A 57671-nucleotide genomic window follows, 5' to 3' on the forward strand; every position below is an offset into this window, starting at 1 on the left:
TTCACCATCTGGCGCAACGACACCCCAGTGCGCTACGTCCACGGCCTGGTCAGCCTGTTCCAACAGGGCGACACCGGCTTTCGCCGCACCCGCTACACCGCCGTGATCGAGCCAACCCTGAAGCGTTTCGACCTGCGCTCCAACTGGCGCATCTTCCAGGCCCTAACCGTGCCCGACATCATCACCAGCATGCTGGCCGAACAAAAACTGACCGACATCCGCAGCGAAATCTGCTTTGAGCACCAACCCCGCGAATACTGCGTACAAGCCGGCGAAACCGACCTCGATTTCATCGCCCGCCTCGCTGCCGAAGAAGGCCTGCTCTACGCCTTCGAACACCGCGCCGACGGCCACACCCTCGTCCTTACCGACCGCGTCGGCGGCCTGGGTACCATCGGCACACACACCGATTGCCCGGTGATCTACCAGCCCATGTCCGGTGGCGACTCCCTGAAACCGGCGTTGAACCGCTTCCACTACACCGAGCAAGTGCGCACCGCCGTGCAGGTACAGCGCGACTACACCTTCACCCACCCGCGCTACAACCAGCAGCACACCGCCACTGGCGATCAGGACCTGAACAACCAGCACAAGGACTACGAACGCTACGACTACCCCGGCCGCTACAAACGCGACATCGCCGGCAAGCCCTTTACCAAAACGCGCCTGGCGGCGCTGCGCAACGACGCCAAGTTGGCACACTTGGAAGGCGACGATGAACGCCTCCAACCGGGGTTGGCGTTCGACCTCAACGATCATCCGCGTGAGGACTTCAATGACCGTTGGCGCACCATTGCCATCAAGCACGAGGGCAAGCAGCACACCAGCTTGCAGGAAGAATCGTTTGGCAGCGGCCTCGGCACCTCTTACACGTTAAAGGCCAGCGCCATCCGCTGGACCTCGGACTGGAAAGCCCCGCTGCGCAACAAACCCTGCATCGACGGCCCGCAGATCGCCACCGTGGTCGGCCCACCGGGCGAGGAGATTTATTGCGATGAATGGGGCCGGGTCAAAGTGCAGTTCCCGTGGGACCGCTCGGATAAAAACAACGATCACAGCTCGTGCTGGATTCGCGTGACTCAAGGCTGGGCTGGGGCAACCTGGGGCTCCATGGCCATTCCGCGTGTGGGCCAGGAATTAGTGATCAGCTATCTGGACGGTGATCCAGACCAGCCAATTGCCATTGGACGAGCGTACCGGCAGACCAACTTGCCGCCCTACGAGCTGCCTAAACACAAGACGCGGATGACCATCAAGAGCCGCACCCATAAGGGCGAAGGTTTCAATGAACTGCGTTTTGAAGATGAGCTGGGCCAGGAAGAGGTGTTTATCCATGCCCAGAAAGATCAGAACACCGTCGTCAAGAACAACCAGACCCAATCGATTGGCGCGGACCGAAGCAGCCAGGTCGGCCAGGACGAAACCATCACCGTCGGCCGTACCCGCATGCGGGTGGTTAAGGCCAATGACACCTTGAAGGTGGGCGGCAACAAGAACGACACGGTAGCCGGCGAATACGAGATCGAAGTAGGCGGCACGTTGCGTTTGAAGTGTGGCAAGACGCTCATTGAGCTGCATGCAAACGGCAAGCTGAACATCACCTGCGAGGACTTCAACATCACTGGTACGCAAACCGGCCAGATCAACACCCTAGGCGCGAAGCTCGACCTTAACCCGGATGGTGGGTCGGCCGGTGCTACTGCAAATGGGCAAGACGGTGGCGCACTGAAGGCCAGTGTCGATGGGCATTTCGAATAGCCCCACTTTTCCCATCACCCAACTATCAAAGAAAAGGACGCGCCTGCAATGACTGATTATCTGACCCACGATGTAATCCTTAGTTTTGCCGATGAAACGCCCGAGGACTCGACGCTGAACGTTCTGCGTTTTAGCAAACGAAATACCACGCTGGTGATTGCCCGCAGCCCTGTTGATAACCGGCAGTCCTTGGACGAGGCACTGACTGCCCAGCTGGATCAGCTGCGCAACAAGACCCAAGCATTGAGCATCACACCGGCACAAATCACTCACCTGGGGAACCAGCAGCAAGTGGAGGGCCGAGAAATGGCCGTCCAGTTCATGACGGGGGGCAAACCAAACTTTCAGTTGCAAGTCGCCTGCCTGATTCCCGGGCAACAACGCCTGCTGGTCCTCAACTACAGCAAACAAGGCCCATTAAGCGACGGCGACATCACCCACTGGCGCGCCATCAAGCAAACGCTGCGCTTTTCCTGAACTTTCCGCCCCTAAGAAATCCGTTCTCGATCAGCAAGGAGCTTGTTGCCAATGGCACAAATTGTCCACGCCGCCCGGCAGGGTGACGCTATTCTTCACCCATCACTCATCGCTGAGTTGATCAGCGCAGCAGTGGAAACAGTCATCTATGCAGCGGCTGCGCTGGCGGTGGGGGCCGTTATTTGCCTTGCAATAGTGGGCACCGCCTTCACGGGCGGCGCGCTCGGCGTCGTTATCGGCATAGCGGCAGGCGTTGCGGTAGGCGTCATGAGTTCGATGCCCATAGGAGAGGATCGAAGTATCGGTGACGCCATTTCTGACTTTAGCGACTCCGTTGGCAACGCAATGTCGTCACCGACGGTCTTAGGCGAAATCAAAAGCGGCTCCCAAAATACCTTTATCAATGGCAAACCCGCTGCTCGTGCGGCAGGCACCAGCTCCCCCGCTGGCGAATCCGATGGACCAGAAGAGAAGGAAGAAGAACCGTCAGTTCTGGAGAACGTAAGCGCGATAGCGCAAACGGCTCTGGGATTTGCATTTCCTCCCCTCAAGTTGGTCAAAGACCTCTTTGACACGGTTCATCAAATTTTCAACCCTCCAGTAACAACCCCCGCAGCGCCGGGGTTCACCCCCAAGGAAGAAGACAAGATCACCTGCTCCCGTCATCCACCCATGCCTGAGACCTACATAGCACAAGGCTCAGACAAGGTGCTGATCAATGGCCGGCCAGCGGCACGCTCGGGAGATAAGGCCACCTGCGATGCCACCATCGATGTGAACGCCAACGTCTCTCCCAATGTGCGTATTGGCGGCGGAACGGTGACCGTTCGGAATATTCACAGTGGCAAAAGCAAGACTGCGCAGATCGCGGGGATTGTAGCGGCACTACTTATATCCAGACGAATGGGAGTTCGCTCTCGCCGTTCTTCAAAAGCGAAAAATAACAGATCCACAATCTGTGATCGCGTAGGCGAACCTGTGCATATTTCCACCGGTGGCAAAGTCCTCGACGGTGCAGAAGACGTTGACTTCAGCCTCCCTGGGTTGCTGGGTATCGAGTGGGCCCGAAGCTACGACAGCAACGACTCCCGAACCAACGGTATTTTCGGTCGGGGCTGGAGCGTTCCCTATGAGGTGGAAATCGTCCGTGTCCCGCATCCCCACGGCAGCGAGCTATGGATCTATGTCGACGAGACAGGCAACCGCCTGGAACTGGGCCAACTCATAGCCGGCAACGCGTTCGTCAGTGCCATCGATGGCTTGGCCTTCTTCCAGTTGGAGGATGGTCAGACCGTTGTCGAGGACATCCACGCAGGGCGCTATCAGGTTTTCCAGTCTGATCCGCATAACCCGCAACGCTCGCGACTGATCCGCTTGGGCGATCGCAACCTTAACGTCCTCGACATGCTGTACGACGAACAGGGCCGCCTGCACTTCCTCGTCGACAAGTACAGCCAAACCGTCGTACAGCTTCACTATGATCAACAACATCCAAACCGTGTCGGCAAGGTGTCTCGCGTATTCCTGAAGGCAGGCGACAGCCTCAGTATCGAACACAACAAGATCCTGGCCAGCTATCGCTATACACGCAGTGGCCAGTTGCATGAAGTGTTGGACGCGACGGACCACGTGGTGCGCCGTTTCACCTACACCGCCGAGGGCTACCTCAACAGCCACCAGATCGCCAGTGGCGCTATCCGCGAGTACGAATGGGCACGCTTTGCCATCCCCGAGAATCGCCCCACACCCAAGCGCGCAGACGGCACCGCATACCAACTTCCGCCACTATTGGAGCCACAACCCGACCACGAATGGCGCGTCATTCGCCACTGGGGTAGCGACGGCGAAGCGTATCGATTCGAATACGACCTGGAACGTGGCGAAACCCACGTCACCGATAGCCTTGGCCGTCAGGACCATTACTATTGGGGCCCGTTCTACGAGATCTACAAACACATCGACCCCCTCGGCAATTGCTGGCAAGAGGAAATCATCGCCGGTCAATTGATGAAGAGCGTCGATCCACAGGGCGGCGAATGGCGCTACAGCTACGATGATATTGGCCGCCTGATCGAGACGCGCGATCCATTGGGGCGTAGCGAGCACATCCGCTACCTGCGGCACTGGGCCTTGCCTGTCGAAGTCACCGATGGTGCGGGGCGCACGTACCGCTCCGGCTACGATGCCCAGGGCAACCTGCTCTGGGAAGCGGATCCGCTGGGCCGCAAGACCCACTACCAATACGACCCCGAAGGTCGGGTGGTACGTGTCACCGATGCGCTGGACAAGACCAAGTACCTGAGCTGGAACATGCACGGCCAGTTGCTCAGTTACCGCGATTGTTCCAATGCGCAAACGCTGTACCACTACGACACCGACGGGCGCCTCAGCGAAGCCATCAATGCCCGTGGCGAGCACACCCACTATCGGTATGACGCACGTGGCTACCTGATCGAAAGCGAGCGCCCGGATGGCCGCATCGACCGCTACGACATCGATGGTGCCGGTCAACTGATCGCCTATACCGACCCGGCCCAGCGCATCACCCACCTGCGTTATGACCGCAGTGGCCGGCTGATTCAGCGTGTCGATGCCCTCGGCCACACTGTCGAGTTTGACTACGACGCCTATGGCCGCCTGCTGCACCTGAGCAATGAAAACCACGAACGCTACTGCTTCGAGTGGGATGCGCTGGACCGCCTGCTGGCCCAGCAGGACCTGGATCGCAGCGGGCGCATCTACCAGTACAACCCGTTGGACGATGTCACCGGCATCCACCATATCCCCGCGCCGAATGCCGAACCTGATCTGGATGGCAAGGTCAGCGCCGAACCGCACACGCCACTGGTACATCATTTCGAGCGTGACGCCCTCGGCCGCCTGATCCGCAAACGCACCGACGATGGCGTCACCGAGTATTCCTACGACAATGCCGACAACCTGCTGACGATCAGTTTTACCGATAACCAAGGTGACCAGCAGCGGCTCGACTACACCTACGATGCCCTCGGTCAGCTGCTCAGCGAGACCAACAGCGCCGGTCTGCTGCAGTACAACTACGACGAGCTGGGCAACCTGGAAACCCTGACCCTGCCTGATCAACGTCAGCTCAACCACCTCTACTACGGCAGCGGCCATCTACATCAAATTAACCTGGGCGGCCGGGTGATCAGCGATTTCGAGCGCGATTCACTGCACGAGGAAGTGCTGCGCACCCAGGGCGCCCTGCACACCCGCACCCGTTACGACCGCAATGGCCGCCTCAGCCAAAAGGCCCTGCACTACCAGCAGGTCGCTCGCGAAGTGCTGCCGCTGTTGCAGAAGGACTACCAGTACGACGCCAGCGACAACCTGGTGGCCGAGATACTCACCCAGACCCAGCGACCTGGCGGCAACCGCCCGACCGCAGCGGCCAATGATGACAGCCTGATCGGGCGTTTTCACAATCAGGCATCTACCGGCAAGTCCTATCAAGGCAGTGCCGCGTACGGCTACAACCCGGTCGAAGAGATCCAGAGTGTGCACCGAGGACAGTCTATCGAGAGCCTTAACTACGACGCGGCCGGCAACCTGTTCGATGGCTATCGGGTCAACGGCCTGATCAAGCACAACCGCGTGCATGTGTATCAGGACAAACGTTATCGCTATGACCGCTTTGGGCGGCTGAGCGAAAAACGCATTGGCAGCAGCCGAATCCAGCACTTCGAATACGATGCGGAACACCGGCTGATCTGTATCCGTCAGCAACAGGGATCAATGACCCAGCGCATCGTTTTCAACTACGACCCGCTGGGTCGGCGTATCAGCAAGCAGGTGTATAACGACGATACCAGCGAGCCGAGCCACCGCACGCTGTTCCATTGGCAAGGCTTGCGCCTGCTCGAAGAGATGCAGGACGGCCGACCCAGCCTGTACGTGTACGCCGATCCGGGCAGTTATGAACCCTTGGCCCGTATCGATGGCAAGCCGGGTAGTGAGGAAATCTTCTACTTCCATACCAATCTGGCGGGGCTGCCGGAACAGCTGACCGATACTGACGGCAACACGGTGTGGAACAGCGAGTACCAGGCCTGGGGCAGGACGCGGGACGAGTGGCATGCTCAGCAGCCGGGGCGTGAGCAGAACCTGCGTTTTCAGGGCCAGTACCTTGACCGCGAAACCGGGCTGCACTACAACACCTTCAGGTACTATGATCCGGATGTGGGGCGCTTTACTCAGACGGATCCGATTGGGTTGGCGGGCGGGCTGAACCTTTATCAATATGCTCCGAATTCGACAGGTTGGATTGATCCATTAGGGCTAAGGAGATGCCCTAAACTATGGGATGTGGACTCCCACCAAAATAATAAGAACGCCGTTAGGGGCCGAAACCTTAAATTGGATTCACACCATGTCGGACAAAAAAACATCATGCAAAATTTGGTGAAGAATTATGATCCCAAGACAGCTCCGACCATCCTAGTACCTCGGACTGGCCATACAACAAGAAATGGAGAAATCGGCATTGTATCCAGAAGCAAGATAAACCCAAAAACAGGACAACCATTTACAAATGCCAGATCTCTTGTCGCTAGAGACATTAAAGAGCTAAGGAGAGTTTACCCAGACGTTCCGAATAGCAAGCTCCAGAAACTCATTAGACTTAACAAAGAAATGTACCCAGAACTCAGGTAAGGGCAGGCATATGAACCTTGACGAGCAAGTGATAAGCTCCATATTTGAAGAGCTACTCGAAGACAACTCATCTAACTACAAGAAAGAACTGAGCAAACCCGCCGACTCAAAGCTAGACTTATACGCTAGAGTACGGTGTGCGCTAGCCAAACTCAGCACCAGCGAAAGAGACGATATTTTTAGAGTTTTCGACATAATTATTGCCGATAGCGCATCTGTAATATTTGGCACACTGGATGGAACTCATTTCCCAAACAACATTAATGAAGATTTTATCCTTCAATACAACAACAAAGAAATCCAAGGCAATTTACAGGATATTTTCATAGAAAAAGCCGAAGAAAAGGGTATCTACAAATAGAAATAACAAGAGTGATAGAGGTGTGCTCTGACTACAGCCCGACGGCGCCCGGCAACATGCATGAGTGCAGGCGCCGCCCCCAAACAACGCCTATACCCCTTCCACGCGGACGGAATCACTTACACACTTCCGCCGCTGCTGGAGTCGCAACTCGATCACGAGTGGCGCGTTACCCGCCACTGGAGCATCACCGATACTCTGGACAAGACCAAGTACCTGAGCTGGAACCTGCACGGCCAGCTACTCAGTAGCCGCGATTATCCCAATGCGCAAACGCTTTACTACTACGATGCCGACGGGCACCTCAGTGAAAGCATCAATGCGCATGGCGAGCACACTCATTACCGCTACGACGCCCGCGGCTACCTGATCGTAAGTGAACGCCCCAAGGTGCGCATCGACCGCTACGACCGCAGTGGAAGACTGATACAGCGTGTCGATGCCATGGGCGATACCGTCGACTTCGGCTACAACTCCTATGTTTGCCTGCTGCACCTGAGCAATGAAAACCACGAACGCTACTGCTTCGAGTGGGACGCGCTGGACCGCCTGCTGGCCCAGCAAGATCTGGATGCCAGTGGGCGTATCTACCAGTACAACCCGTTGGGTAATGTCACCGGTATCCACCATGTCTCCGCGCCGCTGGCCGAGCCCGACCTGGATGGAAAGGACAGTGCCGAACCACGCGCGCCACTGGCGCACCATTTTGAACGCGACGCCCTCGACCGCTTGATCCGCAAGCGTACCGACGACGGCGTTACCGAGTATGCCTACGGCAATGCCGACAACCTGCTGGCGATCATCCTCACCAACACCCGGTGACCAGCAGCGGCTGGACTAAACCTACGACGCCGTAGGTCAACTGCTCAGCGAGGCCAACAGTGCCTACGCCCTAGACACACAAGCTGCAAACAGGGAAGCCGGGCTAAATCAGAAATCCGCACCGAAGGGCTACGTTTGGCACCATGTGAATGATTACGATCCAAAGTCAAACACCGGAATAATGCAACTTGTAAAACAAAAAGCACACTTGGGAATAAAACATGCCGGAGGCGTTAGCCGGTACTCAGTAGCAACCGGAAAAAAATATACTCATCCTGCGAGACCAGCCAAGCCTAAAGGACCTACCAGATGCCCATAACCCTACAGAATTGCGAAGCCCCAATTAGTACTCTTGAACTCGATGAATTCACTAAAACTATTGGCAGCACGCCATCAGAATATTTTAGAAATTTCTACCTAACAAATAATGGCGGAACCTTTGATGACTCAATCACAGAAAGCAATGCCTTTTTACTAAACAGCTTTCTCTCCATAAAAAATGCTGAGGTAACAATTGAAGATACATACAAGCAACTAATCAAAGGAGAGCCCGAATTAAAAAACCTAGTCCCATTCGCCTATGACGATTGCGGTAACATTTTCGTTTTATCCGCCAGAAATAAAGATTTCGGGCTTGTCTATCTATGGCTGAGCGATGAAAGAGATCTAGTTTTTTTATCTAGCTCTTTCGAAGAATTTCTCGCACAGCTTGAGCAATGATTAGAACCACACCACCTATAACCAGGGCAACATTATCCGGAAGGGAGATCGACTAAACCTTCGAATACGACCTGGGACGTGCACCCTCCCCACTGGGTCGTGAGGATCATCGCTACAGGGGGCCGCTGTATGAGATCTATAAACACATCGCCCCCTCGATGTGCGGAGAAATTTACGGCCTCTCCGCAGCCGCCAGCCACTCACTGACGCCGGAAACCCCGCGAGACAATAATTCGTCTTGCACCGAAACGACTCGTCGCAACATCACTCCTCCATCGGCCTCCTCCCACTCTTCTGCTTCCGCAAATAGACGCGTAAGTAGCTGAGTAAACTTGCCATCATGGTCATATATGTGCCCGCCCTTTTCACGCACAAAGCCTAGGTACAGTTCGAAGATCGTGAGCGCCTCAGCGGGATCTCTCTGCGCAGTGGAGTTTAGCCATTCACCTAAACCATAGATGTGCGCATTCGCTTTAGCACTTGCCTCACGAGTACCGAAGTGGTGGCGCACGAGATCAGAGGGCACGCTCGCAGCATCACCATGAAACAGTGGCTCATTCGTTGCGCCACAGCGTTTCCATGTGGACCAGAAGACAGGCCATACTCAAGGCCTGCGATGCATTGGCTGCGATGCCTACTGAAATTACTGGCATTCGACCATACGATCGAAGCTCCATGCCACGCTGCTTCTTCATCTATAGCGGAGAGATCTCTCAGAAGCTCAGAAGTACGGCCATGGTCTGGCAAAGCGGCCAGAGCGGATATTCTCCCCCAGGTCTCGAAATCCTTTCCGACACCTTCTTGGCGAATGCGCTTCAGCCACTTCGATACACGCGCAAAATCATTGTAGTAGGCATAGTAGAGGCACGGCTCAGCGACGCCCCATAAACCGGACGATCCGCCTTCCATGCAACGATCAAACAAATCCCAGCCCAAGCCAGGCTCCAGACTCTGCAGATACGGTAGGCGGCGAATAATGACAGCAGCTATTGCTGGACTTTTCTCATCAGCAAAACTACGCAGAAGCCCCAACAACTCGCCAGGTATCAGAGTGCCGCTCTCTGAACTGCTCGGGCTTAGCGGCACGCAGCTCGCCCGTTCGCACACCGGTCAGCAACAGCAGACGAATACCTCGCACGGTATTGGGTGACCGCCGTAGCTGCCCAACTTGCGCAGTAGCTCCGGGAGTTCGTCCATCTGCAGGTAAGGATTGTGACGGACCTTGGGCTTGGGCAGCGCCACGATATCGAGGTCGGCAGACGGGTTTGTCGCGAGCCCCTTTTCGACCATCGCATAACGGAACAACTGGTTGAGCCAGGTGCGACATTTCTGCGCCGTGGTCATGGCCTTGCGCCGCTCGATCCGGCGCAGCACTTCCAGCACATGCTGACGCGAAATCTCAGCGATCGGCAAATCACCCAATCAGGGCAAGATATCTTTGGCGAAGTGGCGGTCAATCTGCTCCAAAGTCCCCTGGCGTCCAGCCTTCACGCTCAAGGCTTTAAACGCACGCCAGTCGGCGAAAACACTTCGAAAAGAACCGTCTGTAGAGGCGCTGGCGGCCAGTCGTGCTTCGCGACGGTGAGTGCGTGGATCAACGCCCTGGGCAATCAAGGCCCTGGCCTCGTCCCGCCCCCGGCGCGCATCTTTAAGGCTGACTGCTGGGTAAACACCCAAGGAAATACGTGCTTGTCTGCCCAGCCAATAAAAGCGGAAATGCCATTGCTTGGCACCCTTGGGGCCCACGAACAGCGCAAGCCCATCCGTGTCTTTGATGGTGTAATTTATACCGGAAGGTTTCGCCTGGCGAACGGCGGTATCGGTCAAGGCCATGAGTACATCTCCCGTCTCGTAGGATCGAGGAGATGTATATCGATGCCGGACCGGGGCGTTCTGCCCAAAATCCGCTGTGCCCGCTACCCGAATTCGATGTACTTAATTATGTACTTAAAATGCGTGCCGGGGGGTGGATTTTGACAGATTGCACTGGAACGAAAAAAGACGCCGAAGCGTCTATTTTCAATGACTTACAGACTTCCATGGAACTCTGTAGATCGATATTTGGAGCGGGAAACGAGACTCGAACTCGCGACCCCGACCTTGGCAAGGTCGTGCTCTACCAACTGAGCTATTCCCGCGTCTTGGTGATGCGCATTCTATAGAATTATCAGAACCGGTCAACCCTTTGATTCAAAAAAGTTTTATTTCTTTTCAACCGTGGTGCGCAGATGCGGCCAGGCAGCGCGCAAATACTGGAGCATGGACCACAAGGTCAGGCCAGCGGCGATCAGCAGCAAGGCGTAGCCAGTCAGGACCCAGAAGGAGAAGTCCGACGGGTTGGCCAGCAGGATGACCAGCGCAAGCATTTGCGCGGCGGTTTTCCACTTGCCCATGTTGGACACGGCCACATGAGCGCGGGCGCCGATTTCGGCCATCCATTCACGCAGAGCCGAGACAACGATCTCGCGGCCGATGATCACGGCGGCCGGCAGGGTCAGCCACAGGTTGCCGTGTTCTTGCACCAGCAGGACCAACGCGACAGCCACCATGAGCTTGTCGGCCACCGGGTCGAGGAACGCGCCGAACGGCGTGCTCTGTTCCAGGCGGCGGGCCAGGTAGCCGTCGAGCCAGTCGGTGGCAGCCGCGAAGGCGAACACCGAGCTGGAGGCCGCATAGCTCCATTCGTACGGCAAATAGAACAACAGAATGAAAATCGGAATAAGCAGGACGCGTAGAACGGTGATCAGATTAGGGATATTCATCGGCACAACTGGCTACGAGGTGGAAAGGCATTCTACTCGCTATGAAGGCACAAGAGGCGTGGCGCAGCCATGATACGAGCATATTTGAACGAATGTCTAACGCTGTTCTAACCCAAGTCTAACACTCGGGAATCAGCGAGGCAGGCCGTAACGATACCAGAAAGGAACGACCTACAGAGGCGCCCATGCGCGCGATAAGGACCCAGGCGAGGCCCCACGGGGGGGAACTGCGGGCTGGCCCTATTGAGGTGGTCATTCAGATTTTTCTGTCAGATTCTCAAAGGGCCAATCGCTGTCGTTTAGCCTCAAGGCCAGCGAGCATCAATATCGCGGCGGCCGTCAAATGCAGGCCATAGGCTACAACCTCAGGCTCCACGGTCCTGATAGCTTCCCCTTGGCCATGGCCACCGTTCTGGTTCCTTAAAGTTGGAATACCACTACTGAGGACGTTGCTCAATGAGGTGAGGTGAGACTCGTTATAGGCAGGTACGAGTCCAGCCTTTGTGCAGGCCAGCACCAATTTAGAAGCCGTATCGCGTGGAGAGTAGCTCTCTCCATTAGCACTCAAAATGACTTTCATTGTGCTCTCAAATGCCTTCAAAGCATCTACAAGCGCCTCTTCATGATTGCCATGGCGATAATGCTCGTATGCGCCGAGGAACTCATCTTGTGCCCCTTCGAATCCGTTTGTGTTCAGGAAACCAATGGCAGGTTTTACAATCTCTGAATGAAGCAGCCGGGAGTCAATGCGGATAATCTGGCCACCAATCAACTCATAACCCAAACCTGCCTCACGAAATCTTGCATTAAGCTCTTCTATACAATCATCCACAAATTGTTCCGGACTATGGCGCGAGCTGACATAGAACATTGACCGGGCCGCATCCCCACCTACTCCGTAACACAATTCAATCGCGTCAAGACACAGCTCAACGTCCTCTTCGTTGAGTATGAAGTCAGTTAAGTCTTGCCATGCATTGCCTGGTCCAAACCCTCTAATCTCTTCACATAAATAGGCGCGCCCATACTCTCGCCTTAAAGCACCCACTATCCCGTTATAAGTCTCGTTCGGTTTGGATGTGTTCGCATAAACGTAAGAATCGCCCATCAGCTCGTGGATCATGTAGCAAAGCTGCACCCTGAACTTATCCGAAAAATGGTCATACGTGTAGACGTCGGATACTTCACCACGGAGGCGTTTCCGACGCTTAGAATACAAATCAATTACCGGCATATCCTTTCACCTAAGCGAGGCCAAAGTGACATCATAGCTCTTGTGGACGCATCTTTACGAACCCTAAGAGAGTCCCGCTAAGGTCACCCGTCACAGCCACTAAATAGCACACAGACGACATCCCCAAAGGTTTCGATAAGTGGACCACCTTGAACAACTCCGAGAGAAACAAGGAGTAAAGCAAGAAATCGGTAGGTGACACGGTGCGTCAGCAGGATTCGAAGGGACGGCCATACGGCCCTCATTGCTTCCTTCATTCCTGTTTGCTCCTTTAGATCTGCCCTTTGGAGGTGATGCTTATCAGCATAATCACCAAACCTCTGAGGGTCTTTGAGACGGTCTTTAAGAGGTATCTTTAGGCCCCCTATCCTAATAGTGAGGGGTTTTGGAGGCTTTGATAAGCGGGGCTTCCAGCTATGGTGTCCCAAGGCCATACTCATGTGCTACTCAAAGGAGAATGAGCGTGACTGAAGTATTTGAGCTGTTAGGGGCTGCACTTCTATCGATTGCAGGCAGTGGCGTAATCATCATGGCTTTCTCATCATGGCTGGGAAAAGTCTGGGCAAGCCGGATTTTGATGACGGAAACCCACAAGCTGAATAAGGAACTTGAGGAGACCAAACGTAGCCTTGACCTTATAAAGGAAAATACTCTTCGCTTTCAAAACGACAAGATACTGACCTACAAAGCTGTAGCTGAAATAGTCGCAAGGCTTCTGGCCTCCCTCGACACTCATGAAGACGGTAGGTTGGTCGGTGAGGCCGCCCAGGCTCGATTCGATGAATTCAACGAGCAGCGATTAAGGGCTTACGGATATCTCGCAATGCTCGCGCCCCAAGCCGTAATGGACGCCTACGATGGCCTTATGGACCTACTACTACAAATAAGCAACGGTAATGCCGACTATGAATGGGCCGAGGTCCGCGCGAAGTCCCTTGCGATGATCAATACCGTCCGTGCAGACATTGGAATAGACAAGGATCCGATCGCATACAACGGCAAGCATTGACCGGCTCTATATCCGAATTCTGAAATAAAGGGGCCCATTAAGGACCCCTCGTGTTTGTTGCTATTAAATGTATCTGTTAGCGAATCTCGACGCCTTGAGACTCCATCATCATGAGCAACAACTTCTGAGTTACTGGATCGTTGGGCACGAGACCGCGTAGGCCATTGAAAACGCCTGTCATGTATTCCTGATCAGCTCTACGCGAGTCAGAACCCAGAGCGCCGAAGGCGTTGTAGCCAGTCTGATAACCGTTCGCCAAGACGCCCATGGCAGGAACCTGTTCAGAGACACGCCCGAGGAACCCGGTGTATCGCTTGTCCTGGGTCGGGCTGTACTTCATTGCACCTTGTTCTGGTTTCTCCTTAGCCCCTCGCGGGAGGATCGAAGAGCGCACGGCGGCGCCTTGGTCGAATCCGAAAGGAGCCGCAACGATGTTCAGCAGACCGAGCGGCGCCCCGATGTGAGAGCTACGGGACAGGCCCGCATAGGCCAACATCTTGGGATCAAGCGAACTCTTCAAGAACCCTTCGCGCTGGTCCTTAGGCATGCCCGCCGCTTGGCTGTACTTCATCGCAACGTAGGTAGACACAGCGAGACCCGCAGAGAGAACCGCTTGCATCGTCTGATCAATCGCTCGACCGTTCTTCGTAGCATCGTGATAGCCCCGCACCAACCGAGAGTTGACGGAGCGCATCGTGAAGTTCTTGAACTGCATCGCCATCTTGACCCCTGCCCCATAGGCCACCGTATCGGCAGACGAAAGAGCGTGAGGCCTCAGGATGGTCTCGTGTGCGATCTTGTCGCCCATCCGCCACATGTCCATTGTCCGTGGATCGCGTTGAAGGGCTGCACGGTCCTTGATGGTGTATTTACCGTTCTTGCCCATAACCATGTGCTCACGGATAGAAGCCTTGATCCCCTCGAGTTGTTCGGGAGTGATAGACATCGAGTGGAGTCTTTGCGGCTCGAATAGGCCCGACTTCCGGCCAGCCAATACGTGGTCCACGAGGTCCGAAAGAACGCCCGACCGGCCAGCATCTGCGATGTAGTTTGAAGACTCCGTGAGGAACTTCGTGAACGGCGACCATGCTGACGTTTCTTGAGTTGCGAACTTTATTGACCCCAATACATTAGCCAGCAAGGGGTTTACATCCGCTTGATTACGAAGGCGCTCAATGATGTCCATCCGAGATGGTCGAATGTGGTTATCCAGCTCACGCCCGAAAACCAATGAATGCATGTCTCTAAGGTCGTTGGCGCTGATCTTCGAGCCCCACCGGGTCATATCGCGAAGCAAGGGAACACCTTTCAGAAGCATGCGTGTATGCCCCTTGGTGACCATACCCGCGACTTCCGCGATTGACTGCACGCCCATATAGGCATTTTTCGAAACAAACGAAAGATCCGAGAGAATCCGTGCAGTAGTCGCTAAGGCTCCCTCAGGCTCCCGACGTGCCCGACCTGTGAGGATCTTTACGGACTCTTCGAGGGCTGCTTTCTCGGCCTTGCTGGATGCTTTCACCTTGGAGATGTCGTGTAGCAACTCCCCAGTGGTTCGCCCGGTTGCCCCCATGATCCCAATGTCACCGTTAACGCGACGGTCATAGCTCGGAGTAATCCGGCCCAGGTCGAATTCACGAAGGTCGTTTACTGCAAACTGAGTCCCGTCAGAGAGCGGCACCGCCATATCAGAATCAAAGAGGTGACGCCCTTCGAGGAAGTTGTTTGAGGCTAATCCCATGCTACCGGGGACGCTTCCTTGGTCACCCACTGCCAGCAAGTTAGATCCGTCGAAGTCGTCAGACTTGGCGATACCGAATGCCTTACGTGTGGCGTAGTCATCGACAGCGGCTTGCAGGTCAGCGGGATCCAGTACGCGGCCCTCTCGGGTTGCCTGATCCGTCAGAAACTTATCTACACGAGCCTTTACATGTGGCCTCGCTGCATAGCTGGCGAGCCAGGATTCAGAGATTGCATGCTGAAGGCCTTCCTGATCACCGAAGCGTCGAAGATGTAGCGCCTTGGCCGCTGTCGAGTAGACGTTGGGAATGTATGAGCCAGCGTGTCGAGTCTCTGGGAGGATCGCTCGGGCATGCCGGTTACCAAACTGGGCAGGCGCTGCAAGGTAATCGGCTTTACGGTCGTAGTGAGCCCTTACGGTTTCCATCATCTTGCGTTCACCTGGGGTCAACTGTGCTGCCTTGGTGCCCGTGGAGTCCTCAATAGCTTCAGCAACACGACGGTTAACCATGTCCATGTGAGCCTGTCGGCCCCCTGCCTGCGTTGCAAACTGAGGGTCCTTAATGGCTTCCAAGAGCTGTTCCGACATCTTGTTGTAAGTGACATGATCCTGAGATGCGGTGCGCTCAATGATGTCCGAAGCGGTTGCCCCGAACTTACCGTTAGATCCGCTTACGGTGCCTGTCGGTGACCGGAAAAGCTGACCACCGATGTTCCTCACAGCTTCATTTTCAGAACGTAATAGCGTGTAGCCAATCTCTGTAAAGCCGCCCATAGAGGCCCCTTTGGCTGCTTGCTCGGTTGGCATGAATTGCTCAGCGTCCCGAAGGGTCATAGGGTTCAGGGGGTTTGAAGCAGACAGGATGGAACCGTCTTGAAGGCGAACGGCTCCCGGCTCGCTTGGGTGCGGTACTACATCAATCCCACCGATGTTCTCAGGGGCTTCACCGGCCAACCAAGGGAATCGGGAAGGGTCATCCATGCCAGTCTGTCGGGCTGTCTCACGAGCTTCCAGGCGAATCGCAGGACCCGCAAAAGGATTGTTATCGAAGCTCTCCATTTCAGGGTGCAAGTCGAACCGCTCGTTAGGTAGAGCCGACTCACCGTGCATAGCCAAGGTTTTCTCCAAGAGGTCGTCAGGGACTTCCTCACGGGTTGGCTGTACGGCTCGTTGTGCCGCCCGGTCAAACAGAGCTGTAGCACCAGCGCCGAAGAGAGCGCCACCGACCAAAGCGGTCCCGTAGTGCCCCTCGATACCTGTAGCCGCCTCACGTAGTCCTTCGGACGCAACAGCGCCTGCACTGCCATACACAGCGCCTTGGGCCATACGAGAAACCAAGCGGGATCCTGTAGCACCTGGGATCGGCGCATATGTCAGCGGGTCAACACCAGCGGAGATAAACCCACCGACAATCTGTGCCCCCGTCCCTGCCCCGTTGATTCGAGCCTCATAACCAGCGTTCTCCTTTGCCATCGCAATAGCCTGAGGGAGATTCGCTCGCTTGCCCTTCGAGTAATCCATGATGAAACCGAAGTACTGAGGGTCTACGCCCTCCTTGCGGATCATGTCGAAGTCATCGCGAGTCCACGAAGAGGTGTCTGTAGGATTCACCCAGTCCAAAGGGTCCACGTTTTCCTGAGTGGCGTAGCGCAGAATCGAGGGAATTGGGGAAGTCATAACAGAGGCTTTCGTAGCGTCACCTGTCCCCTCGAAGAATGTCTTTTCAGGCTTCGCCATCGACAGGTAATCGGGCTGGGTCACTGGGGCTTCACCGCCCTTCAGTCCCATAGCGCCCAGACCTGGGAGGCCCTGGCCTACGTGAATCGGGTTGTTGGCTGTAAGTCCCTGAGTGACGTCCTCAAAACTCACAGCCTTAGCCTTTGGGTGAATGCCTGGATCGGTCACCCCCATAGAATCAAAGTACTTCCGAGACGGACTATCGCCCGACACGTCCAGCAGGTTGCGCATGTAGGTCTGACCCTCAGAGCTGATCTTGGAGAAGTCGCCTTGATCGAATGCGGCCAACTGTGGCGCGCCGAGACGGCCTTGGCCCTGGTTGAATGCGAGGGCAGCTTTCAGCAAGTCACCGCCATAGGCCCCCTTGAGGTCTTTAAGGTGGCGCATGACAGCCGGGATAGCCTTCTGGGGGTCCATTCGATCCTCAGGGGACATCAGGCCGTATGCCTTGCCGGTCAACTCTGTGAACTGCCCAAGTCCAAGCGGGCCTGTTGGGCTCTTTGCCTCGGTCTTAAAACGGGACTCGTTGAAGATCAGCTTATGGGCGAAGTCGTAAGGTATGCCTTCACGGTCAGCCTCTTGGCGAATCATGGAGTCGTAAGGGGTCCCGTTAGCCAGGACCTGCGCGTATTCGTCTTTACTGTTCAATGTGTTCTCCTTTGTGATTACTGTTTGCGTCGGCCATTGAGCAGACACACGAAAGCCTCCCGGCGTTTTTGGGGCTTGCCTGATTAGGTATGGGGGACTTGGAAAAGATAAAAACCGTTGCGGCTTACCTCAGAGTGTTATGACGGCTTGGGCCCTCCTTGTGGTGTGCCTGCGCCTTTGGGAGCGGCCTTCGAGAAACCGCCACCGGCTGCGTACCCTCCCAGGCCCGCCCCTACGATGTTCAAGGCGTTCGCGATGTTATTGACCTTCGCACCCCGACCACCGCCACCACGAACAGCCGACCGTGCGTTCTCAACAGCCCCGACACGGTTCTGAAAGATTGCTGCGTAGTCGCGATTGTAGTTTTCGGTAATGTTCATCTTCTCGGCGGATGCATCGCTGTCAGCAGAGCGGCGAATTCGGTCAATGGAGTTACCAGACATACCGGACTCACCTACCGCTGCGTTGATGGTCCCTCGGTTGCGAAGGGCTTGAAGATTGACCTCAGTGAGTTGACGTTGGGCCTCTTCACGCTTGTCCACCATCGTTAAGGCCGTGTCCGCGTCCTGCATGTTTGCTTGCTTGATAATTTCCTGTTGGTTCTTGCGCTGGCCGTCAATCATGGCCCCTTTTGATTTAGCTGCATCAGAAGCGCCAGAAGCAGCCATCGCCGCAGATACTGCCATCATTGATATCGCGATAGATGTTGGTTCACACATTTACTACCTCCTATAACCAGAATTGGCAGAATTCGAATCCAGCAGGACTCAAAAGACGCTGCGTGTTGAACGTCGCTCCAAGAGACTCCAAGAGACGGAGATGGGCGTGATTATTGATCGATACGACGTTGGTCAAGACGACGCCTACTTCTTCCTCCTTGATACACACCAAGTGTTTCTTAAGAATCCGGTAAAAACAAATACGATCAGCCTTTGAGATGTTGTCGATCACGTTCGTTGTGACAAACCATATAGCCCCCTTAGCATGACCACCGACAGCCAACACAACCTCATTCAGTTTAATAGAGTAAGTAGTCTCATCAAGATACTTAGGGAAGACCGCAAGAGGGTCACGTCCCGACTGAAGCAAATCAAACTCCCTGAGATCGCCAGACGACAGGTTTTTAGCGGCAAACATTAGGTCTTCGGCAGTTGCTTTTAATCTTTGCATCTTATAGTTCTCCATGACGGTTAGTAATAGTGAGTTCTTTTGGGGCTTTTCCGGCCAATTGACACTTAAGGGCCTTGCAAATCCTCTATAAAAGTGCGACCCAACGTTAACAACAGGACCTACTTTGCCGTTGCGGCGCCTGAATGCTTTAACTCGGGAAACCTGAGTGACTCGATGGGTCAATTGCACAGATCACATAGAGATCGGTAGTAACAGGCATTGCCGTAGTCCTGCTTCTTATGCGGGTGGCATATGTGTACTTAAGAGGCAGTAAATGTGCAGTTTCTAATAGTGAGGGTAACTGGGCAGCGCGCGCGACGACGTGGCTCGCATTAGGGAGCTTTAAGCCATAGAGACAGGCCCTTCAAGCCATCGCCCTGCCCACCTGCGTCACCAAAAATAACAGGTCGTGATCAGGATGCCCGGTCAGTACGTCCAGTTCGACTCCTATGAAATATGTTTACCAAACCTGCTAAACGGTGTTAGAAACTGGATACTCTGTTCGCAGCCTTGGATTTAACATGAGTCACGGACCTACACACATTCCTTCCAGAGATGTATGCATTTACTGTAGATGCACAGGAGTACGATTAACGGATGAGCACATCATGCCCTACTTCATTGGAGGGGCCCACGTACTTAAAGGCGCAAGCTGTGATAACTGCGCCAAGATAACTTCAAGATTCGAAAGAGATGTGTCAAGAGACCTATGGGGAGATGCAAGAATAGCTTACGACGCACCCTCACGCCGAAAAAAGAATCGACCCAAAATAATGCTTATGCGCGACCCATATAATCAAGACCGAAAGCTTAGAGTCCTACCAGAGGACTATCCTGCCGTCATGATCTTCTACAGAATGCGCAAAGCCGGAATATTACAAGGGCTTCCTGAGACAGTAGACCTATCAAGCACATGGGAACTTGTAACACCTACTGACACTGATAAGATTGAGCGATTTACCGCGAAATATGGGCAGCGGCCAATAATGAGCTTCAAGAATGTACCGGACAGTTTTGCACGCCTCCTGGCAAAAGTAGCTTATGGTCAAGTTCTATGCTCCCTTGATCCAGATGATTTCCGTCCAATTTGCGTCCCCTATATCCTTGGCCAAAAGAAAAACATTTCTTATGTAGTAGGTGGTCGTTGGAGCTACTCCGAGATGAAGCCTGGAATAGGTTATGAGATGAGAACTAATTGCATAAAATTTCCTGGGCGATTGTTGATCATAGTAGAGATCCAAATAATCCCCAACAACGTGACCCCGACCTATCATGTTTTGGTCGGCGACGTACAGGGAGACGAAGAGGCGGATAGAGTTTATAAGAAAATAGAGGCTACCTACTCATTTGATGTAACCAACACAAGTACTTACAAGCCAGTTGACGATGATGTATTTCACTGGATGCCTTCTAATTGGCCCTTACCTGCTTGGACATGCTGATTTCCTCAATAACCACGAACGTAATTAAAGTCATGCCGAGATTTGTTCCGCGTTCCTTTGTTTATCCCAATGTCGAATGGCTTCGGCAATCGCTGCTCTATCGCCTGGATGCCTGGCGCGCAACAAGATACCCAATGCGGCATCACGGGCCAATTGAGTAAATACGAATCGTCTTTTGAATGTGTCCTCATAAAAGGCCTCTTGAGCAACCACAGGTCCGCCCACCAGGCTCCAAACGGCCAGACCTTCAGAACCCAAAAAATGCTCAAACAAGCCCAATTCGACAAATTCGTTAAGGGCTGCCGTCAGGCTTACCCTCAAATCAACATGGCGCCTCTTAGGTGTTGCTTGGGCTATAGAAAGGCTATCTGTTACAAATACTTGGACCGTCATATCGTTGCTCCCGGGTAGCGTTAAGCCACTCAAGATATACGAATACCACTCACGAACGTTATGAATTTCTGCTCATACGTTCTTTCGAGCCGCTCTATCCACCTGAATTACTCAACACGTACCGCTATGTAGCTTGCTGTATCTCCCGCGCAGGAAACAGCGTACTTAGCGTTACTTCCTGCGGCAGCCCCCGTGAGACCTTGAATCATGCGACCCACATCCTCACGCTCCGCTCCCTCTGCGTGTTGAGGGACCTCAAATATTTCCGTTCGAGTCGCGCCTCCGCAGGTCCATGAGCGCTTAGCGACCCATTTCCAAGAACCTTTACCTTCGTAAGCGTCGTAGTCTTCACTGAACTCCACTGATACGTAGATTGCTGGCTCGACGGTGCTAATGGTGGTTAGGGTATTCATTACAGACGCCTCAAGGTTACTCATGAGACATTAATATACGAACATTGCTCACACACGTCAACGACTTCTACTCACATACGTACTTGAATTCAGGAGCTAACAGTTACCGAAAAATCACCTGTCACAACCGTCAGGGAATAAATCTATGCAAAGTTTTCACCATGGCCGCTCTCTTGATTGCGCATGTCTCGTACCCTTGATCAACGGCTTCATCGAGCCACACCCCATCTACATCTTCGGCCCCCACTTCTACCAGCCCTATCAACATTACGGAGTCCAACTGAAGCTTGACGGACGCACCGGCCACAGCCGAGAAACCGTAGGCAAGCATAGAGAAACGGGCTTTCAACTCGGAACCACCAGAGATGGCAGGAACGTTTTCAATACGCTTGCCTTTCGAGTCAACGACTTTCAAGACCAGCGGTTTCAGCTCTTCAGTTTCTTTGACCACGTAGGAGGCGTAAGAGCTGAACTTGAAGGTCACTGTACCGTCGTCGTTGATGAAGTACGGCATATTGCCCTCGTAGGGTTCTTGCAGCTTTTTACCTGGGCCAAGCCGCTTGATCGCCACTACACGGTTCTTTTTGAACTCAGCAAGCTGCGCCCTGTAATTAGTTTCGTGAAGTTTCTTGATCTTGTTGATCAGAGGCTGCGCTTTTTCACCGGGCACAGTGAGGTCTACCTTGTAGACGCCTCGTGGATTACCGAAGCCCTTCTGTGGGTCGCCATAGTCTGGATTTTGAATAAAGCAATAAGGCTCAGCGGTGCCACGCGGGGTGAAGTGAAACACGAAGACGTTCTCCATTTTCGTTATAGCTGCCTCGGCGCACCTACCCGCTTAGAGAATGCTCGCATCTCCTTCATGACGCGATCCGACTCGGCCAAATCTAACACTGACTCGGAACAGGACGAGCAGAACTCACCCGTCACATGCTTAATCAAAATGGTTTCGCCCTTATACGCATAGGGCACATCACGGGTGTCATGGACCAAATCCGCAGCGCCGCAAACAGGACATTTCATGTTCATAGCCCTCTGAAGGAAAGAAATAAACAGGTTCCCACTAAAGATCAGCTTCAAAACCGAGCGATTACTGCTTTACAGACCGCCCGAAGCGTCCCGATTAGCTCGAATGCGCCTACTTTCCTTCTCTCTTTCAGCCTTATCCAACCGGAGCGCCTTAGCCGCAGGGCTTTGAGATTTTGGAGATCGGCGCATGACCCGCATAGCTTCGCGGTAATTATCCTTTTCACGCTCTACAAGATGAACCACGGCTGCTTGCACTGACACTCGCTCAAAGCCAGAGCCCTCAAGCTCAAGCCAACGCTTAACGATCAGATTAGACAGCTCGAACGAATAACGGGACAGCAAAGTGAAAGTCAGCTCCTTGTCGAGAACAGTCAAAGGTTGGAGACGCCCATAGGTATCGTGGGATTGAGTCTCGACATACTGGGGAGATTGGTCCAAATTTGGACCGATCTTTAATGCATCAAGCATCTTTCGGATATCCCGAAGCACGTGCTTGTGATTCTTTCCGGTAATCTCTGCGACTTCCAAAGAGGACATACCGGGCAAACCATTAAGTGTGGTCACATGGCCGACAGCCTTGATTTGGTCAATATTCATACTCCGTGCACTCCTCATTTGTGAATCGCCGTAGCGGCTACATCATCCGTTTTTCAGTATGACCAGCCAAAGCAACCTTGAGGGCTTCGGCCATGCGTTGCATTTGTACGGACCTCCCTGAGCCATATAGGTCGAACGTGATAGACCCCGAACTATGCCCCAATATTTCCTGAGCGGTGCCCAAAGGAACCTCAGCGGCTTTCAGAGAGCCCGCGACGAAGTGCCGAAGGGAGTGGAACGACAGACCTCCCTTGGTCTGAATGCCGAGTGTCTCTCGAATAAATTTATTGAGGACCCCGTAGAAGGAACCAAGGGTTCGCTTGAAGAGCTTCCCGTTAGAAGCCTCAGCGAAGGCCTTCAACGCCTCAAGGTCCACCCCGTAGATATCCACCAAGGGCACCTTACGAATGCTGAATTTGTTCTTAGTACCCTTCCCGTCATTGGTGTTGATGTCCATCACCAACACATTATCAATCTCTACGATGTCCACCGTAGTTAGCTGATGAATCTCACCAATGCGCGCCCCACTGATAACCCCCAAAGTGACCGCCCAGCGCTTCCAATCATCCGCAGGAAGGCTATTAGCGTACTGAATGAGCTTTGCTATCTGTTCCTGGGAGAATGGTATACGCCCGCTCTCAGCCCCCTTCGTTAGCTGAAGCTTCTTACCGAAAGCCTGTTTGATATGACCGTTGTCCACTGCCCAATTTAGGATGGTGGTCATCTGAGTCACGATCTTGTTAACAGTCACGGGCTTACGCCCTTCCTTCAGGGTCTCGCGGACTCCCACAAGGTCCGCTCTTGAGTGAGTCGCCATGTCCATCTCACCCAGCACCCCTACGAGAATGTCGCAACAAGCCTTCATGCTGCGCATAGACGACGCCTTAACGTCCTCCTTGCGCTCTTCCAAGTAGGTATCTGCGAGCGTCTTGAAGGTGAGCGTCTTAGTGACTGCCACTAATTGAGGTTGGGTATGAGGGGGCGGACGAGACAGCGAGGCTGGCATAGCACTCAGCTCATCTATCATCCCCAGGATTGGCCCCAAGTCACCACCTGTACGCATCTCGGCGGCGGTCATGAGGCGTCTACCATAATTCACTGTCTGAGCCTGTACGATGCTCAACGGCTCAGTACGCGCAATCTCGGTGAGGTCCTCGCGGACTCCGGCGTAGACCAACCCGGAACCTCCCAACTGATCCCACACAGAGCGGGTCTGTAGGACGCTCATAGCAATTGTCTGGAGGTTCTCTTTAAGGTCAGCCCAAGTTGCATCGGGGTTGTCGAGGTGGAAAGCTCGGAGAGTCGTTAAGAGGTGTGAAGCAGTGACCAAAGCGGATTGCCTGTTTGTTGTCTTGAGAGAGACCGAAAGGGTCTCTTTGGAGCCCATAGGACGGACCCTGAGTGTGTAACGACCTTGGCGCCTATACAGATAGGGACGCGCAAGCTCTAACATTGTTCTAACACTTTGAGGGTTCGTAGCGGTGGTCATCATGGTCAAAGCCCCGGAATCACTGGGTTGACCTCTTGCCGTGCTAAGTAGGCATTCTATTCGCTGTGCAGATTCGCATAAATCAACTCAGCGAGCTTTTTACTGATACCGGGTGCTTTGGCTATTTCGTCAATGCTGGCACGGGATAGCTCTTGCAAGCCACCAAAATGTTTAAGCAAGTCGCGTCGCCGTGTCGGCCCGACCCCCGCCACCCCTTCCAGGGTTGAGGTTCGCCGGGTTTTGCCACGCCGAGCGCGGTGACCGGTAATGGCGAAACGGTGGGCTTCGTCACGGATCTGTTGGATCAGGTGCAGCGCAGGTGAGTCGCCCTTCAAGGTGAACTCATGGGCGGCGTCATTCAAGTACAACGTTTCGAAACCGGCCTTGCGTGTAGCGCCCTTGGCCACACCGAGCAGGATGAGGTCGGGTACCGCCAGCTCGTTGAGCACGTCGCGGGCCATGGACAGCTGGCCCTTGCCGCCGTCCACTAGCAGGATATCTGGCAACTTGCCCTCGCCGTCCTTCAGCTTGCTGAAGCGTCGCGTCAGGGCCTGGTGCATGGCAGCATAGTCGTCGCCGGCGGTGACACCTTCGATGTTATAGCGCCGGTAATCGGCTTTGATCGGCCCTTCCGGCCCGAACACCACGCAAGATGCTACGGTGGCTTCGCCGCTGGAGTGGCTGATGTCATAGCACTCCAGGCGCTGCGGCGGTTCGTCCAGGTTGAGGACTTCGGCCAGCGCGTCGAAACGCGCCGCGACGTGCTGTCGATTGGCCAGGCGTGCACCCAAGGCCTGCTCGGCGTTGGTCACGGCCAGTTGCTGCCAGCGAGCGCGAGTGCCGCGTACTCGGTGGCTTATATCCAGCTCGCGGCCGCGCAGTTCGTGGATCGCCTCGATCAGCGTCGGAAAGTCTTCGTGCACTACGTTGACGATCAGCTCCGACGGCAAATCGCGCTCCGGACTGCTGACGTAGTACTGGCCCAGGAAGGCCGCCATGACCTCGGCCACCTCCTCGTCGATGCCCGTCTGTGGAAAGAAGTTCTTGCTGCCCAATACCCGCCCGCCCCGCACGCTGATCAGGTGCACACAGGCGCCGCCCGGGTTGACGAAGGCCGCGATCACATCGACGTCGCCGGTGCCGCCTTCCATGCTCTGCTGGTCCTGCACGCGGCGCAGCAGCGAGATCTGGTCACGCAACTCAGCGGCGCGTTCGAAGTCCAGGGTGCTGGCGGCCTGCTCCATGGCGCTGGAGAGTTCATCGGTCAAAGCGTTGCTGCGCCCCTCGAGGAACATCACCGAATGGCGTACATCCTCGGCGTACTCCGCTGGTTCGACCAACCCCACACACGGTGCCTTGCAACGTTTGATCTGGTATTGCAGGCATGGCCGGGTGCGGTTCTTGTAGAAACTGTCTTCGCACTGGCGCACAAAAAAAGTCTTTTGCAGCAGGCTCAGGCTTTCACGGATCGCGCCAGCGCTGGGATAGGGTCCGAAATACTTGCCCTTCTGCTTCTTCGCGCCACGGTGAATGCTCAGCCGTGGGAAGTTGCCGTCAGATAAAAACACATAGGGGTAGGATTTATCGTCGCGCAGCAGGATGTTATAGGGTGGCCGCCACTCCTTGATCAGCGTCTGCTCAAGCAGCAGCGCCTCAGTTTCATTTGCGGTGATGGTGGTTTCGACCTGAGCGATACGCGCCACCAGCGCAGCGGTTTTCGGCGCGAGACCGGTCTTGCGAAAGTAGCTCGCCAGACGGTTCTTCAGGTTCTTGGCTTTGCCGACATACAGCAGGCGCGCCTCGCTGTCGAACATGCGGTACACGCCGGGGCGGCCGCTGCAGGTCGAGAGAAAGGCACTGGGATCAAACGACGTGGTCATGTCAGGCGCTGGCGTCCACCATGCCGTGGCGCACCGCGAGCAGGGTCAATTCAACATCACTGCTGATGGCGAGCTTCTCGAAAATGCGATAGCGGTAGGTGTTGACGGTCTTGGGCGACAGGCACAGTTTGTCGGAGATCGTCTGCACCTTCTGGCAACCGACGATCATCAAGGCGATCTGGATTTCCCGCTCCGACAGCGCATCGAACGGTGAGTCGCTGACGGGCTGGAAGGATTTGATGGCCAATTGCTGGGCAATCTGCGGGCTGATGTAACGCTGGCCGGCAAAGACCAAGCGAATGGCTTGCACCATTTCCGCCAGACCTGCGCCTTTGGTCAGGTAGCCGGCCGCACCCGCCTGCAACAAGCGCGTCGGGAACGGATCTTCTTCACATACGGTCACCACTACGACCTTGATGTCCGGATGGCTACGCAATAATTTGGTCGTGGCGCCAAGACCGCCTATACCCGGCATCTTGACGTCCATCAGCACCACATCGGGTTTCAACTCTCGAGCCTTGATCAGGGACTCTTCCCCGGACTCGGCCTGGCCGACTACTTGCAGGCCATCGATGTCAGCCAGCATTCGTGTAATGCCTGTACGAACGAGATCATGGTCATCGACTACTAGCACCCTAATCAAGCAGACACCTCGCGATATGGTCTTATAGGTTGCTGAACACCTTAGCAAAAAACCAAGGCGCAGACCTAGCTGCAAGCGTCATATATATAGTGTTTGAACACACAGCAGCCACCCACCGAGGGGTGGACGGCTCTATTTGCGGGGCAGCGAGTCAGGAATTGTGGGGCTGCAGCTTGATTTTTCCATTGAGCGCAAAAGAATGTTCGGCCAGCGTCGACGTCAATCGGCGGAGCGCATCCTGGTCTTCCTTGAACATGGCACGGTAGTTCGCCAATACTGTCTCTTCAATTTGACTCAGACTTTCCAATTGAATCGGTGTTGCCATACCCGTCAACACGTACAACACGTCTACACCTCTTAGTGCAACAAGAGACAGGTAGTCCGCTCTGGGTGACCGCCCGCCATTTTCGTATTTACCTTGCGCATTGGCTTCAACACCGCCTATTTCACCAAAAACCTTTTGCGAGAGGCCAAGCCGTTCTCTTTCTTGCCTCAAGCGCGAACCAATTCCACTCATTTGAATGCCTTACTCCATTTGGCACACTCATCAGGGCAAGTCAGTTCCAGCGCTTACCCATGAACATGACGTTGAAACGACGTAGGGAGGTCGCCTCTTTAAGCAGTATGCACTTATTAGAACGGGCCACAGGAATTAGCTGGATGGACAGACACGTTCCATGCGCCAAAAGCAATCCTCTTCACCGACAATGTTTAAGCCCCTGCGCTGATAAAGCCGCCTGGCCGGGTTGGTCTTGAATACGGTCAAACGCAACAGACCCAACGACTGCGCCTTGAGCGCCATCTGCTCCAACACCCAACTGCCTGCGCCAAGTCCGCGGCAGGTCTCGAGCATGTGCAGCTCGCGGATATAGAGCGCGCGGCTGTCACGGCTCAGGCTGATAAAGCCCATCACGGCATCATCGTTGCAGATCAGCCAGTTTTCGCGGCCAGCCCAAGCGACGTCGAAGCCATCGTTGGACCACATCAGATCGTATTGCTGGTAGTAGCGGCTCATGGCCTCGAAGGTCAGGCTTCTGGCGAACGGGAGGTCCTGATCTGTTGCCGCGCGCAATTGGAACACCATTTAGACAGCCACCACTTGGCCAGCCCACTGCCCGCCCTCACGACGGGCAATCACCAGCGAGTCGCCGACACCGAAGGCGCCAGCGACTAAACCGCCATCAGCCGCCCAGATGGCGCTGCGACCGGCGCACACATAACCACCGGATGGCCCCCCGTGGTTGGCCATCAACACCAGCAGCCCATGTTCGACCGCATAGCCTTGGAGCAATGCGCTATCGGTCGCGTAGCCTCCCTCACTGATCAACACACCGGCGGCATAGATCGTAGCACCAGCCTCAGCCGCCCGACGTGGATGGCTGGCATGGGAGAAGTCCGCACACACCGCCAAAGCAATCCGATCATCCCCCCACTCCAGGACCGAACCGCCCTGCCCTGGGACAAACGCAACCTCTTCGCCAGGGTGCAGATGCTGTTTGGTGTAGATCGCCAGCGAGCCATCCGCCCCCAGCACCAGTGCACCGATCAACACGCCCAACCCAGGCGCCAGGCGGATAGGCATGCCCACCACCGCCGTGAGCCGCAACTCCCGCGCCATTTCGCGCAGCGGCGTCAAGACCGCGTCGCCTGGCTCAATCGCTAACTCGGCCGCCAGGGACGGCTCATAACCTGTCAACGAGAGCTCTGGAAACACCAGCAACTGGACGCCCTGTTCGGCGGCCGAACGCATGAACGCCAGGTGCCGTCCAATATTGGCCGGCAGATTGCCCGCGATAGAAACGGTTTGTGCAGCAGCAACGGTCAAAGCGGTCATGGTCGCGTCCCAGCAAACATTGTCAAATGTGTGACCAGCATATCGGCACTCTCCCATAGCCGTAAGTACCCCAAGACAATAGAAATTTCTGATTGAAACCATCCGTGCGCGTCGAGTAAGCTCTGCCCATCATTTGGAGACACACCATGTTGCAACTCACCCACAACCAGGTTTGCCCTGCTACCAGCGCTACGCGCTCGGTATCGGCTACCCGTGTGAACGGTTCGAGCGCACTGGTCAGCTTTTATTTTGGGTATTGGTTTAGCCACTGGCGCGCCTGATACCTGAAATCGGCGCCCACTACTCAAGGGGTCGCCTACCAGAGAAATCTAACCCCCGGTCGGCTCCCCGACCGGGGGTTTTGTTTTTTCAGCCTCTAAAACTTTTTGAAGAACACTTAAAGGACACACGACATGAACTACGCCACCTATTACCGCTACGACACCTCCACCGCATGGCGATTTAGCCAGCTCCGCTCGGGACAGCCTGCCGCCTCCGATCGGTCACCTCTTGGTGGCAAGCCAGCACACGTAGCCAATACGGCCAATTGTCGAACACCCCAGTAGGGCAGAGCGCGCGGGAACAGCCCGCCGCTTGCCCAGGAAGCCTTGAATATGAACTCCGCCACCGCCGCTCTGCCAATCTCTGCACTGACCAGCGCCAACGAAGCCCTGACCCAGCGCCTGCCCAGCTCCCTTGAGCTCAAGCACCAACTGCCCCTGAGCCCGTTCCTCAACGAACAAGTCCACGCCCATCGCCAAGCCGTACGCGCCATCCTCAATGGCGAAGATTCGCGTTTGCTGGTGATTGTCGGCCCGTGCTCGATCCACGATCCGGAATCGGCCATGGAATACGCGCGCAACCTGAAGAAACTCGCGCTGGAAGTCGGCGACCAGATGCTGCTGGTGATCCGCGCCTACGTCGAAAAACCGCGCACCACCATCGGTTGGAAAGGCCTGGCCTACGATCCTCACCTGGATGGCAGTGATGACATGGCCGCCGGCCTCACCCTGTCCCGCGAACTGATGCGCGAAATGCTGCGCCTGGGCCTGCCAGTCGCCACTGAGCTGCTGCAACCTATGGCAGCCGGCTACTTCGATGACCTGCTCAGTTGGGTCGCGATTGGCGCGCGCACCACCGAATCGCAGATCCACCGCGAAATGGCCAGCGGCCTGGGCATGCCTGTGGGCTTCAAGAACGGCACCGACGGCGGCGTTGCGATTGCCTGTGACGCGATGCGCTCGGCGTCCCATCCGCACCGTCACTTCGGTGTCGACAGCCAGGGCCACCCGGCGATCATCCAGACCCCAGGCAACCCCGACACGCACCTGGTACTGCGCGGCGGGCACCGTGGGCCGAACTACGACGCGCAAAGCGTGGCGCAGGTGAAGCACGATCTTGCCAAGTCCAAGGTAGCGGCGCGCATCATGGTCGATTGCAGCCACGCCAACAGCGGCAAGGACCCGCTGCGCCAACCAGCGGTGTTCAACGAGGTGCTGGAACAGCGGTTGCAGGGCGACACCACGCTGATCGGCATGATGCTTGAAAGCCATCTGTTCGAAGGCTGCCAGCCACTGAGTGCGTCGATGAAGTACGGTGTGTCGGTGACCGATGGCTGCCTGGGCTGGAGTGGCACTGAGCAGCTGCTGCGCAGTGCAGCGCAGCGGTTGCGCACCCAAGGCTAAGCGATCAAGGCGCTGCTACAGCGGGTACAGCGCCTCATCAAACTGCTCAAGCTTCGGAAACACCAAGGGCTGCTCGTCCGCCAGCCCTTGCAGCCGCTGCTCATACCCCACCAGGAAATCCCGCCGTGCCTCGTCGCTGATGTACGGCACATGCCACGCCACAAACGGTGGCAGCACGTCATACCCCACATACGCCAACGTCCCGCGCAGAATTGGCCGCAACATGTCCTCCAGCGGCCCATGAATCGCGCCCTCACCGAACATATGCTCGCGCCCGCCCAGGGTCACCGTGACCATCGCGCGCTTACCTGCCAGGCCGCCTTGATCGTAAAAGCGCTTGCCGCCGTAACACACACCCGACACCAGCACCCGGTCGATCCACCCCTTGAGCATGGCCGGCGCCGAGAACCAGAAAATCGGAAAGTTGAGGATCAGCAGATCAGCCCACAGCAGCTTGTCCAACTCGCCCTGGATGTCCGCAGCGATTGACTGCTTCTTCACCCCCAGGCGCTGCTCCAAGGCATACACCAGGTAATCGGGATTCTCCCGCGTCGAAAAGTCCGTTGCCGACGCCACCGGATTCCACTGCATGGCGTACAAATCACTGGTCTTTACCTCATGCCCCTGACCCTCCAGCGTGGCGACCGCCTGATCGCGCAAGGCCGCAGTGAATGACTGTGGCTCAGGGTGCGCGTGAACAATCAGAACCTTCATACAAACTCCTCAAACGGTGTGCGCCGCCCGTTGGGCCAGCAAGTGATCGAGCCAATCCGGGTCCATCTCGGGCTCCGATGAAAACAACAGCCCGGTGTAGTCCTGGTACGGCGGGGTGAAAATCTCGCTGCGGCTGCCCTGATCCACCACCCTGCCCCGCTGCATCACCACCACTTCATCGGCAATGGCACGCACGGTGGCGACGTCATGAGTGATAAACAGATAGGCCACGCCCAGTTGCCGCTGGAGGCGGTTGAGCAACTTCAGCACGCCCTCGGCCACCAGCTGATCCAGGGCCGAAGTGACTTCATCGCAGATGATCAGTTGCGGGTCGGCCGCCAAGGCGCGGGCGATGCAGATGCGCTGCTTCTGGCCGCCGGACAACTCCCTCGGTTGGCGCTCCATGAACACCGCCGGGTCCAACTCGATCATCTCCAGCAACTCGGCAACGCGAGCGCGCATCGCCTTGCCCTTCAGGCCCAGGTAAAACGTCAGCGGCCGGCCGATAATGTCGACGATGCGCTGGCGCGGGTTCAGGGCGGTGTCGGGGATCTGGTAGATCATCTGGATCCGCCGCAATTGCTCCTTGCTTCGCTGACGAAAGTCGGCCGGCAATGCCTCGCCGTCATACAGCACCTGCCCCGCCGTGGCCGGCAACAACCCAGTAATCAACCGCGCCGTGGAGCTCTTGCCGCTGCCCGACTCGCCGATCACCGCCAGGGTCTGGCCGCGATAGAGCTTCATCGACACGTCGTGCAGCACCGGCTGATGCCCATAACTGGCGCTCACTTGCTGCACCTCCAACAACGGCACTTGCTGGTCCGGACAGGCCTTGGGCTCGGTGCGAAAACTGCGCACCGCCCATAGGGATTTGGTGTAGTCCTGCTGCGGCTGGCTGAGCATGCTGCGGGTGTCCGCCTCTTCCACCAGCTTGCCGTGGCGCAACACCATGATGCGATCGGCCATCTGCGCCACCACCGCCAGGTCGTGGCTGATGTAGAGCGCGGCGCTGCCGTAGGTTTTCACCGCATCGCGGATCGCCGCCAGCACTTCGATCTGGGTGGTGACGTCGAGGGCCGTGGTGGGCTCGTCGAAGATGATCAGGTCCGGGTGGCAGGCCATGGCCATTGCAGTCATGACCCGCTGCAATTGCCCACCGGAGACTTGATGGGGATACCGTTGGCCGATGGTTTGCGGGTTGGGCAGGCGCAACACACGGTACAGTTCCACCGCCTCACGCTCGGCCTGGGCGCGATCAATGCCACCGTTGATCACCGCCGTCTCCACATGCTGGTCGATCAGGCGATGCGCGGGGTTGAACGACGCCGCCGCGCTCTGCGCCACATAGGCAATGCGCAGGCCGCGCAATTTGCGCAGCGCCTCGGGCCTGGCCTGCAATAACTGGATACCGTCAAAACACACCGAACCACCGGTGATGCGGCAACCGTCCCGCGCATACCCCATCGCCGCCAGCCCCAGGGTGGATTTACCCGCCCCCGACTCGCCAATCAAACCCAGCACCTCGCCGCGTTGCAGGGTCAGATCAATGCCCTTGATCAGCGGGTGCCAGGCGTCTTCGTAATGCCCTTCGATCTGTAGGTTGCGGATTTCCAGCAATGGCTTGTCCATCCTCAACACTCCTTCAGGCCGCTGGATTTGTGCAGCATCCAGTCGACGACAAAATTCACGCTGACGGTAATCAACGCCACCGCCAGGGCCGGCAGCAACGGGCTGATGTCGCCGAAGGTGATCAACACCGCGTTGTCACGCACCATGCTGCCCCAGTCGGCAGTGGGCGGCTGAATACCCAGGCCGAGGAACGACAACGCGCTGATGAACAGGAACACAAAGCAGAAGCGCAGGCCGAATTCGGCAATCAGCGGCGCGGCGGCGTTGGGCAACACTTCGCGGGTAACCAGCCACCACAGGCCTTCGCCACGCAGACGGGCGGCTTCGACAAAATCCTGCACCACCACGGTCATTGCCACGGCCCGGGACAAGCGAAACACCCGCGTTGAATCCAGCAAGGCAATCACCAACACCAACGACGTGGCGTTGGTGCCCACTACGCTGAGAATCAGCAAGGCGAAGATCAGTTGCGGGATCGCCATCAGCACATCCACCACCCGCGACAAGCCCTGGTCAATCCAACCGCCCTTGATCGCCGCCACCAAGCCGCTCAAGCCCCCCAGCAAAAACGCCAACGTGGTGGTCAGGAAGGCGATACCCAGCGTGTTGCGCGCGCCGTAGACCAAACGGCTAAACATGTCGCGCCCCAGGTTATCGGTGCCCAACAGAAACTGGCCGCTCCAGGGCGCAAAGCCCTCGCCCACCACCTGGGTCTCGCCATAGGGCGCCAGCAACGGCGCAAACACGGCCACAGCGATGTACAACAGAATAATCAGCAAGCCGAACTTGGCGCTCAACGGCGCGCGGGCCACTTGGCTCAACAGGTTCATGGACTACCCCTTGGGATGCATCAGGCGTGGGTTGCTGGCGATGGACAACACGTCCGCCCCGGTATTGAGCAGGATATAAGTGGCGGCAAAGATCAGGCTGCACGCCTGCACCACCGGGATGTCGCGCTTGGACACCGAGTCCACCAGCAACTGGCCGAGGCCCGGATAGACAAACACCACTTCGACCACCACCACCCCCACCACCAGATACGCCAGGTTCAGCGCGATCACGTTGACGATCGGCGCCAGCGCGTTGGGCAGCGCATGCCGCCAGATAATCCGCGACTGGCGGATGCCCTTCAGGCGAGCCATTTCGATATAGGGGCTGGCGAGCAGGTTGATCAGGGACGCGCGGGTCATGCGCATCATCTGTGCGATCACCACCAGGCTCAGGGTTGCCACCGGCAGCACCGAACGTTCCAGAATCGTGCCAAACGTGGCATCCGGCGCCAGGTTGGACAGGCTGGGGAACCAGCCGAGTTTCACCGAGAACACCAAGATCAGCAGGTAGGCAACGAAGAACTCCGGAAACGACACGGCGCTCAACGCCGAGGTATTGAGCAGCCGATCGAACCAGCTGTTGCGGTACAGCGCCGCCAGCATGCCCAGCACCAGCGCCGTGGGCACCGAGACCAACGCCGCCAATGCAGCCAGGCTCAGGGTGTTACCCAATCGCGCACCGATCAAATCGGCAATCGGTCGCTGATTGGCCAGCGACGCGCCCAGGTCACCGTGCAGCAGGCGCAGCAGCCATTGCGCAAAGCGCGTGAACGGCGGCAGATCCAGGCCCAACTGCGCCCGAAATGCCGCCACGGTTTCCGGCGTGGCGGACTGCCCGAGCATAGCCTGGGCAATATCCCCCGGCAGCATGCCCACGGCGAGAAAGATGATCACCGACACGGCGAACAACGACAGCACGCCCAGGGCCAGGCGTTGCAGGACCAACTTCAACAGGCTATTCATGGTGCCACTCCTCAGGCCTGCCACCACCGTTCGATCAACCGCAGCCCATCCAACTCACCATAGGGCGCGGTCAGCGGCCCGTGGCTGACCTTGTTCGAACGCGCCGCCACCGAGCTGGCAAACAGCGGCACAATCGCCCCGCCGTCATCCCGGCACAGGGCCTGCATTTCGTTGTACATCTCCTGGCGCAACGGCGCGTTCATCTCGCCACGGGCGGCGTTGAGCAGTTGGTTGAAACGCGGGTTGTCCCAATGGGTTTCATTCCACGCCGCGCCTTTGGCGTAGCCGATGCTGAACATGCGGTCGGCGGTCAGGCTGCTGTACCAGAACGAGGTGGTGAACGGCTGCTTCATCCACACATTGGAGAAGAACCCGTCGGCTGGTTCACGCACCACATCGATGTCGATACCCGCTTGGCGTGCCTGCTCCTTGAACAAGACCGAGGCGTCCACCGCACCGGTGTAAGCCGCATCGGAAGCCTGCAGACGCACCTTGAGCGACTCCACACCGGCCTTGCGCAGGTAGAAACGCGACTTGTCCGGGTCGTAGGTGCGCTGCTCCAGGGCCCCATTGATAAAGCGACTGCCGGGCTGGATCGGGTGGTCGTTGCCCACCAGGCCGTAGCCATGCAGCACGGAGGCCAACAACGTCTCGCGGTTGATCGCATGTTTCATGGCCATGCGGATGTCGTTGTTCTTGAATTCATTGCTGTCGCACAGCATCGGGAAGGTGTAGTGCTGCGCGCCCTTGGTTTCTTCGATCACCAGGCCGGGGTTGCGCTTGAGCAGCGCCACGGTTTTCAGGTCGACCTTGTTGATCACATCCACCTGACCGGTGACCAGCGCATTGACCCGCGCGGCGCCGTCGGCGATGGCAAGCAACTCGGCGCTGGCGAAGTGCGCGCGACCGGGTTTCCAATAGTCTGGGTTGCGTTCCAGGTCCATGCGCACGCCGGGTTCGAAGCTTTTAAGACGATAGCCGCTGGTACCCACACCGGCTTGCCAGTCCGCCACGCCGTCCTTGGCGGGCATGATCACCAAGTGGTAATCAGCGACGACATACGCAAAGTCGGCGTTACCCGAATGCAACTCGAACACCACCGCATCGCTGCCCTGGGCGCTCACGCTGGCGACATCACCCAACACGGTCTTGGCGGCGGAGGTGGACTTGGCGTCCAAGTGATGATTGATCGAGACCACCACGTCGTCGGCGGTCAAGTTTTTGCCGTTGTGGAAGGTCACGCCAGGCCGCAAGTGAAAGGTCCACACCCGCGCATCAGGTGTGGATTCAAAGCGCTCGGCCAGTTCGGGAATCGCGCTGCCGTCCACCGCGATTTCCGTAAGGGTGTTGTACACCGCCGAGAAACCGACAAAGGTGAAGGTATCGACCCAGGAACCCGGATCGCGGGAATCGGTGGTGCTGCCACCGGCCAGGCCCAGGCGCAATACACCGCCCGCTTTGGGCGTGGCGTCGGCGGCAAAGGCCTGCAACGGCAAGCCCATGGAGAACGCCGCAGCCACCGCGCCAGCCACGGCGCTGTGTTTGAGAAAGTCGCGGCGGTGCATCGCTTGAGTCATTTTGTTGTTGTTTTCGCTCATGGTCTTGTCTCTCTAAAGGTCAACAGGCACAGGCATGTTTCAACTCGATCAAGGTCACGCCATTGCGTTTGAACGCGTTGCGCAGGTCCGTCTGCAATTCATCCAGGGTGCGGGGCTGGTTCACGGTGCAGCCGAACGCCTGGGCGAACAGCGCGAAATCCGGGTTGCGCGGCAGCACGCCGATGGGCTCGATATCGAGGCTCAACATGTCGTCGCGGATCTGGCCAAGCGCGTCGTTGTTCCACAACAGCACCACCAACGGGCTGTCCAGTTCTTCGACGGCGGTGGCCAGTTCCTGGGCGGTGTAGAGGAAACCACCGTCGCCCACCAGCACCAAACCCGGCCGCTGTGGCGCGCCAAACTTGGCGCCGATACCCGCGGGCAGGCCGTAGCCCAAGGTGCCGTAGCCCGTAGGATGCAACCAGCTGCGCGGCGCACGGCTGCGGTAGGCGTAATTGCCGGTGTAGGCCAGTTGGGTCATGTCGCTGCTGATGAACGCATCGGCCGGCAATTCGGCTTCGATACGGTCGAGAATGGTTTGGTGGATGGACTGCAAGGGGCCGTGCCCCAACTCGACTGCCTGCCACAACACCCTCACTGTCGAGACGGCGGCTTCAGCGTCACGCGCTGTGGCCGGCAGGCGCTCCAGCAAGGCGAGCACGGTCTGCTGTGCATCGCCTTTCAGTGCCACGGCACAGGGGTAGAAATCATTGAATTTGCGCGCATCGATATCCACCCTCAACAACTCGCCGTTGAGGGGCAAACGCTCACGCCAATAGTCGGTGTCGGCCATTTCCGTGCCGATTGCCAGCACCACATCCGCCTCGCTGATCAGTTGCCAGCCGGGTTCGACGCACAGGGTGGAACCGGCATTCAGCGGGTCATTGATGGGCAGTAAACCCTTGCCGGCCACGCTGGTGAAGAACGGCGCCGCCAACTGGGTGCTCAAGCGCTGCAAAGCCTCGCCCGCCGCCAACGCGCCGCCACCGGCAATGATCATGGGTCGCTTGGCTGTCGCGAGCTTGGCGGCGGCCTGATCCAAGGCTTCGGCGGACGGCAAGCCACGACCAGGGCGGCGTACGACCTCATTGCTCCAGTCGCGCAGGATCGGCGCGGCCAACACGTCCAGTGGCACAGAGATATGCACCGGCCGCGGTCGTTCGCTGTCGAAAACGGCGTAGGCGCGGGCGACCAGTTCAGGCAAATCCTCAGCACTCAGTGCCACCGCCGAAAACGCAGTGATCGGCGCCGTGATCGCGCGCTGGTCCTGGGTCTCATGCAGGATGCCCCAGCCCTTGCCGAGGCTGGCCGTGCTGTTGACGCTGGAAATCACCAGCATCGGAATCGAATCAGCGTACGCCTGGCCAATCGCGGTGGCGGCATTGGTCACGCCGGGACCGGTGATCACAAAACACACCCCCGGCTTGCCACTGACCCGCGCGTAGCCGTCAGCCATAAAGCCGGCACCTTGCTCATGCCGCGTGAGTACATGACGAATGCCACTGCCGGGCAGGCCGCGATACAGCTCCAGGGTGTGCACACCGGGAATGCCGAAGACCGTGTCGACGCCATAATTGGCCAGCAACCGCACCAGGGCCTGGCCGCCGGTCAGGGTGTTATCGCGCATGTTCATCTCCTAGACGGATCAACGCATCGACCGCCGTGGCGCCCTGGGCATTGACCAACAATGGGTTCACATCCAGCTCCAGCAATTGCCCAGCATTGGCGCAGGCGTAGTCGGCCACGGCCCGGATGGCCGCCACCAGCGCCTGCAGATCCGCCACTTCACGCCCGCGAAAACCCTGCAATAACGCGGCACTGCGCAGGCTGAGCAAGGCGTTGCGGATGGCACTGTCGGTGGTTGGCAACAACAGGCTGCGGCTGTCCTTGAGCAGTTCCACCAGGATGCCGCCGGCACCGATGACCAGGGCCAGGCCAAAGTCGTTTTCGCGCTTGATGCCCACGATCAACTCGGCCAATGGCGGCGTCGCCATCGACTCCAACAGCAATTGATCGAAAACGACATGCGGCGCATAAGCCCAAAGATGCTCGCGCATCTGCTCAAGTGCGGCGGTCAGGGCCATGCCGTTCTGCAGGTTCAGCACCACGGCACCGGCCTCGGTCTTGTGCGGCAACTGCGCGCTGACCGCCTTGAGCACCAACGGATAGCCGACCAGTTCTGCATCACTGACCGCCCTTCCCGGCGTACTCAGCACGCCAGCCGGTGTGGTCAGGCCGAATGCCCGCAGGGCTTGCTTGGAGGCCCACTCGTCCAACGCCCCGCCGCTGTCATCCAGGGCTTTTGGGCACAAGGGTTCGAGGATCGACTCGCCTCGCTCCAGCAACACGCACCGGTTGCTCTGGTAGTCGGCAATCCGCCCCCAAGCCGCCAGTGCATCCTCTACGCCTTGCAGCGCGGCGATCCCCTGAGCATGCAGACGCTCGCGGGCATGGACCGGCAACAGTTCGGGAAACGCCGAGGTGACAAATCCGGTCTTGCCATGCCGGCCGAGCGCCGCACAAAACAGCTCCAGCAACAGGTCGCACTCCTTGCGCTCGCCGGTGAACTCGGCAGGGTAATCCAGCACCAGCATGGCGGCATCGGCGTCGGTTCGTAGCGCGGTGTCGAGCATCGTGTTCAGGGCATCACGGTCGCCCCAGATGGCGGTGGTGAAATCCAGCGGGTTGACCAGGTTGGCGTAGCTGGGCAGCACCTGGGCCAGTTCACTGCGTTGCTTTTCGTCCAGTTTCGGCAAGGCCAGATGATTGCGTTCGGCATAGTCGGCAATCAGCCCCGCATCGCCACCCGAACAGGCCAGTGCAATCAGGCGGTTGCCCGCTGGAAGATTGCCGCAGGCTGCCGCCTTGAGGGTTTCGACAAAACTTACCGGCCCGCTCACACGGATCACGCCCAGGCGCGCAAACAGGCTGTCGTACAGCGCGTCGGAGCCGGACAATGAACTGGTGTGACTCAAGGCCAGTTCAGCGCCGATCTGCGACACGCCGGTTTTCAGCGCGATGACCGGAATGCCTTTCTCCAGCGCCTTGTGCGCTGCCCGGGCAAAACCGGGCACATTCTTCAAGCCTTCCAGGTGCAGGCCGATGGCGGTGACGCGCGGCTCGTCGAGCAATACGTCCATCAATTCGGCAACGCCCAGTTGTGCCTGGTTACCCACCGAGGCCATGTAGGCCACCGGCAGCGAACGGTCGCTCATCGACAGGTTGTAGGCGAAGTTGCCGCTCTGGGTGAGCACCGCCACGCCCTTCTCCACCGACTTGCCGCCGTGGGCCACGGGCCATAGCGCCGCGCTGTGCAGGTAATCCAGCAGGCCATAGCAGTTGGGGCCGAGCAAGGCCATATCGCCCGCAGCCTTTAAGAGCTGCTGCTGCATGGCGGCGCCGCTGGCGCCGGTTTCGGCAAAACCCGAGGCGTAGCAAATGGCGCCACCGGTGCCGATAGCGGCCAGTTCAGCCACGCAGGTCAGCGTCAACTCTCGGTTGATGGCGATAAACACCGCGTCCGGCCCACAGGGTAAATCGGCCACGCGGCGCACACAGGGGATGCCATCGAGGCTGTCATGTTGCGGGTTGACCAGCCACATCGGCCCGGTAAAGCCGCCGTCGGCACAGCGCTTGAGCGCGCGCGCCATGCTGCGTCCACCCACGAACGCCAGATGCCGGGGCGCCAGCAGGCGCTTGAGGTTGTCGCGAATAGCCTGGGACATACGCTCTCCTCGCCGCTCAACGCAACAGTGGACGCAACAGTTCACGGGCGATGATATGGCGCTGGATTTCCGACGTGCCTTCCCAGATCCGTTCGATCCGCGCATTGCGCCAGATTCGCTCAACCGGCCCTTCATCCATCAAGCCCATGCCGCCGAAAATCTGCACCGCCTCATCGGCAACCTTGCCCAGGGTTTCGCTGGCAAACAGCTTGGCCATGCCGGCCTCGCCGTCGGTCATGCTGCCTTGGTCCATTTTCCAGGCGGTGTGCAGGGTCAACAGTTCAGCCGCGCGAATCTGCGTGGCCATGTCGGCCAGCTTGAAACTCACGCCTTGGTAGGTGCCGATCGGCTGGCCGAACTGTTTGCGGTCCGCCGCCCATTGCAACGACACATCCAGCGCGCGCTGGGCCTGGCCGACGCAGTTGGCGGCCACCATCACACGGCCAGCGGTGAGCCAGGCGTTGGCCACTTCCCAGCCTTTGCCCACTTCGCCCAGTACCTTGGACGCCGGTACGCGGCAGTCGTCGAAGAACATTTCGTAGGTGTGGTAACCCCGGTTGCTCACGCACTTGGGGCCACGGCGGATGGTCATGCCAGGCGTACCCCGATCTACCAGGAATGAAGTCACCGCGTTGCGCTGTCGGCCGTTGTGTTCGTAGGTATCGGTGACCGCAAACACGATGGCGAAATCGGCGTGCCCGGCATGGCTGATAAAGTGCTTGCTGCCGTTGATCACGAAGTCATCGCCACTGCGCACGGCGCGGGTCTTGATGGCATTGGCGTCGGAACCGGCGCCGGGTTCGGTCAAGGCAAAACAGTCGATTTTCTTGCCTTGCACACAGGGCAACAGGTAGTCGCCAATCTGTGAGCCCGTGCACGCCATCAGGATCTTGGACGGCCGCGCGACAAACACATGCAACGCCCAGGAAACGTTGGACAACTCACGCTCGATCAGCGCCTGGGACAGGTAGTCCAGGCCACCACCACCCACCTCTTCCGGCATGTTGAAGGCGTAGAAACCGGCAGCAATCGCCTTGTCGCGAATCTGCGCAGCCAGCTCCGGCGAGACCTCATCGGCACGGTCTACCGCCTCTTCATGGGGCAACAATTCCTTGGCAACAAAACTGCGTACCGCGTCCACCAACATGTCTTGTTCTTGGCTGAGTTGGAAATTCATGGCGCTACCTGTTCGGGGTGTTGTTGTTATTGGCCGGAGAAATTCGGGAGGCGTTTTTCCAGGGAGGCACGCAAGGCTTCGGCGCCATCGGCACTGCGTCCGCACAACAGGCCAGCGGCCAGTTCGGCCTGCAGTTGCTCGGGCAGGCTGCGCTCGGCGCCGTCACGGATGAGGGTCTTGGTCTGGGCGAAGGCGAAGGTCGGGCCGTTGGCCAGGCGCGTGGCGAGTTCGGCGGTGTGGGCGTGCAGTTGATCATCCGCGACCACTTCACCGACCAGGCCGGCAGCCAGGGCGCGGTCGGCGCTCCACAGCTCGTCAAGGAACAGCAGGCGCTTGGCTTGCTCGCTGCCGATCAGGCGCGGCAAGTGCCAACTGGCGCCGGCGTCAGGCGAATAAGCCATGCTGGTGTAACCGGCCTTGAAGCGCGCCGATTGGGCGGCGACGCGCAGGTCGCAGCACAGGGTCAGGTCCATGCCCGCACCGACGGCGGTGCCGTTGATGGCGGCAATCGTGGGTTTGTCGAGGCTGTGCAGGCGGGTCATCAAGGCGTGGGCGGTTTCGGTCCAGCCGTAGGTTTCGAGGGCGCCACGGGCTTCGGCGTCGGCCCACTCGGCCAGGTCGGCACCGGCGCAGAAGCTGCGACCGTTGCCGGTCAATACCACCACGCGCACCGCAGGGTCGGTGTTGAAGGCATCAAGCAAGGCGTGCAGGTGCTTGAGGGTGGGGATGTCCAAGGCGTTGCGCTGTGGGCCACGGTTGAGGGTGATCCAGGCAACGCCAGCTTGCACTTGAGTGAGCACGGACGAATCGGTAGTCATGGCTTCCTCGAATTATTTTAGTTGGCTTGAGGGGTGCGACATGAGGCGATACTAAACAAGTGTTCAGTAAGAAGGCAATCGGCAAACTGCAAATATTTTCAGAAGGGGAAATGGCCGACCTGAACCTTGCGTTCAGGCGGCCGCAGAAGGCTCAGGGCTTGAGCTGATAACGCTGGCGACCACCGGCCTGCAGACCATCGACCCAGGCCTCGCAGATCTGGATACCCTGCTCCGGTGTGAACGTACCGGGGTTGAGCCCCGACTCCAGCCACAACCCGTCGAGCAGTGCGCTCAGGCCGATGGCGGCCAGATCGGCGTCGAAGTGCTTCCAGCCCTCCTCCCTGGCCATGTCGGTCAGGGCCGAACGCATGATGGTGCGGTACTCGCCATAGGAGTGTTCGTGAGCCAGGTTGATCGCCGGCGCGGTCTTGACCGCGCCCCAGAACACCAGCCAGGCATCCAGCAGGTGCGGGTCAAGCAATTCGGCGGAAAACGAGCCACGGAACAACGCCGACAGGCGCTCCCGCGGGTTCGGCGGCGCCTTGGCCATGGTTTCGCGCAGCAGGCTCATGACCTGGTCGGTGATGGTGCGGTAGGCCTCGGCCACCAGCTCGTCCTTGCCCGAGTAGTGATGGCTGATCAGCCCCACCGACACCCCGGCCTCGGCGCTGATCTTGCGGATCGACGCCCCCTGGAAACCATCACGCTTGAGACACGTGAGCGTGGCCTGGACCAGATTGGCCTTGCGCACTTCCGGGTCCATCCGGGAAAAACGGGATTCCTGGGTCATGCGGCAAATTCCTACGATTGAGTCGGCATCACGACTCTACCTCAGTCGCGATAGCCCGGCGACACCCGATCCAGCATCCGCAGTAACGCCGCCCAGGCCAGTTGCATGGCGTCCAGGTCGACCAACTCACCCTCTGCCAGCGGTCGCCCAGGGTTGTTGAATTGCTGCTCGGTGTAGGCGCAAACCTCGGCGGACGGTAGCACCAGCTGGCCGCACGCCTGGGCGGCGATCTGGATATCGCAGGCCTTTTCCAGGTAATACATGCGCAGGAACGCCTGGCTGACGGTCTCGCCCACCGTCAGCAAACCATGGTTGCGCAACATCAGCACCGGCTTGTCGCCCAGGTCCCGCACCAGCCGCTGTTGCTCATCCATGTCCAGGGCCACGCCTTCGTAGTCGTGGTAGGCGACCTTGCCGTAGAACTCCATGGATATCTGGTTTACCGGCAATAACCCGCACTCCAAGGCCGCCACCGCACAGCCGGCACGGGTGTGGGTGTGCAGCACGCACTGGGCGTCTTCGCGGGCGCCATGAATCGCGCTGTGAATCACGAAGCCCGCCGGGTTGACCGCGTAAGCCGAGGGCTCCACGGGGTGACCGTCCAGGCCGATCTTCACCAGGCTTGATGCAGTGATTTCGTCGAACATCAGCCCGTAGGGATTGATCAGGAAGTGATGCTCGGGCCCCGGGATACGCACCGAAATATGCGTGAAAATCAGATCGCTCATGCGGTAGTGCGCAATCAATCGGTAGCAGGCGGCGAGCTGTTCACGCAGCTGCTGTTCGGTGGAGTGAGTCATTTTTATTCTCCAGGCACGGGGTTGATGAAGGCGACGCTAATCCAGTCGCCAGTAAAAAAACAAGTTGATTTTTTACTGGCGCTCGCCTCCTATAGAAAAATAACAATAACAGCGCCTGGAGTATCTGCACCATGTCGCACCCGACCTTTCCCCATCTGTTCGAACCGCTGGAACTGCGTGGCAAACGCCTGAAAAACCGCATCATGTCCAGCGGGCATGACACCTCTATGCCCATCGATAACCGGGTCAATGCGCAGTTGATCGCCTATCACCGCGCACGTGCCGAGGGCGGCGTGGGGTTGATCGTGCTACAGGTGGCCGGGGTGCATGACAGTGCGCGGTATACCTCCCATGTGCTGATGGCGACCGACGACAGCTGCATTGACGGCTACCGCGAACTGGCCGAGACCTGCCATGCCCACGGCACTGTGGTGTTGTCGCAGATCTTCCATCCGGGGCGCGAAATCATGGAGTCTGCCGATGGTCTGCTCGCCGTGGCGTATTCGGCGTCGGGCGTGCCCAATGAACGCTTTCGCGTGATGCCACGGGCGCTGGACCAGGCGATGATCGACGAGATCGTCGCGGGTTATGCATCGGCAGCGAGGCGCTTGCATGAGGCCGGGATCGATGGGGTTGAGGTGGTCGCCAGCCATGGGTATCTGCCGGCGCAGTTTCTCAATCCTCGGGTAAACCGGCGTACCGATGATTACAACGGTTCTCTTGAGCATCGACTGAAGTTCTTGAGGGAAATCATCGAAGCCGTCAGGGCCGCCACCGACGAACAGTTCATCATCGGGCTGCGCATTTCTGCCGATGAACGCGATGCCGAAGGCCTCACTGAAAACGAGTCCCTGGAAGCCGTTCAACACCTGCAAACCCAGCTGGATTACGTGCATATCGTCGCAGGTACATCAGCGTCACTCGGCGGCGCGATCCATATCGTGCCACCCATGGCGATTGCCGCTGCGTACCTCGCCAACGAGGCGGCGACGTTCAAGGCCAGTCTGTCGATTCCGCTGTTCGTCACCGGGCGTATCAACCAGCCCCAGGAAGCCGAGCTGATATTGGCGCGGGGCCAGGCCGATGTCTGCGGCATGACGCGTGCGTTGATCTGCGATCCACTGATGCCGGCCAAGACCCTTGAGGGCCGTGCCGAAGATGTACGGGCGTGCATCGCCTGTAATCAAGCCTGCATCGGTCACTTTCACAAAGGGCTGCCGATCTCCTGTATCCAGCATCCCGAGACCGGCCGCGAGCTGGTGTTTGGTGAGTTGCAACAGGCAGTGAAGCCCAAACGCATCATGGTGGTGGGCGGTGGCCCGGCGGGCATGAAAGCAGCGGCAGTCGCCGCGCAACGCGGGCATGCGGTAACGTTGTACGAAGCCAGCGGTCAACTCGGCGGGCAAGTGTTGCTGGCCCAACTGCTGCCACGGCGCAGCGAATTCGGCGGGGCCAGTACCAACCTGCAACGTGAAATGGAACTGGCCGGTGTACGCGTGGTGCGCCATACCCGTGTCGATCGTGCGCTGGTGGAACAGGAACAGCCCGATCATGTGATCATTGCCACCGGTGCCGAGCCTTATTGGCCGGCCTTCGAACGCGGCGGCGAACTGCAAGTGGTGGACGCATGGCAGGTGCTGCGCGAGCAGGTCACGTTGGGCCGCTCGGTGGTGGTCGTCGACTGGCGTTGCGACTGGATCGGACCCGGCATTGCCGAGCGCCTGGTGCGCGCCGGCCATCAGGTGCAATTGGCGGTCAATGGCACGCACTGTGGGGAAAACCTGCCGCTGTATGTCCGTGATCAAATGGCCGGAGAACTGCATCGGCTGGGCATCCCGATCATCCCTTACGCCCGCCTATACGGCTGCGATGACACCACGGTCTACCTGCAACACACCGCCAGCGGCGAGCCAATGCTGCTGGAGAATATCGGCACCCTGGTGTTGTGCCAGGGCCACCAGCCGGTGGACACTCTGGGCGCGGAGTTGCAAGGCTTGGTGCCCTTTGATCGCATCGGCGACTGCCTGGCCCCGCGCACCGCCGAAGAGGCGATCTACGAAGGACTCAAGCTAGCGTGGAACCTGTGACAGACAATCCCCAGCAACTGTTTCTCGGCACGCGCATTCGTGGGCTGCGCAAGGCCCGTGGCCTGACCCTCACGGCCCTGGCGCAGGCCAGCGAATTGACGGCGGGTTACCTCAGCCAGTTGGAGCGTAACCTGGCGTATCCATCAATTCCGGCCCTGTTCAATATTGCCCGAAGCCTGGGCGTGACCATCCAGTGGTTCTTCGCCAGCGAAACCGTGCCCGCTGCCGAGGACGAAGGCTACGTGGTGCGCAAAGGCAACCGTCAAAGCATTCACTACGAAGACGGCATCGTCGACCAATTGCTGACGCCGTTGCCCAACCACCAACTGGAAATGCTGCAATCAAGCTTCCCGCCCGGCACCTATAGCCAGCAGAGCTACAGCCATGAAGGCGAAGAAGCGGGATACGTACTGAGCGGCCAGTTCGAGTTGTGGGTAGGAGAGCGACACTTTCTGCTGGAAGCCGGTGACAGTTTCAGCTTCGCCAGCCATGAGCCCCATCGCTACGGCAACCCTGGCAAGGTGGAAACCCTTGTGATTTGGGTGATTACACCGCCGACGTTTTAGGCCACCCATACAAATGGAGACGTTTCCTACGGGAACTGGCGACAGTGGCAAGGCGGCCATCAATGGTGAGGGGCCCTTTCACTTGCTATAAAAATGGCTACTTCTCTGCGAGGGTGTCGCCATGTCGTTATTGCATTTGTTGTTCGGGAAGCCGACCCAGGATGAGCGGGAGCGTGCGAAAGAGGTCAAGTCCCGCAAAACCTGGAAAGTCGTGTACGGAGGCGTCGGCCTGGATGCCTGCGAAGTGCTGGAGTCGCCGGGTTACAAGGACGCCATAGACCAGATACGTAAAATGGAGGCTGATCATTCATGGGTTTGCTGATCATCGTTCCCTTACTGGTCAGCGGATACATGGTCTGCATCAGGCACCCCTTTTTCTACGTAAGGCTGCACCGTTTCCAAGGACAACTGCTCTATTTGCACGTAGCCAGAATGGAAATGGCTTGCCTGATCGTTTCGACCCTCCTGAGTGCGGCCATTCTGGCAATGTCAAAACAAGCGCTCCCGATTCTGGGTCATTTGGTTGCAACAGACTACAGCAACTACTTGGGCACGCTATTGGTGCAACTTGATATTGCCAGCGAAAAAAACGGCACGCTGTGGGTTTTCCTGATGCAGGTTGGCCTGACGGCACTGGTAATTCCCTTCTTCTGGTCAGCGTTCTATGTGGGCGCGAAGAAGAAAATATTGCAACTGGAAACAGACGTCCAGCTCCACACGCTGCTGGCGCTGGGTGTCCTTGAGGGCACGCCTTTCAGAATCTTGCTGAGAGAGTCCATCGTGCAGTGCAGGCCGTGCATGTTCAGCTTGAACGATCGCAAGGTCTATGTCGGAATCGTACTGTTCGCAGGCACACCGACCGAGTCCGAAGGTGTCGATCATGCCTTCACGCTGATCCCCATACTCAGCGGTTACCGAGACAAGGACACACTGGAGGTCACGCTGAATACTCACTACTCAACTGCAGCCAACCCGCCCCCCATCACACTGATCCAGGAAAATGTCGTCTCCGCCACACAGTTCGACTTCACTCTCTGGAACGCGGTCCATACCCGCAAAACCCGCAAGCCGCGACAGGGCGAGTGCCATCAACACCGCCCCGCGCGGCCGATGCACGCTGAAAGCCTCTGCGCCTGAGGCGCCAACGTCAGTCCAACTTCCAGTTCAACTCAACGCGCAACATCTGCCCATCGTTCTTGAACTAAGAATCATACCCAGTCCCTGCCCCGCCGCTGCCCGGAATCTCACCGACGCTCACCTTGTCTTCACCCAGGTCGTAGTGCAGGTGTTCGGTCTTGAACGACAGGTGCTTGGTGATGACCTGTTCGATACCAGCTCCCACCGTGTCGACCCACTGAACGACGGCAGCGACCCGGACGCCACCTGGCCGGACCCGGACGTGATCCTGCTGGCCGATGCGCTGTGGTCACCAGCCAAGTGGTCCTGGACCTGGCCCAAAAGTTCAAGGCCATCGCACAGTGTAGTGAGCGGGCTTGCCCCGCGCTGGAGCGCGAAGCGGTCCCAACCCAAGCTGCGCGGTGAGCCAAATGGGGCCGCTGCGCAGCCCGACGCAGGACAAGCCTGCTCGCCACGACAAGCCTACTCACAACAGCCCACCTCACCCTAACAAGCTTACTCGCTACGGCCCCCTTCTCCACAACACGCCTGTTCACCTCCCACTGCGGTGCCATTCGTGACCTGCGGTAAAGAGTCCTTTTCGGATTCGGCGGTTTTTCCGAAGGAACGACGGGCGGATACTCGACTCCATTGTTCATCCCCCTTCAGGAGTTACTGATGTCTACCCCAACGCAAAATGTCCCGGCCTTCGGCCTTGGCACCTTCCGCCTGCAAGGCCAGGTGGTGATCGATTCGGTCAGTACCGGCCTGGAACTCGGCTACCGCGTCATCGACACCGCGCAGATCTACGAGAACGAAGCCGATGTCGGCCAGGCGATTGCCGACAGTGGCATCCCGCGTGATGAGTTGTTCATCACCAGCAAGATCTGGATCGCCAACTTCGCCGAAAGCCAGCTGATTCCAAGCCTGCGCGAAAGCCTGCGCAAACTGAAGACCGACTACCTGGACTTGACCCTGATTCACTGGCCTTCGCCGGAAGAGCAGGTGCCTGTCGCCGAATTCATGGGCCAATTGCTGGAAGCCAAGCGCCTGGGCCTGACCCGCCAGATCGGCATTTCCAACTTCACAATCGACCTTATGAAGCAGGCGATTGCCGCCGTTGGGGCCGAAAACATCGCCACCAACCAGGTCGAACTGCACCCCTACCTGCAAAACCGCCAGGTCGTGGACTTCGCCACCGCCAACGGTATCCAGATCACGTCCTACATGACCCTGGCCTACGGCGAAGTGCTCAAGGACCCGGTGATCCAGCAAATAGCCGAACGCCATCAGGCGACCCCGGCGCAAGTGACACTGGCCTGGGCCATGCAGTTGGGTTACGCAGTCATTCCCTCCTCCACCAAACGCGCCAACCTGGAAAGCAACCTCCAGGCCCTGCAACTGACCTTGAGCGCTGCCGACATGGCACAGATTGCCGAACTGGAACGCGGCCATCGCCTGACCAGCCCCAAAGGTATCGCGCCGAAGTGGGACTAAACCCCGGCCACGGGCGCACGGGATAACTCCCGCAACCACGGCAACACCCGCAGGCCAGCAGTGGCTGCGGGTGGGTCGATGATGTCCATGAAGTGTTCGAGGTTGACGTTGTCAGGCACGCCGGGTAGCCGCACCAGCACTGCCGGCGTTGCGTCGGCGCGGGCGCTCAGGTCCAGGTGATCGTAGACCAGCACGTGGTGCGCCTGGGGTTGAGGCCCGCAAGCGTGGGCCGTCAGCCCCGCATTGATGATCAGCACATCAAAAGGCCGGGCGGGGATGGCGGTGAGCAACTGGACCTCTTCAAAGGTTTCCACCGGTACGATCCGGAAATATCCCAATCGGTTGAGCATCTTCTCGATGTACAGCCGTTGCAGGTGTTGTTCATCGGCAATCAGGATGGTCAGTGCTTTGTTTGGCATGGCGAACCCCTGGGCAGGCAGCGCTCGTCAGTGAGCGGGGCCCATTTTCCAGACATAACCCGAAGACAAAATCAGGTTTGTTCCTGTTCCATGTAGGAACTCTCCCAAATCCACCGAATGGCCATCCACTTCAGTCAAGCCTGCTTGATGCGGGCGCTCAGGCTGTGATGCAAGCTATCAATGGCGTGGCCAATGGCTTCAACCGACGCCGCCAATGCATGACGGTCCCGGCTTTCACACACACCCTCCAGCGTTTCACAACACGCGATCAGCGCCGGCGCCTTGACCATGCGCGCCCCACCTTTAACGCGATGAGCCAAGTCATGCAACTTGCCAAAGTCCGCGTGTTCTTGCAGCGTCGATAGCAGCAAGCGGTCCTCTGCGAGGCTACCGATCAATGGCGCCAGCAACTCATTGAGCCCGGCAGTATCATCGCCTGTCAGTGCGACCAGGGCACTCAAGTCACATACCGGCACGGCCTCCAACACCACTGGTGCAGCGGTGCGCGATGCCAACGCCGTGCGCAGGTCATCAAGGCCGGTCGGTTTGAAGAGACAACCGTCCATGCCCGCCTGCCGGCAGCGCTCGGTCTCCTCCGGTTGCGCGTTGGCGGTAAACCCCAGAAGCAGACACGGCACCAGGCCACGCTGACGCTCCTGGGCACGGATATCACGGGCCAATGTGTAGCCATCCATGACGGGCATGTTGCTGTCGGTGATGACGCCATCAAACTGCCCGGCCTGCCACAGTGCAAAGCCCTCAGCGCCGTCCTCGGCCGTGACGATGTGATGCCCCAGGAAGCTCAGTTGTCGCGTCAACAGCAAGCGATTGGCCGGGTAATCATCGACCACCAGGAGGTTCAATGCAGGTGTCGCAGGTGCAGGTTGAACAGGTAAGGACACCGCCGTTGCGGTGGTCAGCGCCAGCGCCAACGTCACGTCCACTCGCGTCCCCTTGCCCTGCACACTGCTCAGATGTAATTGGCCGCCCATCATCTCGCACAGGTTGCGGCTGATCACCAACCCAAGGCCGGAGCCACTGCGCGCCGATTGGTCGTTGTTGCTGCCTTGGATAAACGGGTTGAACAAGCGCTGCTGATCCTCGGCGCTGATGCCAATCCCGGTATCTTCCACAAATAACCGGAGGTTCAAGTGGTCACCGGCCAATGCCGGTGCACTCTGAGCGCCCAGACGTACCTGCCCGGTGGTGGTGAATTTGATGGCATTGCCCAGCAGGTTGGACACTACTTGCTTGAAACGCAGAGGGTCGATCATCACCGTCCGGTCGATCAGCGGATCAAGCTCGACGAGCAGCTGCAACCCCTTGTCCCGCGCGAGCCCCTCGAAAACCCGTGCCACGGAGGCCAACAGCTCATGGAGATTGGCCTGTTCCAGGCTCAAGGACAGGTGACCGGTTTCAATCCGCGCAATGTCCAGGATATCGCCGATCAACTCCAGCATGCTCCGGGATGCCATCGACGCCACCTCTAGCGCGTCCTGATCGACACGGCCCTGCTCGGCGTTTTTCTGGGCCAACTCGATCATGCCGATCACCGCATTCATGGGCGTGCGGATCTCATGGCTCATGGTCGCCAGGAACGTGGTCTTGGCCCGGTTGGCGGCGTCGGCTTCCTCCTTGGCTTCCTGCAACTGGCCCAGCAGGCGCTGGCGTTCGCTGACATCCACCCAGCCGGCAATCATGCCCACGACGCTACCATTGCTGTCACGGTATGGCAGCATCCACTGGTAAATGGTCAGCACGCCACCTCCCGGCACCTTGAGCACGCGATCCTGGATCTGCGGCTCGCCCCGCTCCATCAGGTCCAAGTAATCGGCATGGAACGACTGGGCCTGCGGCGGGTTGCCCGTGTCGGTTTGCACCACAGTCTTGCCGATCACGTCCTCCAACTTAAAGCCAAACACATCAAGGTATGCGTTGTTGCAAGCCATTAACCGACCTTGGCGATCGCGCACATAGATCGGATGAGGGGTGCCGTCGATCAGCACGCTCATGAACCGCATCTGGTCGCTCAAGGCACGTTCTGCCTGAGCACGCTTGCGTATCAGGTTGCGCAGGTAGAGCCCCCAACCCAGGGTCACCAGCAACAACAACGCCGCCAGGCCAAACCCCTGGATGATCACATTGCGATGACTGCTCCAGTAGCTGTCTTCGATGATGATTTCACTGCGCCACCGGTTAGTGAGTTCGTCCATTTCTTCGGGGGTGATACTCAACAGAGCCTTCTCGAGGATCGAATACAGCTCCAGTTGGCTGCGGTTGACACCGAAGGCAATGCGCGCCGGTTCCGTACCGATCGTGCTGGTGATACGCAGGCGGTCTCGGAAATTGCGTGCAATCATGTAGCGTGCGCTGATCAATGAAATGACGGTCGCATCCACACTGCCTTTGGCGACCAACTCCATGGCCTCTTCAGGGTTCTCGACATCGACGAACTTGATACCTGGGTAGTCCCGGGCAATTTGCGCGGCGAGGCTGTTGCCACCAATAAACGCCAGGCTTTTTCCAGGCATATCTTCCAGGGTGAGCAGCCGGTTATCGTCAGCGCGCGCCACCAACACATAGGGATTCGACAGATAAGGCCGGGTAAACCGGACCTTTTCGGCACGCTCGACGCTGGGTGTGATGACCGCGAGCATGTCTATTTGCCCGCTGCTGACCTCTTCAATTTGCCGAGGCAAAGAATTGCCATGCACTACCTCGAACTTCAAGCCTGTGCGCAAGCTGATCCGCGACAGCACTTCATCGCTCAACCCCACGAACTGCCCTTTCTCATCTAAAAATGACAACGGCATGAACTTGTCGAGCACCGCGACCTTTACCCGCGAATGCTTCTCCAGCCAACGCTGCTCACTGTCGCTCAAGCGCAGTCGGTCTGCCTCCAGGAAACCGCTGTCTCCAGCACTCCAGCGGCGCAGGATACTCATTTGCTGGCTGGCGGGGATCACGGCCAGCGCCGCATTGATGATATTCAGCAGACGGATGTTATCCCCGGTGAACGCGAACCCGAACGGGTTGACCTCCAGCCCGGAAAAATCGGCCATGCGCACATTATTGAGATGATTTTTGTTGATCAGATAACGGGTACTGATGACGTCCCCCAGGAACACATCCGCCTGGCCAAACGACACGGAGCCGATGGCTTGGGGGGTAGAGCCATACAACAGCAACTGCGCCTTGGGGTAATAGGCTTGCACCGCGTCGGGCTGCATGTAGTGGTAGAGCATCGCCACGCGTTTGCCAGCCAGGTCGGCGCCCAGTAAATGACTATCCCCCGTGCGGGTTACCAGCACAGGTTGATCATTGGCGTAGGAACGCGACAGTATCAGGTCTTTGTCGGCGGCTTCGTAACCATTGGCCGAGCCCACTAAATCGACCTTGCCCAGCTTGAGGGCCTCGATCACCTCATCGCGGGTGTCGTAACGTCGAACCTCGATAGGGATGCTCAAGATGAGGCTGATCAGCCACGCGTAGTCAGCAGTGATCCCTTCAAAATCATTGTTGTTGCTCAGGTCGAAAGGCGCGTAGTCCGGCGCCGACACCCCCATCACCAACGTGCGTCGCTGGCGTAGCCAGCGCCAGTCGCTTTCATCAAGCTCCAGGCCTGGGTTTTCAAGGGTGGCGTGGCCGAGGAGTCTTAGGGAGTGTGGCTCGTCCAGGGCCATCGCTGCTGAGGGCAACAACCCGATCAGCAGGATGGCCGTGAATCTCAACAGCCGGGAGGTGGTCATTTCAGATCAGATGATTGCGCTGGGCGAACTTGGACAGGTGCACCACCGAAGACATACGCAGCTTTTCCTTGAGTCGCGTCTTGTAGGTACTGATGGTTTTGTGGCTCAACAGCATATCCTCGGCGATTTCCTTGTTGCCCAGGCCCAGGGCCAGTTTTTGCAACACCGTCAATTCGCGGTCTGACAGCGCGTCGACCAGCTCTTGCTCGGTAGTCTGTATATCGTCACGGCGCACTGAACTGGTGGCCACGCTGGGGAAGCAGCTGTAGCCGGAGCGGATCGCCCGGATCGCCTTTTGCAACTCGTCCAGCTCACCCGTCTTGGCCACAAAGCCCATGGCCCCGGCGCGCATGCAGCGGGTGGAGAAGAACACAGCCAGGTAGGAGGTCAGCACCAGGATCTTGCAAGGCAGCTCCAGCGCCTTGATCCGGCTGATCACCTCCAACCCGCCGAGTTTGGGCATGGCCAAGTCGAGGATGATGAGGTCCGGGCGCTCCTCACGCGCACACTGCATGGCGTCGGCGCCGTTGCCCGCTTCATAGATTACATCAAAGCCTTCTTGCTTCAACAGGTACTTCACGGTGGCACGGATAAAAGGGTGATCATCCACAATTAAAGCTTTGCTCATAAGACTCCCCGAGGGATCAGTACGCTTACATATCACACGGGACCTAACTACCTGTGAAAAGTAACAGTTCCGACAAACGGTGCTGATTACTCCGCATGACACTTCAGGCAGTACAGACCCCTCCTTTTGATAAAGCACGGTCAAAACGTTGAGCTGCGCCCTGGTTCCTGAGGCGCAAGGGCGCAACCTTAACAACGGTGTGGCTTATCAAATGAAGGTATAATCTCGATTGTTTGTAGGACTTTTCCTGGTAACAGCATAGTCTGCTTCGCGCGGGACAGCGCCTTACAGCCGGGGACTACTCGGTGGTACTTGGACTCCAGAACGCTTGCACCACCAGGGTCGACATCGAGATTCGCGCCACCAGTGCGTCCAACTCGTCGCCGTCCACGGACGTCACGGCCAGGGTGGCTTCGATCTCCACTTCTTCCGTGCCGAAGGGGCGCACGTCCACATCGCTGGCCGGATAGTTGCAACGTGCCAGCTCCGCTTCCAGCAAGGCCAGTACGGCTTTCTGCTGGGTACGCCGGGCGATCACATAGAGGATGTTGGTGACTTCTGCTGACACCACGTCCAACGGCTGGCGGTTGATGTTATTGACGATCGGTCGCAGCAAGGTGTTGGCCGCCAGCACAAACAGCGTGCCCAACAGCGCCTCAAGCACCAGGTCGGCACCCGCGCAGGCGCCCACCGCCGCCGACGCCCAGAGGGTGGCCGCCGTGTTGAGCCCCCGCACGTTGCCTTCTTCACGCATGATCACACCGGCACCGAGAAAACCGATGCCCGAAACCACATAGGCCACCACCCGCACCGCGCCTTCCGCGCCGCCGAGCCGGCTGGCCATGTCGACGAAAATCGCCGCGCCCACCGCCACCAACACGTTGGTGCGCAAGCCCGCCGTGCGCTGACGGTACTGACGCTCGAAACCGATCAAACCACCGAGAATAAAGGCCGCAGTGAGGCTGACCAGGGTGTCGACCAGGGATTCGAGGTTGATGTTGTTGATTGCTTGCATAGGAAATCTTCCCTGTTCATTGCCAGCCAAACTTACGGATGTAGTAGCCCTTCACCGCCTGGGTCAGTGCCATGTACGCCAGCAGGATCACCGGCAGGAACACGAAGTACAGCGACGGCAGCGCCTGCAACTTGAAGTAATGCGCCAGCGGCCCCATCGGCAGGAAAATCCCCACGGCCATGATCACGCCGGTCATCACCATCAACGGCATCGCCGCACGGCTTTGCAGGAACGGAATTTTCGGGGTGCGGATCATGTGCACGATCAGCGTCTGGGTCAGCAGCCCCACCACAAACCAGCCGGACTGGAACAGGGTCTGGTGGTCAGGCGTATTGGCATCGAAGACATACCACATGAGTGCGAACGTGGTGATGTCAAAGATTGAACTGATCGGCCCGAAAAACAGCATGAAACGGCCGACATCTCCCGGTTGCCAGCGTTGCGGTTTGCTCAGCATCTCGTCGTCGACGTTATCGAACGGAATCGCAATCTGCGAAATGTCATACAGCAGGTTCTGCACCAGCAAATGCATCGGCAGCATCGGCAGGAACGGAATGAACGCACTGGCCACCAGCACCGAGAACACGTTGCCGAAATTGGAACTGGCGGTCATCTTGATGTACTTGAGCATGTTGGCGAAGGTGCGCCGGCCTTCCAGCACGCCCTCCTCCAGGATCATCAGGCTCTTTTCCAGCAGGATGATGTCGGCGGCTTCCTTGGCGATATCAACCGCGCTGTCCACCGAAATGCCGATATCAGCTGTTCGCAGTGCTGGCGCGTCGTTGATGCCATCGCCCATGAAGCCGACCACATGCCCGTTGGCCTTGAGCAAACGCACGATACGTTCCTTGTGGGACGGGGTGAGCTTGGCGAACACATTGGTGGTTTCCACGGCCTTGGCCAGCTCCGCGTCGGTCATGTCCTCGATGTCGTTGCCCATCAGCAGGCCCTGCTGCTCCAGGCCCACCTCGCGGCAGATCTTGGCGGTGACCAGTTCGTTATCGCCGGTCAGCACTTTCACTGCCACGCCATGGGCTTTGAGGGCCTTTAGCGCAGGTGCAGTACTTTCCTTGGGTGGGTCGAGGAACGCAACGTAACCGATCAGCGTGAGGTTGTTCTCATCCGCCAGACTGTAGGTATCGCGCCCCGGTGCCATCGGCTGCGCGGCCACGGCGACCACGCGCAGGCCTTCTTCGTTGAACGCGGCGGTGACCTGGCGGATACGTGCCAGCAGGTCGTCGGTCAGCGCTTCGTTGACGTCGCCATGGCGCACGTTGTTGCACACCGACAGAATCTCTTCCACAGCGCCCTTGCAGATCAACAGGTGCGGCTGGCCCTGCTCGGCGACGACGACGGACATGCGGCGGCGGTTGAAGTCGAACGGAATTTCATCGACCTTCTGGAACGCCGTGCCGACTTTCAGCTCGCGGTGCACTTCGACATGTTCCAGCACCGCCACATCCAGCAGGTTTTTCAGGCCGGTCTGGTAGTAGCTGTTGAGGTAGGCCATTTCCAGCACGTCATCGGACTCGGCGCCCCACACGTCCACATGGCGCGCCAGGAAGATTTTGTCCTGGGTCAGGGTGCCGGTCTTGTCGGTGCACAGCACGTCCATGGCGCCGAAGTTCTGGATCGCATCCAGGCGCTTGACGATGACTTTCTTGCGCGACAGAAACACCGCGCCCTTGGCCAGGGTGGAGGTGACGATCATCGGCAGCATTTCCGGGGTCAGGCCCACGGCAATCGACAGCGCGAACAGCAGTGCTTCGGTCCAGTCGCCCTTGGTGAAACCGTTGATGAACAGCACCAGCGGCGCCATCACGAACATGAAGCGGATCAGCAACCAGCTGACCTTGTTGACGCCATGCTGGAACGAGGTAGTGGCGCGGTCCGTCGCGGTCACGCGCTGGGCCAGGGCGCCGAAGTAGGTGCTGTTGCCGGTGGTCAGAATCACCGCCGTCGCCGCGCCGGACACCACATTGGTGCCCATGAACAGGATGTTCTCCAGGTCCAGCGGGTTGCGGGTCTTGGCGTCCTGCTGCTGGGCAAATTTCTCCACCGGCATCGATTCACCGGTCATCGCCGCCTGGCTGACGAACAGGTCCTTGGCGCTGAGTACGCGGCAATCGGCGGGAATCATGTCCCCAGCGGACAGCACGATCAGATCGCCCGGCACCAACTGTTTAATCGGCAGTTCGATGCGCTTGGCTTCATCGCGGCGCAGTACCGTGGCGGTGTTGCTCACCATGGCTTTCAGCGCATCGGCGGCCTTGTTGGACTTGGCCTCCTGCCAGAAACGCAACAGCGTCGACAGCACCACCATGGAAAAAATCACCGTGGCGGCCTTCATGTCCTCGGTCAGCCAAGAGATCACCGCCAGCAACGTCAGCAACAGGTTGAACGGGTTTTTGTAGCAGTGCCACAGGTGCACCCACCACGGCAGCGGCTGCTCATGCTCGACTTCGTTGAGCCCGTATTGCACGCGCAGGGCATCGGCTTCCTGAGTGGTCAAACCCTCGGAATGGCTGCCCAGGGTGCCGAGCAATTGCACGGCACTGCTGTTGGCCGAGACCACCAGGGTTTGCGCCAGGGTCGGCGGCACTTCGCGGCTGACGCTGGCGTCGGTCACGGTTTCGAGCATCGCCAGGCGACGGAAATGCCGGGCGATGTGCCGGGTCCGCAGGAAGCCGGCAAAGAACTCTTTCAACAGAGTCAGGTTCATGGTGTTACTCCTGCGCGAGGAAAAAACCGTCGTGCAGGTACCGCCGCCTGTACCGCGCCCGTTTTATAGGCACAGCCAGCTAGGCCCGCCTGTCGTAAAAGACAGGCGCGTCCGTAGCATCCCGAGGTGAGCCGGGAGCTGGTCAGCGTCGATGAGAGGGATTCGGGCAGGCGCCAGGACTGGCCACTGCCGGGATGCCGCTTCTCGCTTTTAGTGGCGAGACAACGGCATCGTAAAAATGCGCGTTACCTTGCCAAGCCTGTGCCGGTTACCGAAACCGGCCGACTACTGTCACTCGAACAAGTACCCA

51 protein-coding genes and 1 tRNA gene (1 of these 52 only partly in view) are annotated in these 57671 nt (G+C 58.0%); 15 read left to right on the forward strand and 37 right to left on the reverse strand.

Translation table 11 applies throughout. The features are described from left to right. The 7 genes in view from ACP7EW_RS25375 to ACP7EW_RS25405 are tightly spaced (at most 60 nt apart) and all read left to right on the forward strand, a layout consistent with a single transcriptional unit that may run on beyond the window. Window positions 1-1758: the 3' portion of a type VI secretion system Vgr family protein gene (locus tag ACP7EW_RS25375; protein ID WP_426220740.1), read on the forward strand. The gene continues 174 nt to the left of window position 1, outside the view; the window shows 1758 of its 1932 coding nt (coding positions 175-1932); the start codon falls outside the window, past its left edge; it ends in the stop codon at window positions 1756-1758. Between the two features lie 48 nt (window positions 1759-1806). Next, complete coding sequence (locus tag ACP7EW_RS25380; protein ID WP_426220743.1) at window positions 1807-2235, forward strand: DcrB-related protein; 429 nt, start codon at window positions 1807-1809, stop codon at window positions 2233-2235. A gap of 51 nt (window positions 2236-2286) precedes the next feature. After that, a complete protein-coding gene (locus tag ACP7EW_RS25385) occupies window positions 2287-6909 on the forward strand; it encodes an RHS repeat-associated core domain-containing protein (protein WP_426220745.1) in 4623 nt (1540 codons plus the stop codon). Window positions 6910-6919: 10 nt separating this feature from the next. Further along, window positions 6920-7270: a hypothetical protein gene (locus ACP7EW_RS25390; RefSeq protein ID WP_033898456.1), complete on the forward strand. Its 351-nt coding sequence runs from the start codon at window positions 6920-6922 to the stop codon at window positions 7268-7270. 60 nt (window positions 7271-7330) lie between these two features. After that, the gene (locus tag ACP7EW_RS25395; protein ID WP_033898454.1) at window positions 7331-8092 is read left to right on the forward strand and encodes an RHS repeat protein; all 762 of its coding nucleotides are present in this window, start codon (window positions 7331-7333) and stop codon (window positions 8090-8092) included. Window positions 8093-8132: 40 nt separating this feature from the next. Then, a complete protein-coding gene (locus ACP7EW_RS25400; RefSeq protein WP_426220904.1) occupies window positions 8133-8411 on the forward strand; it encodes an HNH endonuclease in 279 nt (92 codons plus the stop codon). Next, window positions 8402-8812: an SMI1/KNR4 family protein gene (locus ACP7EW_RS25405; RefSeq protein WP_426220748.1), complete on the forward strand. Its 411-nt coding sequence runs from the start codon at window positions 8402-8404 to the stop codon at window positions 8810-8812. Before ACP7EW_RS25400 ends, ACP7EW_RS25405 begins: the two co-directional genes overlap by 10 nt. A gap of 172 nt (window positions 8813-8984) precedes the next feature. On the opposite strand, the gene ACP7EW_RS25410 is transcribed toward ACP7EW_RS25405, so the two are convergent. The 7 genes from ACP7EW_RS25410 to ACP7EW_RS25440 form a co-directional block, all read right to left on the reverse strand. Continuing rightward, window positions 8985-9338, reverse strand: a complete 354-nt coding sequence (locus ACP7EW_RS25410) for a hypothetical protein (protein WP_426220750.1) — start codon at window positions 9336-9338, stop codon at window positions 8985-8987. 584 nt (window positions 9339-9922) lie between these two features. Continuing rightward, the gene (locus tag ACP7EW_RS25415) at window positions 9923-10234 is read right to left on the reverse strand and encodes a tyrosine-type recombinase/integrase (protein WP_426220752.1); all 312 of its coding nucleotides are present in this window, start codon (window positions 10232-10234) and stop codon (window positions 9923-9925) included. After that, window positions 10235-10645, reverse strand: a complete 411-nt coding sequence (locus tag ACP7EW_RS25420; protein WP_051422199.1) for an integrase arm-type DNA-binding domain-containing protein — start codon at window positions 10643-10645, stop codon at window positions 10235-10237. A gap of 229 nt (window positions 10646-10874) precedes the next feature. Then, window positions 10875-10950, reverse strand: a tRNA-Gly gene (locus tag ACP7EW_RS25425). 63 nt (window positions 10951-11013) lie between these two features. After that, window positions 11014-11574, reverse strand: coding sequence for a CDP-diacylglycerol--glycerol-3-phosphate 3-phosphatidyltransferase (gene pgsA, locus ACP7EW_RS25430; RefSeq protein WP_003232771.1), 561 nt, complete (start codon window positions 11572-11574; stop codon window positions 11014-11016). Window positions 11575-11851: 277 nt separating this feature from the next. Next, the gene (locus tag ACP7EW_RS25435) at window positions 11852-12808 is read right to left on the reverse strand and encodes an STM4504/CBY_0614 family protein (RefSeq protein ID WP_426220754.1); all 957 of its coding nucleotides are present in this window, start codon (window positions 12806-12808) and stop codon (window positions 11852-11854) included. 83 nt (window positions 12809-12891) lie between these two features. Continuing rightward, window positions 12892-13248 (reverse strand): gp19.5 family protein, encoded by a 357-nt coding sequence (locus ACP7EW_RS25440; RefSeq protein WP_426220756.1) that lies wholly within the window; start codon window positions 13246-13248, stop codon window positions 12892-12894. Between the two features lie 23 nt (window positions 13249-13271). Here ACP7EW_RS25440 and ACP7EW_RS25445 point away from each other — a divergent pair, with 23 nt between their 5' ends. Continuing rightward, on the forward strand, window positions 13272-13817 hold the full coding sequence (locus ACP7EW_RS25445) for a hypothetical protein (RefSeq protein ID WP_426220758.1): 546 nt from the start codon (window positions 13272-13274) through the stop codon (window positions 13815-13817). Between the two features lie 76 nt (window positions 13818-13893). Here ACP7EW_RS25445 and ACP7EW_RS25450 read toward each other — a convergent pair whose 3' ends face one another. The 3 genes from ACP7EW_RS25450 to ACP7EW_RS25460 form a co-directional block, all read right to left on the reverse strand. Then, window positions 13894-17943, reverse strand: a complete 4050-nt coding sequence (locus ACP7EW_RS25450) for a transglycosylase SLT domain-containing protein (protein WP_426220760.1) — start codon at window positions 17941-17943, stop codon at window positions 13894-13896. A 137-nt stretch (window positions 17944-18080) separates the two neighbouring features. After that, complete coding sequence (locus tag ACP7EW_RS25455; RefSeq protein ID WP_426220762.1) at window positions 18081-18662, reverse strand: virion core protein, T7 gp14 family; 582 nt, start codon at window positions 18660-18662, stop codon at window positions 18081-18083. Window positions 18663-18672: 10 nt separating this feature from the next. Beyond that, the gene (locus ACP7EW_RS25460) at window positions 18673-19113 is read right to left on the reverse strand and encodes a phage protein Gp13 family protein (RefSeq protein WP_426220764.1); all 441 of its coding nucleotides are present in this window, start codon (window positions 19111-19113) and stop codon (window positions 18673-18675) included. Between the two features lie 608 nt (window positions 19114-19721). Between ACP7EW_RS25460 and ACP7EW_RS25465 the strand changes: the two genes are divergently transcribed. Continuing rightward, a complete protein-coding gene (locus ACP7EW_RS25465) occupies window positions 19722-20555 on the forward strand; it encodes a hypothetical protein (protein WP_426220766.1) in 834 nt (277 codons plus the stop codon). Between the two features lie 30 nt (window positions 20556-20585). On the opposite strand, the gene ACP7EW_RS25470 is transcribed toward ACP7EW_RS25465, so the two are convergent. The 10 genes from ACP7EW_RS25470 to ACP7EW_RS25515 form a co-directional block, all read right to left on the reverse strand. Further along, window positions 20586-20948 (reverse strand): hypothetical protein, encoded by a 363-nt coding sequence (locus ACP7EW_RS25470; RefSeq protein WP_426220768.1) that lies wholly within the window; start codon window positions 20946-20948, stop codon window positions 20586-20588. A 543-nt stretch (window positions 20949-21491) separates the two neighbouring features. Continuing rightward, window positions 21492-22151, reverse strand: coding sequence for a single-stranded DNA-binding protein (locus ACP7EW_RS25475; protein ID WP_426220770.1), 660 nt, complete (start codon window positions 22149-22151; stop codon window positions 21492-21494). Between the two features lie 20 nt (window positions 22152-22171). Continuing rightward, the gene (locus ACP7EW_RS25480) at window positions 22172-22390 is read right to left on the reverse strand and encodes a type II toxin-antitoxin system MqsA family antitoxin (protein ID WP_426220906.1); all 219 of its coding nucleotides are present in this window, start codon (window positions 22388-22390) and stop codon (window positions 22172-22174) included. Window positions 22391-22459: 69 nt separating this feature from the next. Then, complete coding sequence (locus ACP7EW_RS25485; RefSeq protein WP_426220772.1) at window positions 22460-22987, reverse strand: Rha family transcriptional regulator; 528 nt, start codon at window positions 22985-22987, stop codon at window positions 22460-22462. Between the two features lie 37 nt (window positions 22988-23024). Further along, on the reverse strand, window positions 23025-24065 hold the full coding sequence (locus tag ACP7EW_RS25490) for a site-specific integrase (RefSeq protein ID WP_426220774.1): 1041 nt from the start codon (window positions 24063-24065) through the stop codon (window positions 23025-23027). A gap of 467 nt (window positions 24066-24532) precedes the next feature. After that, the gene (uvrC, locus tag ACP7EW_RS25495; protein WP_426220776.1) at window positions 24533-26356 is read right to left on the reverse strand and encodes an excinuclease ABC subunit UvrC; all 1824 of its coding nucleotides are present in this window, start codon (window positions 26354-26356) and stop codon (window positions 24533-24535) included. 1 nt (window position 26357) lies between these two features. Further along, complete coding sequence (gene gacA / locus ACP7EW_RS25500) at window positions 26358-26999, reverse strand: response regulator transcription factor GacA (protein WP_032886613.1); 642 nt, start codon at window positions 26997-26999, stop codon at window positions 26358-26360. 151 nt (window positions 27000-27150) lie between these two features. Next, window positions 27151-27516 carry a helix-turn-helix domain-containing protein gene (locus ACP7EW_RS25505; protein WP_426220778.1) on the reverse strand — a complete coding sequence of 122 codons (366 nt, stop codon included), beginning with the start codon at window positions 27514-27516 and terminating at the stop codon, window positions 27151-27153. Window positions 27517-27651: 135 nt separating this feature from the next. Beyond that, entirely contained in the window at window positions 27652-28083 is a 432-nt protein-coding gene (locus ACP7EW_RS25510) for a GNAT family N-acetyltransferase (RefSeq protein ID WP_426220780.1), read from the reverse strand. Continuing rightward, a complete protein-coding gene (locus ACP7EW_RS25515; RefSeq protein ID WP_426220782.1) occupies window positions 28084-28833 on the reverse strand; it encodes a carbon-nitrogen hydrolase family protein in 750 nt (249 codons plus the stop codon). It lies immediately after the preceding gene. Between the two features lie 614 nt (window positions 28834-29447). Here ACP7EW_RS25515 and ACP7EW_RS25520 point away from each other — a divergent pair. Further along, window positions 29448-30518, forward strand: a complete 1071-nt coding sequence (locus ACP7EW_RS25520; protein ID WP_426220784.1) for a 3-deoxy-7-phosphoheptulonate synthase — start codon at window positions 29448-29450, stop codon at window positions 30516-30518. A gap of 15 nt (window positions 30519-30533) precedes the next feature. Here ACP7EW_RS25520 and ACP7EW_RS25525 read toward each other — a convergent pair whose 3' ends face one another. The 11 genes from ACP7EW_RS25525 to ACP7EW_RS25575 all read right to left on the reverse strand — a co-directional run bounded on the left by ACP7EW_RS25525 (window position 30534) and on the right by ACP7EW_RS25575 (window position 43562). After that, complete coding sequence (locus tag ACP7EW_RS25525) at window positions 30534-31232, reverse strand: NAD(P)H-dependent oxidoreductase (RefSeq protein WP_426220786.1); 699 nt, start codon at window positions 31230-31232, stop codon at window positions 30534-30536. 9 nt (window positions 31233-31241) lie between these two features. Beyond that, a complete protein-coding gene (locus ACP7EW_RS25530; RefSeq protein WP_426220788.1) occupies window positions 31242-32861 on the reverse strand; it encodes an ABC transporter ATP-binding protein in 1620 nt (539 codons plus the stop codon). Window positions 32862-32863: 2 nt separating this feature from the next. Beyond that, window positions 32864-33691: an ABC transporter permease gene (locus tag ACP7EW_RS25535; RefSeq protein WP_028619646.1), complete on the reverse strand. Its 828-nt coding sequence runs from the start codon at window positions 33689-33691 to the stop codon at window positions 32864-32866. Between the two features lie 3 nt (window positions 33692-33694). Further along, window positions 33695-34654: an ABC transporter permease gene (locus ACP7EW_RS25540; RefSeq protein ID WP_095017575.1), complete on the reverse strand. Its 960-nt coding sequence runs from the start codon at window positions 34652-34654 to the stop codon at window positions 33695-33697. An 11-nt stretch (window positions 34655-34665) separates the two neighbouring features. Further along, a complete protein-coding gene (locus tag ACP7EW_RS25545; RefSeq protein WP_426220790.1) occupies window positions 34666-36252 on the reverse strand; it encodes an ABC transporter substrate-binding protein in 1587 nt (528 codons plus the stop codon). A gap of 19 nt (window positions 36253-36271) precedes the next feature. Beyond that, the gene (locus tag ACP7EW_RS25550) at window positions 36272-37879 is read right to left on the reverse strand and encodes a 5-guanidino-2-oxopentanoate decarboxylase (protein WP_426220792.1); all 1608 of its coding nucleotides are present in this window, start codon (window positions 37877-37879) and stop codon (window positions 36272-36274) included. Further along, window positions 37869-39977, reverse strand: a complete 2109-nt coding sequence (locus ACP7EW_RS25555) for an acetate--CoA ligase family protein (protein WP_426220794.1) — start codon at window positions 39975-39977, stop codon at window positions 37869-37871. The genes ACP7EW_RS25550 and ACP7EW_RS25555 overlap by 11 nt, the downstream gene beginning before the upstream one ends. A 16-nt stretch (window positions 39978-39993) precedes the next feature. Then, window positions 39994-41154 carry an acyl-CoA dehydrogenase family protein gene (locus tag ACP7EW_RS25560; RefSeq protein ID WP_038851362.1) on the reverse strand — a complete coding sequence of 387 codons (1161 nt, stop codon included), beginning with the start codon at window positions 41152-41154 and terminating at the stop codon, window positions 39994-39996. 26 nt (window positions 41155-41180) lie between these two features. Then, window positions 41181-41972, reverse strand: a complete 792-nt coding sequence (locus ACP7EW_RS25565) for an enoyl-CoA hydratase/isomerase family protein (protein ID WP_426220797.1) — start codon at window positions 41970-41972, stop codon at window positions 41181-41183. 151 nt (window positions 41973-42123) lie between these two features. Next, window positions 42124-42762: a TetR family transcriptional regulator C-terminal domain-containing protein gene (locus tag ACP7EW_RS25570; RefSeq protein WP_038851358.1), complete on the reverse strand. Its 639-nt coding sequence runs from the start codon at window positions 42760-42762 to the stop codon at window positions 42124-42126. A 41-nt stretch (window positions 42763-42803) separates the two neighbouring features. Continuing rightward, window positions 42804-43562: a class II aldolase/adducin family protein gene (locus ACP7EW_RS25575; protein WP_426220799.1), complete on the reverse strand. Its 759-nt coding sequence runs from the start codon at window positions 43560-43562 to the stop codon at window positions 42804-42806. A 131-nt stretch (window positions 43563-43693) separates the two neighbouring features. Here ACP7EW_RS25575 and ACP7EW_RS25580 point away from each other — a divergent pair, with 131 nt between their 5' ends. The 4 genes from ACP7EW_RS25580 (at window position 43694) to ACP7EW_RS25595 (ending at window position 47352) form a co-directional block, all read left to right on the forward strand. Further along, complete coding sequence (locus ACP7EW_RS25580; protein WP_426220801.1) at window positions 43694-45649, forward strand: FAD-dependent oxidoreductase; 1956 nt, start codon at window positions 43694-43696, stop codon at window positions 45647-45649. Continuing rightward, on the forward strand, window positions 45637-46215 hold the full coding sequence (locus ACP7EW_RS25585) for a cupin domain-containing protein (protein WP_177111467.1): 579 nt from the start codon (window positions 45637-45639) through the stop codon (window positions 46213-46215). The genes ACP7EW_RS25580 and ACP7EW_RS25585 overlap by 13 nt, the downstream gene beginning before the upstream one ends. Window positions 46216-46336: 121 nt before the next feature. Next, on the forward strand, window positions 46337-46537 hold the full coding sequence (locus ACP7EW_RS25590; RefSeq protein ID WP_426220803.1) for a hypothetical protein: 201 nt from the start codon (window positions 46337-46339) through the stop codon (window positions 46535-46537). Continuing rightward, the gene (locus ACP7EW_RS25595; protein WP_426220805.1) at window positions 46525-47352 is read left to right on the forward strand and encodes a hypothetical protein; all 828 of its coding nucleotides are present in this window, start codon (window positions 46525-46527) and stop codon (window positions 47350-47352) included. Before ACP7EW_RS25590 ends, ACP7EW_RS25595 begins: the two co-directional genes overlap by 13 nt. A gap of 64 nt (window positions 47353-47416) precedes the next feature. On the opposite strand, the gene ACP7EW_RS25600 is transcribed toward ACP7EW_RS25595, so the two are convergent. Next, complete coding sequence (locus ACP7EW_RS25600; RefSeq protein ID WP_426220807.1) at window positions 47417-47557, reverse strand: hypothetical protein; 141 nt, start codon at window positions 47555-47557, stop codon at window positions 47417-47419. A gap of 452 nt (window positions 47558-48009) precedes the next feature. On the opposite strand from ACP7EW_RS25600, the gene dkgB reads away from it, so the two are divergent. Continuing rightward, window positions 48010-48828, forward strand: coding sequence for a 2,5-didehydrogluconate reductase DkgB (dkgB, locus tag ACP7EW_RS25605; RefSeq protein ID WP_426220809.1), 819 nt, complete (start codon window positions 48010-48012; stop codon window positions 48826-48828). Here dkgB and ACP7EW_RS25610 read toward each other — a convergent pair. The 5 genes from ACP7EW_RS25610 to mgtA all read right to left on the reverse strand — a co-directional run bounded on the left by ACP7EW_RS25610 (window position 48825) and on the right by mgtA (window position 57361). Next, the gene (locus tag ACP7EW_RS25610) at window positions 48825-49247 is read right to left on the reverse strand and encodes a chemotaxis protein CheY (RefSeq protein WP_426220811.1); all 423 of its coding nucleotides are present in this window, start codon (window positions 49245-49247) and stop codon (window positions 48825-48827) included. The genes dkgB and ACP7EW_RS25610 overlap by 4 nt on opposite strands. A gap of 134 nt (window positions 49248-49381) precedes the next feature. After that, window positions 49382-52996 (reverse strand): transporter substrate-binding domain-containing protein, encoded by a 3615-nt coding sequence (locus tag ACP7EW_RS25615; RefSeq protein ID WP_426220813.1) that lies wholly within the window; start codon window positions 52994-52996, stop codon window positions 49382-49384. 1 nt (window position 52997) lies between these two features. Continuing rightward, a complete protein-coding gene (locus ACP7EW_RS25620; RefSeq protein WP_426220815.1) occupies window positions 52998-53624 on the reverse strand; it encodes a response regulator in 627 nt (208 codons plus the stop codon). A gap of 298 nt (window positions 53625-53922) precedes the next feature. Further along, window positions 53923-54639 (reverse strand): MgtC/SapB family protein, encoded by a 717-nt coding sequence (locus tag ACP7EW_RS25625; RefSeq protein WP_033902087.1) that lies wholly within the window; start codon window positions 54637-54639, stop codon window positions 53923-53925. Between the two features lie 16 nt (window positions 54640-54655). Next, window positions 54656-57361, reverse strand: coding sequence for a magnesium-translocating P-type ATPase (gene mgtA, locus ACP7EW_RS25630; RefSeq protein WP_269133531.1), 2706 nt, complete (start codon window positions 57359-57361; stop codon window positions 54656-54658). Window positions 57362-57671 lie beyond the last annotated feature (310 nt).

It is taken from the genome of Pseudomonas sp. DWRC2-2, assembly GCF_049897885.1.
In the GTDB taxonomy this organism is placed as follows: domain Bacteria; phylum Pseudomonadota; class Gammaproteobacteria; order Pseudomonadales; family Pseudomonadaceae; genus Aquipseudomonas; species Aquipseudomonas azotoformans_A.

Bases quoted from the DNA above. Each gene is read 5' to 3' on its own strand.
- ACP7EW_RS25380 (WP_426220743.1), top strand. From the start codon at position 1,807: ATGACTGATTATCTGACCCACGATGTAATCCTTAGTTTTGCCGATGAA.
- ACP7EW_RS25385 (WP_426220745.1), top strand. From the start codon at position 2,287: ATGGCACAAATTGTCCACGCCGCCCGGCAGGGTGACGCTATTCTTCAC.
- ACP7EW_RS25390 (WP_033898456.1), top strand. From the start codon at position 6,920: ATGAACCTTGACGAGCAAGTGATAAGCTCCATATTTGAAGAGCTACTC.
- ACP7EW_RS25395 (WP_033898454.1), top strand. From the start codon at position 7,331: ATGAGTGCAGGCGCCGCCCCCAAACAACGCCTATACCCCTTCCACGCG.
- ACP7EW_RS25405 (WP_426220748.1), top strand. From the start codon at position 8,402: ATGCCCATAACCCTACAGAATTGCGAAGCCCCAATTAGTACTCTTGAA.
- ACP7EW_RS25420 (WP_051422199.1), bottom strand. From the start codon at position 10,645: ATGGCCTTGACCGATACCGCCGTTCGCCAGGCGAAACCTTCCGGTATA.
- pgsA (WP_003232771.1), bottom strand. From the start codon at position 11,574: ATGAATATCCCTAATCTGATCACCGTTCTACGCGTCCTGCTTATTCCG.
- ACP7EW_RS25435 (WP_426220754.1), bottom strand. From the start codon at position 12,808: ATGCCGGTAATTGATTTGTATTCTAAGCGTCGGAAACGCCTCCGTGGT.
- ACP7EW_RS25440 (WP_426220756.1), bottom strand. From the start codon at position 13,248: ATGAGTATGGCCTTGGGACACCATAGCTGGAAGCCCCGCTTATCAAAG.
- ACP7EW_RS25455 (WP_426220762.1), bottom strand. From the start codon at position 18,662: ATGTGTGAACCAACATCTATCGCGATATCAATGATGGCAGTATCTGCG.
- ACP7EW_RS25460 (WP_426220764.1), bottom strand. From the start codon at position 19,113: ATGCAAAGATTAAAAGCAACTGCCGAAGACCTAATGTTTGCCGCTAAA.
- ACP7EW_RS25465 (WP_426220766.1), top strand. From the start codon at position 19,722: ATGCCCTACTTCATTGGAGGGGCCCACGTACTTAAAGGCGCAAGCTGT.
- ACP7EW_RS25470 (WP_426220768.1), bottom strand. From the start codon at position 20,948: ATGACGGTCCAAGTATTTGTAACAGATAGCCTTTCTATAGCCCAAGCA.
- ACP7EW_RS25480 (WP_426220906.1), bottom strand. From the start codon at position 22,390: ATGAACATGAAATGTCCTGTTTGCGGCGCTGCGGATTTGGTCCATGAC.
- ACP7EW_RS25485 (WP_426220772.1), bottom strand. From the start codon at position 22,987: ATGAATATTGACCAAATCAAGGCTGTCGGCCATGTGACCACACTTAAT.
- ACP7EW_RS25490 (WP_426220774.1), bottom strand. From the start codon at position 24,065: ATGACCGCCGCCGAGATGCGTACAGGTGGTGACTTGGGGCCAATCCTG.
- uvrC (WP_426220776.1), bottom strand. From the start codon at position 26,356: ATGACCACGTCGTTTGATCCCAGTGCCTTTCTCTCGACCTGCAGCGGC.
- ACP7EW_RS25505 (WP_426220778.1), bottom strand. From the start codon at position 27,516: ATGAGTGGAATTGGTTCGCGCTTGAGGCAAGAAAGAGAACGGCTTGGC.
- ACP7EW_RS25510 (WP_426220780.1), bottom strand. From the start codon at position 28,083: ATGGTGTTCCAATTGCGCGCGGCAACAGATCAGGACCTCCCGTTCGCC.
- ACP7EW_RS25515 (WP_426220782.1), bottom strand. From the start codon at position 28,833: ATGACCGCTTTGACCGTTGCTGCTGCACAAACCGTTTCTATCGCGGGC.
- ACP7EW_RS25520 (WP_426220784.1), top strand. From the start codon at position 29,448: ATGAACTCCGCCACCGCCGCTCTGCCAATCTCTGCACTGACCAGCGCC.
- ACP7EW_RS25525 (WP_426220786.1), bottom strand. From the start codon at position 31,232: ATGAAGGTTCTGATTGTTCACGCGCACCCTGAGCCACAGTCATTCACT.
- ACP7EW_RS25530 (WP_426220788.1), bottom strand. From the start codon at position 32,861: ATGGACAAGCCATTGCTGGAAATCCGCAACCTACAGATCGAAGGGCAT.
- ACP7EW_RS25535 (WP_028619646.1), bottom strand. From the start codon at position 33,691: ATGAACCTGTTGAGCCAAGTGGCCCGCGCGCCGTTGAGCGCCAAGTTC.
- ACP7EW_RS25540 (WP_095017575.1), bottom strand. From the start codon at position 34,654: ATGAATAGCCTGTTGAAGTTGGTCCTGCAACGCCTGGCCCTGGGCGTG.
- ACP7EW_RS25545 (WP_426220790.1), bottom strand. From the start codon at position 36,252: ATGAGCGAAAACAACAACAAAATGACTCAAGCGATGCACCGCCGCGAC.
- ACP7EW_RS25550 (WP_426220792.1), bottom strand. From the start codon at position 37,879: ATGCGCGATAACACCCTGACCGGCGGCCAGGCCCTGGTGCGGTTGCTG.
- ACP7EW_RS25555 (WP_426220794.1), bottom strand. From the start codon at position 39,977: ATGTCCCAGGCTATTCGCGACAACCTCAAGCGCCTGCTGGCGCCCCGG.
- ACP7EW_RS25560 (WP_038851362.1), bottom strand. From the start codon at position 41,154: ATGAATTTCCAACTCAGCCAAGAACAAGACATGTTGGTGGACGCGGTA.
- ACP7EW_RS25565 (WP_426220797.1), bottom strand. From the start codon at position 41,972: ATGACTACCGATTCGTCCGTGCTCACTCAAGTGCAAGCTGGCGTTGCC.
- ACP7EW_RS25570 (WP_038851358.1), bottom strand. From the start codon at position 42,762: ATGACCCAGGAATCCCGTTTTTCCCGGATGGACCCGGAAGTGCGCAAG.
- ACP7EW_RS25575 (WP_426220799.1), bottom strand. From the start codon at position 43,562: ATGACTCACTCCACCGAACAGCAGCTGCGTGAACAGCTCGCCGCCTGC.
- ACP7EW_RS25580 (WP_426220801.1), top strand. From the start codon at position 43,694: ATGTCGCACCCGACCTTTCCCCATCTGTTCGAACCGCTGGAACTGCGT.
- ACP7EW_RS25590 (WP_426220803.1), top strand. From the start codon at position 46,337: ATGTCGTTATTGCATTTGTTGTTCGGGAAGCCGACCCAGGATGAGCGG.
- ACP7EW_RS25595 (WP_426220805.1), top strand. From the start codon at position 46,525: ATGGGTTTGCTGATCATCGTTCCCTTACTGGTCAGCGGATACATGGTC.
- dkgB (WP_426220809.1), top strand. From the start codon at position 48,010: ATGTCTACCCCAACGCAAAATGTCCCGGCCTTCGGCCTTGGCACCTTC.
- ACP7EW_RS25610 (WP_426220811.1), bottom strand. From the start codon at position 49,247: ATGCCAAACAAAGCACTGACCATCCTGATTGCCGATGAACAACACCTG.
- ACP7EW_RS25615 (WP_426220813.1), bottom strand. From the start codon at position 52,996: ATGACCACCTCCCGGCTGTTGAGATTCACGGCCATCCTGCTGATCGGG.
- ACP7EW_RS25620 (WP_426220815.1), bottom strand. From the start codon at position 53,624: ATGAGCAAAGCTTTAATTGTGGATGATCACCCTTTTATCCGTGCCACC.
- ACP7EW_RS25625 (WP_033902087.1), bottom strand. From the start codon at position 54,639: ATGCAAGCAATCAACAACATCAACCTCGAATCCCTGGTCGACACCCTG.
- mgtA (WP_269133531.1), bottom strand. From the start codon at position 57,361: ATGAACCTGACTCTGTTGAAAGAGTTCTTTGCCGGCTTCCTGCGGACC.